The 44567-nt window shown below is 35.4% G+C and carries 34 protein-coding genes and 1 pseudogene; 20 read left to right on the top strand and 15 right to left on the bottom strand.

Annotated elements, in window-relative coordinates:
* Nucleotides 1–616: pseudogene (locus ABIQ27_RS09190) on the bottom strand (excinuclease ABC subunit A); the annotation flags it as partial.
* Nucleotides 617–1029: 413 nt separating this feature from the next.
* On the opposite strand from ABIQ27_RS09190, the gene ABIQ27_RS09185 reads away from it, so the two are divergent.
* The 13 genes from ABIQ27_RS09185 (at nucleotide 1030) to ABIQ27_RS09125 (ending at nucleotide 22134) form a co-directional block, all read left to right on the top strand.
* Entirely contained in the window at nucleotides 1030–2409 is a 1380-nt protein-coding gene (locus ABIQ27_RS09185) for a T9SS type A sorting domain-containing protein (protein ID WP_348033587.1), read from the top strand.
* A 128-nt stretch (nucleotides 2410–2537) separates the two neighbouring features.
* Nucleotides 2538–5348 carry a triple tyrosine motif-containing protein gene (locus ABIQ27_RS09180; protein WP_348033586.1) on the top strand — a complete coding sequence of 937 codons (2811 nt, stop codon included), beginning with the start codon at nucleotides 2538–2540 and terminating at the stop codon, nucleotides 5346–5348.
* A gap of 292 nt (nucleotides 5349–5640) precedes the next feature.
* On the top strand, nucleotides 5641–8781 hold the full coding sequence (locus tag ABIQ27_RS09175) for a TonB-dependent receptor (protein WP_348033585.1): 3141 nt from the start codon (nucleotides 5641–5643) through the stop codon (nucleotides 8779–8781).
* A gap of 13 nt (nucleotides 8782–8794) precedes the next feature.
* Entirely contained in the window at nucleotides 8795–10303 is a 1509-nt protein-coding gene (locus ABIQ27_RS09170; protein ID WP_348033584.1) for a RagB/SusD family nutrient uptake outer membrane protein, read from the top strand.
* 11 nt (nucleotides 10304–10314) lie between these two features.
* A complete protein-coding gene (locus tag ABIQ27_RS09165; RefSeq protein ID WP_348033583.1) occupies nucleotides 10315–11430 on the top strand; it encodes a hypothetical protein in 1116 nt (371 codons plus the stop codon).
* A 6-nt stretch (nucleotides 11431–11436) separates the two neighbouring features.
* On the top strand, nucleotides 11437–12390 hold the full coding sequence (locus ABIQ27_RS09160; protein ID WP_348033582.1) for a hypothetical protein: 954 nt from the start codon (nucleotides 11437–11439) through the stop codon (nucleotides 12388–12390).
* Nucleotides 12391–12470: 80 nt separating this feature from the next.
* Nucleotides 12471–13550: a glycoside hydrolase family 16 protein gene (locus ABIQ27_RS09155; protein WP_348033581.1), complete on the top strand. Its 1080-nt coding sequence runs from the start codon at nucleotides 12471–12473 to the stop codon at nucleotides 13548–13550.
* Between the two features lie 120 nt (nucleotides 13551–13670).
* Nucleotides 13671–15113: a glycoside hydrolase family 30 beta sandwich domain-containing protein gene (locus ABIQ27_RS09150; RefSeq protein ID WP_348033580.1), complete on the top strand. Its 1443-nt coding sequence runs from the start codon at nucleotides 13671–13673 to the stop codon at nucleotides 15111–15113.
* 16 nt (nucleotides 15114–15129) lie between these two features.
* Nucleotides 15130–16584 (top strand): glycoside hydrolase family 30 protein, encoded by a 1455-nt coding sequence (locus ABIQ27_RS09145; protein ID WP_348033579.1) that lies wholly within the window; start codon nucleotides 15130–15132, stop codon nucleotides 16582–16584.
* Nucleotides 16585–16596: 12 nt separating this feature from the next.
* Nucleotides 16597–18384 carry a cellulase family glycosylhydrolase gene (locus ABIQ27_RS09140; RefSeq protein WP_348033578.1) on the top strand — a complete coding sequence of 596 codons (1788 nt, stop codon included), beginning with the start codon at nucleotides 16597–16599 and terminating at the stop codon, nucleotides 18382–18384.
* Between the two features lies 1 nt (nucleotide 18385).
* The gene (locus tag ABIQ27_RS09135; RefSeq protein ID WP_348033577.1) at nucleotides 18386–20608 is read left to right on the top strand and encodes a glycoside hydrolase family 3 N-terminal domain-containing protein; all 2223 of its coding nucleotides are present in this window, start codon (nucleotides 18386–18388) and stop codon (nucleotides 20606–20608) included.
* A gap of 3 nt (nucleotides 20609–20611) precedes the next feature.
* Nucleotides 20612–21373: a glycoside hydrolase family 16 protein gene (locus tag ABIQ27_RS09130; protein ID WP_348033576.1), complete on the top strand. Its 762-nt coding sequence runs from the start codon at nucleotides 20612–20614 to the stop codon at nucleotides 21371–21373.
* A 173-nt stretch (nucleotides 21374–21546) separates the two neighbouring features.
* A complete protein-coding gene (locus tag ABIQ27_RS09125) occupies nucleotides 21547–22134 on the top strand; it encodes a sigma-70 family RNA polymerase sigma factor (RefSeq protein ID WP_348033575.1) in 588 nt (195 codons plus the stop codon).
* A 222-nt stretch (nucleotides 22135–22356) separates the two neighbouring features.
* On the opposite strand, the gene nth is transcribed toward ABIQ27_RS09125, so the two are convergent.
* The gene (nth, locus tag ABIQ27_RS09120) at nucleotides 22357–23016 is read right to left on the bottom strand and encodes an endonuclease III (RefSeq protein ID WP_348033574.1); all 660 of its coding nucleotides are present in this window, start codon (nucleotides 23014–23016) and stop codon (nucleotides 22357–22359) included.
* A 46-nt stretch (nucleotides 23017–23062) separates the two neighbouring features.
* Here nth and bcp point away from each other — a divergent pair, with 46 nt between their 5' ends.
* Nucleotides 23063–23515 carry a thioredoxin-dependent thiol peroxidase gene (bcp, locus tag ABIQ27_RS09115; RefSeq protein WP_348033573.1) on the top strand — a complete coding sequence of 151 codons (453 nt, stop codon included), beginning with the start codon at nucleotides 23063–23065 and terminating at the stop codon, nucleotides 23513–23515.
* A gap of 32 nt (nucleotides 23516–23547) precedes the next feature.
* Here bcp and ABIQ27_RS09110 read toward each other — a convergent pair whose 3' ends face one another.
* Nucleotides 23548–25014 (bottom strand): TonB-dependent receptor, encoded by a 1467-nt coding sequence (locus tag ABIQ27_RS09110; protein WP_348033572.1) that lies wholly within the window; start codon nucleotides 25012–25014, stop codon nucleotides 23548–23550.
* A gap of 138 nt (nucleotides 25015–25152) precedes the next feature.
* Here ABIQ27_RS09110 and ABIQ27_RS09105 point away from each other — a divergent pair, with 138 nt between their 5' ends.
* From ABIQ27_RS09105 to ABIQ27_RS09095, 3 genes are read left to right on the top strand one after another with little or no spacing between them, the layout of a single operon-like run.
* The gene (locus tag ABIQ27_RS09105; RefSeq protein WP_348033571.1) at nucleotides 25153–25920 is read left to right on the top strand and encodes an MBL fold metallo-hydrolase; all 768 of its coding nucleotides are present in this window, start codon (nucleotides 25153–25155) and stop codon (nucleotides 25918–25920) included.
* 4 nt (nucleotides 25921–25924) lie between these two features.
* Nucleotides 25925–26449 (top strand): hypothetical protein, encoded by a 525-nt coding sequence (locus ABIQ27_RS09100; RefSeq protein ID WP_348033570.1) that lies wholly within the window; start codon nucleotides 25925–25927, stop codon nucleotides 26447–26449.
* Between the two features lie 19 nt (nucleotides 26450–26468).
* Complete coding sequence (locus tag ABIQ27_RS09095; RefSeq protein WP_348033569.1) at nucleotides 26469–26957, top strand: hypothetical protein; 489 nt, start codon at nucleotides 26469–26471, stop codon at nucleotides 26955–26957.
* Nucleotides 26958–26990: 33 nt separating this feature from the next.
* Here ABIQ27_RS09095 and ABIQ27_RS09090 read toward each other — a convergent pair whose 3' ends face one another.
* From ABIQ27_RS09090 to ABIQ27_RS09075, 4 genes are read right to left on the bottom strand one after another with little or no spacing between them, the layout of a single operon-like run.
* Nucleotides 26991–27635: an alpha/beta fold hydrolase gene (locus ABIQ27_RS09090; protein ID WP_348033568.1), complete on the bottom strand. Its 645-nt coding sequence runs from the start codon at nucleotides 27633–27635 to the stop codon at nucleotides 26991–26993.
* A complete protein-coding gene (locus ABIQ27_RS09085; RefSeq protein ID WP_348033567.1) occupies nucleotides 27635–27958 on the bottom strand; it encodes a hypothetical protein in 324 nt (107 codons plus the stop codon). Before ABIQ27_RS09085 ends, ABIQ27_RS09090 begins: the two co-directional genes overlap by 1 nt.
* A gap of 8 nt (nucleotides 27959–27966) precedes the next feature.
* Nucleotides 27967–29220 (bottom strand): dihydroorotase, encoded by a 1254-nt coding sequence (locus tag ABIQ27_RS09080; protein ID WP_348033566.1) that lies wholly within the window; start codon nucleotides 29218–29220, stop codon nucleotides 27967–27969.
* On the bottom strand, nucleotides 29217–31145 hold the full coding sequence (locus tag ABIQ27_RS09075) for a BatA and WFA domain-containing protein (protein ID WP_348033565.1): 1929 nt from the start codon (nucleotides 31143–31145) through the stop codon (nucleotides 29217–29219). The genes ABIQ27_RS09080 and ABIQ27_RS09075 overlap by 4 nt, the downstream gene beginning before the upstream one ends.
* A 90-nt stretch (nucleotides 31146–31235) precedes the next feature.
* On the opposite strand from ABIQ27_RS09075, the gene ABIQ27_RS09070 reads away from it, so the two are divergent.
* A complete protein-coding gene (locus tag ABIQ27_RS09070; protein ID WP_348033564.1) occupies nucleotides 31236–32339 on the top strand; it encodes a lactonase family protein in 1104 nt (367 codons plus the stop codon).
* A gap of 5 nt (nucleotides 32340–32344) precedes the next feature.
* Here ABIQ27_RS09070 and ABIQ27_RS09065 read toward each other — a convergent pair whose 3' ends face one another.
* The 7 genes from ABIQ27_RS09065 to ABIQ27_RS09035 form a co-directional block, all read right to left on the bottom strand.
* The gene (locus ABIQ27_RS09065; protein ID WP_348033563.1) at nucleotides 32345–33688 is read right to left on the bottom strand and encodes a DEAD/DEAH box helicase; all 1344 of its coding nucleotides are present in this window, start codon (nucleotides 33686–33688) and stop codon (nucleotides 32345–32347) included.
* A gap of 241 nt (nucleotides 33689–33929) precedes the next feature.
* Entirely contained in the window at nucleotides 33930–35714 is a 1785-nt protein-coding gene (locus ABIQ27_RS09060) for an ABC transporter transmembrane domain-containing protein (RefSeq protein ID WP_348033562.1), read from the bottom strand.
* A gap of 128 nt (nucleotides 35715–35842) precedes the next feature.
* Entirely contained in the window at nucleotides 35843–37897 is a 2055-nt protein-coding gene (locus ABIQ27_RS09055; RefSeq protein WP_348033561.1) for a M3 family metallopeptidase, read from the bottom strand.
* Between the two features lie 76 nt (nucleotides 37898–37973).
* Nucleotides 37974–39188: a PAS domain-containing protein gene (locus ABIQ27_RS09050; RefSeq protein ID WP_348033560.1), complete on the bottom strand. Its 1215-nt coding sequence runs from the start codon at nucleotides 39186–39188 to the stop codon at nucleotides 37974–37976.
* A gap of 453 nt (nucleotides 39189–39641) precedes the next feature.
* Nucleotides 39642–39794, bottom strand: coding sequence for a hypothetical protein (locus tag ABIQ27_RS09045; protein ID WP_348033559.1), 153 nt, complete (start codon nucleotides 39792–39794; stop codon nucleotides 39642–39644).
* Between the two features lie 248 nt (nucleotides 39795–40042).
* The gene (locus tag ABIQ27_RS09040) at nucleotides 40043–40549 is read right to left on the bottom strand and encodes a hypothetical protein (RefSeq protein WP_348033558.1); all 507 of its coding nucleotides are present in this window, start codon (nucleotides 40547–40549) and stop codon (nucleotides 40043–40045) included.
* Nucleotides 40550–40574: 25 nt separating this feature from the next.
* Entirely contained in the window at nucleotides 40575–42101 is a 1527-nt protein-coding gene (locus ABIQ27_RS09035) for a carboxypeptidase-like regulatory domain-containing protein (protein ID WP_348033557.1), read from the bottom strand.
* Between the two features lie 138 nt (nucleotides 42102–42239).
* On the opposite strand from ABIQ27_RS09035, the gene ABIQ27_RS09030 reads away from it, so the two are divergent.
* Both ABIQ27_RS09030 and ABIQ27_RS09025 read left to right on the top strand, forming a co-directional pair.
* Nucleotides 42240–42809 (top strand): Crp/Fnr family transcriptional regulator, encoded by a 570-nt coding sequence (locus ABIQ27_RS09030; RefSeq protein WP_348033556.1) that lies wholly within the window; start codon nucleotides 42240–42242, stop codon nucleotides 42807–42809.
* A gap of 78 nt (nucleotides 42810–42887) precedes the next feature.
* The gene (locus tag ABIQ27_RS09025; protein ID WP_348033555.1) at nucleotides 42888–43325 is read left to right on the top strand and encodes a carboxymuconolactone decarboxylase family protein; all 438 of its coding nucleotides are present in this window, start codon (nucleotides 42888–42890) and stop codon (nucleotides 43323–43325) included.
* Nucleotides 43326–43404: 79 nt separating this feature from the next.
* On the opposite strand, the gene ABIQ27_RS09020 is transcribed toward ABIQ27_RS09025, so the two are convergent.
* The coding region (locus ABIQ27_RS09020) for a heparan-alpha-glucosaminide N-acetyltransferase domain-containing protein (RefSeq protein ID WP_348033554.1) at nucleotides 43405–44567 on the bottom strand (1163 nt) is incomplete at its 5' end.

The raw sequence follows: 44567 nt of genomic DNA, 5'->3' as shown, positions 1-44567 counted from the left end.
CTAAAGAATGTTGGTCGATTTCATCTAAACGCACCATTTCATTGTTGACCAAAATACGTGCAAAACCCTGTTGCAATAATACTTTTAGCTTATCTTCCAATTGTCTTCCCTGCTCCAGATGAATAGGGGAAAGGAGTAGCCATTTGCTGTCTAATGCAAAAGTTTTCACTTTAGCGATTACATCAGTAACCGTATCTTTTTTTACTTCATTTCCTGAAACTGGCGAAAAGGTTTTACCAATTCGGGCAAAAAGCAATTTTAGATAATCATATATTTCGGTAGAAGTTCCAACGGTAGAACGTGCATTGGTTGTATTTACTTTTTGTTCGATAGCAATCGCAGGAGCAATTCCTTTAATGTATTCTACTTTTGGTTTGTCCAAACGACCTAAAAACTGTCGCGCATAGGAAGATAAACTTTCCACATAGCGGCGTTGCCCTTCAGCGTAAAGTGTATCAAAAGCCAAACTCGATTTCCCGGAACCAGAAAGTCCGGTAATGACAACCAATTGGTTACGCGGAATTACAACATCCAAATTCTTTAAATTGTGGATTTGTGCACCCTTAATCAGGATATTTTTTTTGGGTTCTAGTGTAGCAATTTCGGTACTTTTCATAGTAAAAAAGGAATGTTTGCAAAGTTAATCATTTGCAATAGGATTTGGTAATAAAGTTATCTCTGAGTTTATACAAAAGCACTCATAACTTAGATTTTAATATCACAATAAAATGGTTTTATTTTTGATAATTTTTCTTTTTTATTGTTAATTTTTTTAAATATTCTAATTTCAATATGTTTTAGATTTCATTTTATTCTTATTCACCCCAACATTAGTACAACATTATATTTTTTTGTCTAATCTTTTGCTTTTTTTGTCTTGATTTTAAAACCTTAATAGGGATTAATTAGTCTTGTTATCTCAATTAATTTAGGAAAATTTGAAGTTGTATGGTTTTTTACATAGTTAAACAAAACATCATTAGATAGGGTCGTCAGTTAACTTTGATTTAAACTTTTAAATCAAACAATATGAAAAAAATTACTCTTTTAATTTTCCTAATGACTATTTCATTCGGATATGCACAAACACTCCCCGGAACTTGGAAAATGAGTCCACAAGCTGCTGCATTTGCTGTTGGGCCGACGCAAGGAAATGGATCATATTATGCCAATAGTGTTGCTGATATTACCACCAGAGCCTGCTTTTTTGATGATGACTATGTATTTAATGCTGATGGAACATTCAGTAACGTTTTAGGAACTCAAACCTGGATTGAAGGTTGGCAGGGCGGAGGAGACGCATGTGGAACTCCGGTTGCGCCACACAATGGAACAAATCCGGCAACATGGAATTATAACGCTAGTGCTAATACGTTAACTTTAACTGGTGTTGGTGCTTATTTGGGACTTCCAAAAGCTTATAATGGAGGTGAACTTTCCAATCCGGCAGCTGCTCCGGCTTCTATTACTTATACAGTTACGTCATTTACCACTAATTTATTGACATTAGACATTCAGGTTGGTGTTGGTTTATGGTGGCGTTTTATATTAGCAAAACAAGGAGTTACTCCAACTTGTAATGATGGTATTCAAAATGGAAGCGAAACTGGAATTGATTGTGGCGGTACTTGCGCTAATCCTTGTTTAACTCAAATAAATTTGCCAGTTACTTTTGAAGGCAATACTGTTAATTATGCCGTTACAGATTTTGGAGGTTCAACACTTTCTACTAAAGTTGTTGACCCAACAGATTCAGCAAATACCGTTATGAGAACTGTTAAGCCAACTAATGCACCATTATGGGCAGGTACTACTATTAGTACTTCCTCTGGATTTAGTTCGGCGATTCCTTTTACAGCTTCCAACAGAAAAATGTATGTTCGTGTATGGTCTCCGGATGCAGGTATTCCGGTGCTTTTAAAAGTAGAAGACCCTTTAGATCCGACTCATTCTTGTGAAACTTTAACGAATACTACTGTTGCTAATGGATGGCAAACAATGGAATTTAATTTTGATGTTGAAAGGCCAGGTACTGCCGCATTCAACGCTACATTCACATTCAAAATGGCTTCAATATTTTTTAATTTCGGCACTGATGGAGCAACTGCAGGTGAAAAAACTTATTATTTTGATAATGTAAGTTATGGTACACCATTACTTGGAGCTAACAATTTTAATGCAGTACAATTTACTTTGTATCCAAATCCTGCTAGCCAAAATTTGAATGTTTCAGGTTCTGCAATAATTAATGAAGTTGAAATTTATAATCAGTTAGGTCAGTTGGTATCAAAACAGAATCATGATTCAAATAATATCAGCATAGACATAAGTAATTTATCCAAAGGAGTTTATATTCTTTCATTGCAAACTGAAAATGAATTAATAAAAAAACAGTTTATTAAAGAGTAAGTTTAGTTTATTAGTTTTGAAAAGCACGGAAGTTATTTCGTGCTTTTCTTTTTTTAAATTATAGCAATTAAATCATAATACTATTTTATGAATTCGTAATATTGTATTGTATGACAGCTAAAATAACAATGTTAAAAAAATATACAATAGGAACCATTGCGTTTTTATTTACTGCTTTTCTTTCAGCACAAGAATTACCACCGATAGTAAAATATGGCTCAACAGTTTATGGTGCAGGAAATCAGAACTGGATGATTTCTCAGGACAACAATCAATTTGTTTATTTTGCCAATAATGAAGGTTTACTCGAGTTTAATGGCTCGAATTGGAATTTGTATCCATCGCCGAATGAAACCATTATTCGTTCTGTCAGAGTTGTTGGCGAAAGGATTTACACAGGTTGTTATATGGAATTTGGTTTTTGGAAAAGAGAAACCAATGGCGCTTTAAAATATACTTCGCTTAGCCAAAAAATAAAAAACAAACTTATTGAAGATGAGCATTTTTGGAATATTATCAATATGGATCAATGGGTATTGTTTCAATCGTTTAATCGCATTTATGTCTATAATTCCAAAGACGACACTTTCCAGTTCATAGATAAACATCCTTATATTTTCCGATGTTATAAAGTAAATAATTCGATTTATTTTCAGGCAGTCGGAGAAGGTTTGTATGAAGTCATTAACGGTAAAAGCGTTTTAGTCACTGATGATGACCGAATTAAGACTAACCGTATCGTTGAGATTTTTAAACAAAAAGATGGCTTATTGTTGCAGACAGAACGAGCCGGAGCTTTTAAACTGGAAGATAAAAAAATAACACCATTCTTATTTGAATCGCAAACTGAGTTACAGCCGAATTCTATTTTTTGTGCCAAAATGTTATCTGATGGAGGATTTGCTTTGGGAACTATTTCCAACGGAATTTACATCCTGGACAAACAGGGAAAAATAAAATATCATATTACGCAAAATAGTGGTTTGAGTAACAATACTATTTTGTCAATAAATGAGGATGCTGATAATAATTTATGGCTGGGATTAGACAACGGTATTGATTGCGTCAATCTTCAGTCTCCAATTAAGAGTTATAAAGATGATTCAGGTTTTTTGGGAACAGTGTATGCTTCAATTAAATTCCAGGATCGGATTTATATTGGAACCAATCAGGGTTTGTTTTATAAAAGTGCTTTAAACAATGAGGGTTTTCACTTTATTAATGGAACTAAAGGCCAAGTTTGGGCGCTTTTTGAATATGATAATCAATTGTTTTGTGGTCATGATTTAGGAACTTTTTTGGTTGGAGTCAATGGTGCTCATTTGATTTGCAGGCAAACTGGAACGTGGAAGTTTAATTTGGTTCCGAACCATCCAAATTTGATACTTCAGGGAAATTATAATGGATTATCTGTCTTAGAAAAAAAAGATGGAAACTGGGTTTTCAGAGATAAATTAGCAGGTTTCGATATCTCGTCACGCTATTTTGAAATTACCAACAAGAACGAAATTTACATCGGACATGAATACAAAGGTATTATCAAGGTATTAGTAAATGAAGATTATACCAAAGCCAATAAGTTCAGCATACTTTCTTCGCCACACAAAGGAAAGCATATAAGCCTCGCTAAATATAACGGAACTATTTACTTTGCCGGTAGAGAAGGGATTTTTAAATTGAATGCTAAAACCGGAACTTTTGATAAAGACAATAGTTTAAGCGATGTTTTTAAAAACGATGAATACATCTCGGGGAAACTAAACGTTGACAGGTCTAATAAAATGTGGCTTTTTACCAGGAATTACATTTACTATTTCACTTCCGGGAATTTTGACAAAGGCTTGAAGAAACAAAAAATTTCAATTCCTTTTTCTATAACTAATCCTATGATAGGATACGAAAACATCACTCAAATATCTGACAGTGAATATTTAGTTGGAAAAACAGATGGCTATTTTATCATTAATCTGAGCGATTTTAAAGTCAAAAGCCACAATATTATACTGACGAGCGTAAGTGTAAACAAGTTGAGTAAACCAATAGTAAATCTGTCAATTACACAAGCTGGTGAATTGCAGCACGATGAAAATAATTTGATTTTTAATTATACAGTTCCACAATACAACAGATTTATAGATGTAGAATATCAGTACATGCTCGAAGGACAGCAAAATCAGTGGAGTGAATGGAGCGCCAGGTCAAGTATAAACTTTAAGAATTTAGAGCCGGGAGAATATACATTTAAAGTAAGAGCTAAAATTGCCAATTCATCTCCGGAGAATACAGTTGAATATAAGTTTGTGATCAAAAAACCCTGGTATGCTACTAATTTAGCTTGGTTTATTTATATTTTACTTTTTATAGCTTTGGCTTATTATATTAATAAAGCGTATCAGGATTACTATCACAAGCAAAAAGAAAAACTGATAGAAGAGAACAACCTCTTATTGGAAATTGCTGCTTTAGAGAACGAGCAACAGTTAATGAAACTAAGAAATGAGCAGCTTTCAATTGATATGGATGCCAAAAACAGAGAATTAGCTGTTTCTACCATGAGTTTGATTAAGAAAAATGAATTGTTGGCTATTATCAAAGAAGATTTGAAAAAATCATCGGATGAAAATAGCGGAAGAAATATAAAATCGGTAATCTCAACCATTAGCCGAAATATTACTGAAGATGATTCATGGAATGTTTTCAAAGAAGCTTTTGATAATGCAGATAAAGATTTCCTCAAAAAGATAAAAACCGCTCATCCAGGTTTAACACCAAGCGATTTGAAACTTTGTGCGTATTTACGTCTGAATTTAACCTCAAAAGAGATCGCGCCTATGCTCAATATCTCGTTGCGAAGTGTAGAGATAAAACGCTATCGTTTGCGTAAAAAATTGAATTTAATGCACGATGATGGCTTGGTAAATTATATTTTAAGTATATAACTATACAATAACATAGTCAAACACTACAACAATACCTTAACAACAACCTTTTCGTTGGTCATATTTTATCATTTTAGGAACTATTTTTTGTATAGTTCCTTTTTTGTTTAACCATACTGAATCAATGGTTTTGTTAAATTCTTATTTATTTTAGTGTAAATTTTCATTATGTATATTTTTTGTTGTGGTTAATAATCGATTCTGTATTTTTTAAATAAATAATTTAACAACTTCTTAACAAGACAATAATATGTCTTAAAAAATTAACTAAAACCAATAATATTAAACGCTTATGAATGTAAAGCTATTCTCTGAAAGAATTAGGAAAAATCTTTTCCTCTTTTCTATGTTTTTTGTCTTTATTGTATCAGCCCAAGCTCAAACTAAGGTAACAGGAGTTGTTTCTTCTGGAAGTCTGCCGCTGCCAGGAGCCACTGTTACAGCTAAAGGGACATCTGTTCAAACTTCAACGGATATTGATGGAAAATTTACCTTAACCGTTCCATCAGGTGTTGCAAAATTAGTTGTGTCCTATATAGGATATACTTCTAAAGAAGTTACGGTTACCAGTGACGCAATGCAAATCGAACTTGTTGAAGAAAGTAACAAGTTAGACGAAGTTGTTATTAACGTAGGTTACGGAACACAAAAGAAAAGCCTTGTAACTGGCGCCATTTCAAAAGTTACAGCCAAAGACCTTGAAAAAATACCAAATGGAGGAGTGGAGCAATCATTACAAGGTAGAGTTGCCGGAGTGACAATAGCTATGAATTCAGGTCAGCCTGGAGCCAGATCTACAGTTCGTATTAGAGGTACAACTACTTTGAATGGTGGAAATGAACCACTTTGGGTAGTAGATGGAATTGTGGTTGACAGTGGTGCTCTAGGCGCTATTAATCAATCAGATATTGAGTCTATTGAAGTATTGAAAGACGCCGCTTCTGCAGCTATTTATGGAACAAAAGCAGCCTCTGGAGTAATTTTAATTACAACTAAAGGAGGCAAAACAGGGAAATTAACTGTTAACTATAATGGATATACTGGATCATCTTCACCGGAAAGAACTTTAAAATTATTAAACGCTACTCAATATGGTGCCATAATGAATGAGCGTTATGTAAATGGTGGCGGGCAACCGGCAAATTTGCCTTATCCAAATTTAAGTGTTTTGGGAAAAGGGACAGATTGGCAAAAAGCTATTTTTAATGATAATGCAAGAAGATTTTCTCATGCAGTAAGTATCAGCGGAGGAAATGAGATATCAAACTTCTATTTATCTTTTGGAAGTCAGGAACAGGAAGGTATTGTGCTCCCTCAAATTTCTAGTTATGAAAAGAAAAATATCCGATTAAATAGTAATCACAAAGTTAAAGATTGGCTTACTATCGGACAAACCATCGGGTATACTCATCAAAAAAGTGTAGGTATTGGAAATACTAATAGTGAATATGGCGGACCTTTAAGTTCAGCTATAAATTTAGATCCAACAACTCCTTTGGTAGAAACAGATCCGATTTTAGCTAATGGTTTAGCTTATAGCAACCCATATGTTATCAGAGATCTTACTGGTAATCCTTATGGGATATCAAGCGTAGTGGGACAAGAAATGACAAATCCATTGGCGTATGCTCAAACAAGAATGGGACAATACAATTGGTCAGATGATTTTATTGGAAATGCTTATGCTGAAATCAGACCAATAAAAGGGTTGAAAATTAAATCTACTTTAGGAGCTAAACTTGCATTCTGGGGAGGTGAAGGTTTTACTCCACAGTATTATCTAAGCCCAACGGTTAATAATACGGTGCTTAATAATATTTCCAGAATAGAAAGTAAAGCACTTAACTGGAATTTTGAAAATACGGCAACCTATGAAAAAAGTATAAATAATCACAATTTTACATTTTTAATAGGACAAGGAGCTTACAAGGTAAATCAATTTTATACAGAAACGAGTGTTACACATTTCGGCCTGGCTACCAATGATTATCAGGAAGCATCTTTTAATTCTCCGGTAACTCTGGCAAATCAAATAGGACGTGGCCATGACTTCCCTTCAAGAGTTACTAATTCGATATTTGCACGTATAACTTATGATTACAATGAGAAATACCTATTTAGCGGACTTATAAGAAGAGACGGATCTTCTCAATTTGGAGCTAATTATCCTTACGGAAATTTCCCTTCAGTTTCATTCGGATGGGTAATGACAAAAGAAGATTTTTGGAAGCAAAATAATATTTTAAATACTTTCAAATTGCGTCTTAGTTATGGTGTTACCGGAAATGATGCGATTGACAGCTTTAAATACGAAACCCTTATTGATGGAGGAAGAAATTATAGTTTTGGGAATAGCGGAGTTGTTACTCAAGGCTCAAGTCCGACCGGAATTTCAAATCCTGATTTAAAATGGGAACAGACTACGCAAACCAATATTGGATTTGATTCCAGATTATTTAATGATTTCACCTTTACTTTCGATTGGTATAATAAGAAAAGTACAGGCATCTTAAGAGACAATCCTATTCCGGGTTACGTAGGGTCTGAAGCAGCTCCAACAGCAAATATTGCTGATATGAATAATTCAGGGTTAGAATTTGAACTTGGATATAAAAAGAAAATTAATGATTTTAATATTTCTGCTTCTGCTACTTTTGCGACCTTAAAAAATGAAGTGACTGATCTTGGTGTTAATGTTGATCATTATTCAGGTGTTGGTTTTCAATCAATGGGAGCTGTTACCAGAACTCAGGTTGGACAAGCTTATAATTCATTTTATGGCTATCAAACTGCAGGAATTTTCCAAAACCAAGCCGAAGTCAATGCTTATACTAATACATCAGGCGGATTAATTCAGCCTAATGCTGTTCCCGGAGATTTCAGATGGAGAGACAATAATGGCGACGGTACAATTACAGAAGATGACAAAGCATTTTTAGGTAATGGACTGCCAAAAGTAACTTTTGGGTTTACTTTTAATATAGATTACAAACAATTTGATATGATGGTTTTTGCTCAGGGAGCAGCCGGAAATAAAATTTTTCAAGGATTACGTCGTCTAGATGTTGAAAATGCGAATTATTCAACAGAAGCATTAAGCAGATGGACTGGTGAAGGGACTTCCAATTCATTTCCTCGCTTAACAACATCTGATACAAATGGGAACTTTACCAATATGTCCGATTTTTATTTAGAAGATGGAGATTATCTTAGACTTAAAGTTGTTCAGTTTGGTTACTCTTTACCTACCAAAGTGATTAATAAAATAAGCCTTCAAAAAGTACGTTTCTATGTTACTGCAGAAAACTTATTGACATTAACTAAATACACTGGTTACGATCCTGAAATAGGTGGTGGTGATGGTTTTGGAGTAGACAGAGGCTATTATCCACAAGCACGTTCATTCTTGTTTGGAGCTAACATACAATTCTAAATTATAAAAAAACATGAAAAAAAATATTAAAAATTTGACGATAATACTGCTGACAACTCTGATGCTGACTTCTTGCAGTACCGATTTTTTAGAAGTAAATCCAGATGGATTAGTTGTAGAAGATAATTATTATAGAACTGAAGCTGAAGTTTTTAGTGGTTTAGTTTCTGTATATGATTTAATGCGAAAAAACTCAGGAGGATTTGAAAACATGATTACGATGTTTAATGCGGGTTCCGATGATCATTTTGCAGGAGGCGGTACCTCTTCAGATGGTGCTGGTATTCAGTCATTTTCAAATTACACTATAAATACCAATACCGTTCCGGATAGTTTTTGGAGTGATTATTACAGAGGTATTTTCAGAGCTAATTTGTTGCTGTCTAAAATAGATGGTGTTCCTATGGCTGATGCAGCCAGAGCAAGATATACTGCTGAAACAAAAGTTTTAAGAGCTTATTATTATTTTAACTTAGTTAGAATGTTTAAAAATGTTCCTCTGATTCTACACCCTCTTACAGCTTCAGAATTTTACTCTGTAACTCAGGCAAGTCCGGCAGATGTCTATGCTCAGATTGAGTTAGATTTGACAGAATCAATTCCGAATTTACCATTAACAGTTAATTTAGCTACCGATGGAGGTCGTCTTACACAGGGTTCTGCTAAAGCAATACTTGGTAAGGTTTATTTATACGAAAATAAAAACGCTCAGGCAGCTGCTGAATTTCAGGATGTAAATGGCACACCGGGTGGAGTAAGCCAGTATGGTTATAGTTTACTAAGTAACTACAATGATTTATGGGTTTTCTCAAATAAATTCAATACAGAATCTATTTTAGAAGTAGCTCACTCAGCTCAGGGTTCTTATTGGGGTAATTGGGGTGGTAACTCTGATGAAGGAAATACAGTAAATCAAATGGTTGGGCCAAGAAGTTACTTGAAATTAGACAATTTTGCTCCTGATTTACCTTCAGGTTGGAGCTTTAACGTTTTCACAGAAGATTTTCACACCTTCATTCAGGGAGATCCTAGAGCCGCAGCTACAATGTTGGATGTAAAAGCTTTAAAACTAGCTGGACATGCAGATTATATTGGAGCTAATCAAGACACCGGATATTTCCTTAACAAGTTCATGCCTAAGATGTCAGATGTTTATTCGGGACCTGGTGATGCCGTTTTGAATTACAGACAAAACACCTATGCTATCCGTTTGGCTGATACTTATTTAATGGAAGCAGAAGCTTTAGGAGGCACAAGTGCCAGAGCTCAGGCATTACTTGATGCAGTCAGAGCAAGAGTTGGGTTGCCATCTGTTGCTGTTTCATTAGCGGCTATCAAAGATGAAAGAAGAAGAGAATTAGCTGGCGAAGGACACAGATGGTTCGACTTAGTTCGTTGGGGAGATGCTCCAACAAAATTAGCAAGCAGAGGCTTCATTGCCGGAAAAAATGAAGTGCTGCCAATACCATTTAGAGAATTAGATGGTACACAATTAGTCCAAAATACTGGTTATCCAAATTAAAATAAAGAAACATGAAAAAAATAATTTTAAGTCTTTCAATTCTTTCACTTATATTAGTGACAGGTTGCAGCACTCCGGATGGAATTGATTCTGATTTGTCATCAGTAGATTCAACAAATCCAGGGAATTTTAGCAAGATATTTGATGTAAGTACGGATAATTCCGGGTTGGTAAAAATCACTCCACTTGCTGAAGGTGTTACGAGATCTGTAATTGCACTAGGACAAGGGTCAGCAGATCCTGTTACTGTTTTTCCGGGTGGATTTGCATCACATAATTATCCCGAAGGAAATTACACAGTTTCCATTACATCTTACGATATTGCTGGTAACGCTACTGCAAATGAATATCCGTTGCAATTAGTATATAGAGCCCCTGAAAACATTAGTGCAACTACAAACAATTTTGCAGGAACTACATTAAATCTTAGCGCCACTGCAGATTACGCAAATGGTATGCAGGTTAAATGGGGAGATACCGGACCAGGTGAAGTTGCAACTCCAATGACTGGAACTTTAGGCGGAACTTTTACAGTTGCAGGTCATAATTATGCTCCTGGAGTTTATACTTTAACAGTTATTGCTTTAAGCGGAGGTGTTGCAACAACTACGCAAACCTATATAATTACTGTTAACGCTCCGTTTACCCTTCCTATTACTTATGAAAGCCCAATACAAAACTATGCTAACGGTGGAACTTTTGGTGGCGTAAATGTAGCAGTTGTACCTAATCCTTTTCCAGGAGGAATTAACATCAGTGCAACTGTTTGGAGATTTACCAAAACAAGCGGAGCAGAAGTATGGGGTGGTACTTATACACCTATGTCTGCACCAAATGCAGTACCAGTTAACATTGACAATGGTCATAAATTTAAAGTTATGGTGTATTCTACTGAAGTAGGTAAAATGCTTCATTTCCAACTTGAACAAGGGAGTGGTGGTTTCCCTAATACGGGAATAGATGTACCTTCAACTGTTGCTAACCAATGGGAAGAATTAGTATTTGATTTTGGTCCTCTAGGTGTACCTGCAGGAACTACTTTTGGTCAAATTGTTTTTCAATACAATCTTACAGGTGCTGGTACAGGAGAAGTTATTTATATAGATAATGTTACACAATCAAATTAAAAAACTATGAAAAATAATTTAAAATTCGCATCGATTTTCATTTTAGCTGCATCTCTTTTTATAGGATGTCAGAAAGATGATTATTCTCTAGGAGATTTGTCAGCACCTACCAATTTAACTATTGGCGCTGAAGTAGTAGGTCAGGATGCATCAAACCCTAATGGAGATGGTTCAGGAAATGTTAATGTTACTGTAGCAGCAGATAATGCGATGACATACAAAATAGGCTATAACGACATTACTGATTTAACTACACCAGTTGTATTTAGTAGCATACCAAGTGGTGTTGTTACTAAAAAATTCACTTCTGTTGGTTTGCACACTTACAGAATAACAGTTATTGCTTATGGAAGAGGTGGTAGTTCAACTACATCAACATTAGATGTTCAGGTGGTTAGTAATTTTGCTCCTACACCAGAAATTGTAACGGCTTTAACTAATGATGCTTCTAAAACATGGGTAGTGGATAAAAACACTGCAGGACACTTTGGTGTTGGGCCATGGTTGGGAGAAGTTACACCAATTTGGTATGCTGCAGCTCCAAATGAAAAGGAAGTTTGCTGCCATTGTTTTTATTCAGCAACCTTTACTTTTACTAAAGTAACAGCTTCTAATTCTTTTACACTTCAGGTCACAGCTCCTGATGGAGCTTTTACCAAAACAGGTTCTTTAGCTGGTGGACTTCCTGGAATTCCTGCTTCAGGAGATGAAGGTTGTTATAATGGCTACACCGGTGGTACTTCAGCATTTTCATTTGTTCCTTCAAGCTCTGGAGTTGCTGCTTCTGCACCTTCAACACAAACAGGTATTTTGTTAGCAGGAAATAACACCTACATTGGATATGGAGCTCAGCTAAAAGAATATGAAATCATGGTTATCACGCCAACATATATGTACTTAAGAGTACAAGGTACTGAAACGGGGAATGCATGGTATTTGAAACTGATACCAGCACCATAATTTTTTAATTAATAAGCCACGGGAATTTTTTATTAATTCCTGTGGCAAAATTATTTGCCTAACTTAACAATCACATCGTTTTGAAATACAATCATCCATTAAAAGGGCTTCGTTTTTTTTATAAGTTACTTGCTTTAGTCGTTATATTTTCTTGCTTTAATTGCAGTAGCGGTGGAAGTGGTGACGGAGGCGGAGACATTACGCCATCTAATTTAATTGTCAATCACGAAATTGTAGGTGTCAATGCTTCTAATCCAAATGGTGATGGAAGTGGAGTGGTTAATTTCAGTGTTTCTGCTGATGATGCCACTTCTTATAAAATTTTAATTGGTACCGATGTCATAAATTCAACAACCGGAATGTTTAGCTATACATTTACTCAAGGCGGAACGAATACCTACACAATTTATGTTTCGGCTTATAACGGAACTAAATTTATTTCGACCTCAAAAGTAATTACAGTTTATGTATTGCCAACATTAGCCTGGTCGGATGAATTCAATACAGATGGAGCACCGGACAGTTCCAAATGGAGTTACGAAACAGGTGCCGGAGGTTGGGGTAATAGCGAATTACAATATTATACCAGCAGACCCGAAAATGTAACTGTTCAGGGAGGATTTTTAAAAATCAACCTTTTAAAAGAAAATTACATGGGGAGTAATTATACTTCTGCCAGAATTGTAACCAAAAACAAATACACTTTGCAGTATGGAAGAGTAGACATAAGAGCTAAACTTCCTGCTGGAGGTGGTAGTTGGCCTGCGCTTTGGATGCTTGGTGCAAACGTTGACACGACTCCCTGGCCAGCCTGTGGAGAAATTGATATTATGGAACATGTAGGGAATAATCTAAACCGAATTTATGGCACGCTACATCATCCTGGACATTCAGGTGCTAATGGAGATGGCACATCAGTTTTGATATCAAACGCAACAACACAATTTCATGTTTATTCACTTGATTGGTCATCCACTACAATAAAATTTTATGTTGATAATGTGGTGTATTATACATTTAATAATGCTAGTGGATTACCATTCAACAATCCTTTTTTCTTTATTTTCAATTGTGCCATGGGCGGAAATTTTGGTGGAGCAGTTAATCCTGCTTTTACAGCTGCCACGCTTGAGGTGGATTACATTCATGTTTATCATTAATATATTTTGTTTGAGTTATTTAGTATCTCCAATAATAGCTTCTATTTTTCATACGGTAGAAGCTATGTTGGATGATTTTAAACCCTATTTTAAATACACTTGCCCCATAATACTTAAAAAATGCTAAAAAACAAAAAAATAAAAACACTGCTTTTTGCCTTATTACTAGGAATTTTATCTGGCTGTGCCCAATCTTCTGACGGCTCAAATCCAGATCCAAATCCAAACCCAACAACCAACGAAGTTGATTTCTGGTTAACCAAATCCAACGGAACCGTTAAATTAGAAAAACAAACAGCCATTTTGGCCTTTAACACTACTACCAATATATATCAAAATATAGACGTAACAGATTCACAGGCATACCAGACAATAGACGGTTTTGGTTATACCTTAACCGGAGGAAGTGCACAGGCTATCAATCAATTATCAGTATCAAAAAAACAGGAATTATTACAAGAACTTTTTGGCTCAGCAGCCAATGCAATTTCAGTTAATTATTTGAGAATTAGCATTGGTGCATCTGATTTAAACAGCACGGTTTTTTCGTATGACGATATGCCGACAGGGTTAACCGATTTAAGTTTAACTAATTTTAGTTTGACTCCTGATGCCCAATTAATTCAATTGCTCAAAGACATTTTAATTATCAATCCAAATATCAAAATTATGGCTACACCTTGGTCGCCACCAGTTTGGATGAAAGATAATAACAGCACAATAGGAGGTAGCCTGCAACCACAGTATTATGGTGTTTATGCGCAATACTTTGTGAAATACATCCAAAAAATGCAACTTGAAGGTATTCACATTGATGCCATCACACCGCAAAATGAACCTTTGAATCCGGCTAATAATCCTAGTATGTTTATGAGTGCTGTTCAACAAACAGAATTTATAAAAACTAATTTAGGACCTGCGTTTCAAACAGCTGGATTGACTACAAAAATAGTAGCTTATGATCACAATTGTGACCAGCCACAATATCCTATCACAGTTTTATCTGATGCTGCAGCCAATCCGTTTGTTGATGGTTCAGCATTCCATTTGTATGGAGGTGATATTTCTGCTATGGGTACAGTTCACAATGCTTTTCCGACCAAAAATTTATATTTCACTGAACAATATACAGCCTCAACAGGAACTTTTGATGGTGACTTAAAATGGCATGTCAAAAATGTAGTTATCGGATCAATGCGTAATTGGAGTAAAACCGCTTTAGAATGGAATTTAGCTAATGATGCCTCTTATGGTCCACATACTGATGGAGGTTGTACAACATGTAAAGGTGCAATTACGATAACTGGTAACTTTAGTTATGAAAGAAATGTGGGTTATTATATCATAGCTCATGCGTCAAAATTTGTTCCGGCTGGTTCTGTCAGAATTACTTCTTCACAAGTAGGAAGTGTATATACAGTAGCATTTAAAACACCCGCGAACAAAAAAGTGTTAATCGCTGAGAATGATGGTGCCACGCCTCAGATTTTCAATATTAAGTACAATGGCAAATGGGTTGCAGTCTCTTTAGAAGCAGGCTCAGTTGGAACATTTGTTTGGTAAAATAATTATACGAAAGATGAAAAAAATAACATTTCTTTTTTTAATAGCCTCAACAGTTGTTTACTCTCAAAAGAAAGTGCAGCTTAAACCACTGCCTTTTTCAACTAAAAATAGGGTAGTAAGTGTATATACTTCTGCGGATAGTACCAACTTGCGTTTGTCAAAAACAACCGATTTACATTTTCAGGAGTTGAAACAACCGCTTGAAACTCAAACCTGCATTTTTGTTAATCCCGATAAAAAATACCAAACATTTTTAGGTATTGGTGGCGCTATTACTGATGCGAGTGCTGAAGTTTTTGCCAAACTATCCGAAGCAAAACAAAAGGAATTTTTAAACGCATACTATTCTAAGGATAAAGGAATTGGATATACTTTATTGAGAACTAACATGAATAGCTGCGACTTCAGTTCGGACATGTACACGTATATTCAGGATGGCGATAAAGATTTAAAAACATTCAATATTGAGCACGATAAGCAATTCAGAATTCCACTAATAAAAAAAGCGATGGCTACTATTGGTAAAGATGCTACGCTTTATATCAGTCCATGGTCGCCACCGGCTTTTATGAAAGACAACAATGACAGACTTCACGGCGGAAAACTATTACCGCAATTCAGTCAATCTTGGGCAAATTACTATGTGAAATATATTAATGCATTACAGAAAGAAGGAATTCCGGTTTGGGGTTTAACGGTTCAAAACGAACCTATGGCAAAGCAAACTTGGGAATCTTGTATTTTCTCTGCTGCAGATGAAAGAGATTTTCTTAAAAATTACCTTGGGCCAACATTAAAAAAAGCGGGTTTAGGGGATAAAAAAATAACGGTTTGGGATCATAATAGAGATTTATTATTGCAACGCGCCAATACTATTTTAGAAGATTCAGAAGCCAATAAATATGTTTGGGGAATTGGTTTTCACTGGTATGAAGACTGGAGTGGAGGCGAACAAGTATATGAGAATGTTGGAAAAGTGAATGAACTTTATCCAAACAAAAAGCTGATGTTTACTGAAGGTTGTAATGATAAATTTGATGCTAAGAATCTATTGTTATGGAAAAACGGTCAGCGTTATGGAGAATCAATGATAAACGATTTCAATAATGGAACCGTTGCATGGACAGACTGGAATATTTTATTAGATCAATTTGGTGGGCCAAATCACGTTAAGAATTTCTGTTTTGCTCCAATTCACGGGGATACTTCAACAGGAGAATTGATTTACACACCGTCATATTATTTCATTGGACACTTTTCAAAATTCATTGATAAAGGTGCGAGAAGAATCAGCAGCGCCGCTAGCAGAAGCCAATTATTAACTACATCATTCATGAATGCAGATGGAAAAGTGGTAACAGTTGTTATGAATAAAAGCAATAAAAAAATCACATACAACTTATGTATCGGAACTGCCGCTACCGAAGTGACAATTTTACCAAATGCCATACAAACTTTAGTATACTAAATTAACTAACCCGTGATAAACAACATCAACATACTGATTGGAAGAAGTTTTTTTGTGCTTTTCATGTTTGCTACAATAACTTCTTCTGGTCAAGGGTTTTTACATCGTGATGGACAAAAAATTTTAGATGGCAATGGAAATAATGTCCTGTTGCGCGGTCTCGGAATTGGAGGCTTGATGGTGCAGGAAGGCTATATGCTAAAAACAGCTGATTTTGCCGGACCACAATACCAAATCAAACAAAAAATCACCGATTTAATCGGAGAAAAAAATACCACTGAATTCTATAATGTATACAAAGCAAACGGTTTAACCAAGCGCGATGTAGATTCATTGGCAGCCTGGGGATTCAATTCCATCCGTTTGCCGATGCATTACAATTTATACACTTTGTCCATTGAAAAAGAACCTGTTTTAGGTAAAAATACGTGGCTCGAAGAAGGATTCAAAATGACAGATGATTTGTTAAATTGGTGTGCTGCTAATAAAATGTATCTGATTTTAGATTTGCATGCTGCGCCTGGCGGACAAGGAAAAGATGCCAACATTTCGGATTATGATACGACTAAACCATCACTTTGGGAAAGCACAGCCAATCAGGATAAGATGGTTGCTTTTTGGAAAAAAGTAGCACTTCGTTATAAAGATAATCCCTGGATTGGCGGTTATGATGTCATCAATGAACCGAATTGGAATTTCTCAGGAACAAACCAAAATGGTTGTGATGAAACTAAAAATGAACCGCTGCGGGCTTTACAACTTCGAATTACAAAAGCCATCAGAGAAGTTGATACAAATCATTTAGTGATTATCGAAGGCAATTGCTGGGGCAATAACTACAAAGGAATGTTTCCGCTTTGGGATGATAACATTGCATTGAGTTTCCATAAATATTGGAGCAATAATGATACGGCATCCATTCAGGATATTATGAATTTGAGAAAAGAACAGAATGTTCCGATTTGGCTTGGCGAAAGCGGGGAAAATTCAAATGTATGGTTTCAGGAAGTTCTAAAATTGGTTGAATCCAACAATATCGGCTGGGCTTTTTGGCCAATGAAAAAAATCGAAAACATTGCCGGAGTAACTTCTGTAAAAGAGCCAAAAGGATATGATAAACTTTTGCAATACTGGAAAGACGGAAAAGACAAACCTTTTGTAGACGAAGCCAAAGCAATCTTAATGCAATTGGCCGAAAACTATAAAATCGAAAATGTAATCATCAAGCATGATGTTATTGATGCAATGTTCAGACAAATTAATTCAACCGAAACAAAACCATACAAGCAACATTCATTACCTGGAAAAGTATTCGCAACCGAATATGATTTGGGACCAATGAATCACGCATATGCAGATATAGATTATCAGAATCTTTGGGTTTCTTCAGGAAAACACAGCGAATGGAACAGCGGTAATCAAATGCGAAACGATGGTGTTGATATTCAGAAATGCAATGATAAAACGACCAATGGATACAATGTAAGTTACATTGAAGACGGCGAATGGTTGCAATATACTTTCAATTTAGATAAAGCAAAAACCTTTGAAGTTGCTATTCGTTATTCAAATGAAAATGCGAATGGGAAAGTTTATTTAGTTGATGAAAACGGAAATAAACTTTCCAAAGCTGTTTCACTTCCGGCTTCCGGTGGAAATGCAAAATGGGCAACATTGTCATTAGGAACTATTGCTTTAAAAAATGATATAAACAAAGTTAGAATTTACTTCGAAAAAGGAAATTTCAATCTCAACTATTTGGAGTTCAATCATCAAAACAATCAAAAATCGAGTCAGTAATATGAAGAATATAATAATCGCATTATTTTTAACAACATCATTTTTAGGCTTTTCACAGCAAAAAACTATCAATCAAAGAGTAGAAGAGTTGCTAAAGAAAATGACTCTGGATGAAAAAATCGGACAGTTAAATCAATACTCGGGCGACAATGCCATAACGGGTCCGTTGACAATTAATCCTAACAAACAAGACGAAATTAAAGCAGGGAAAATTGGCTCCATGCTGAACATCATTGGTTACCAATACACACGTCAATACCAGGAATTGGCAATGCAGTCGCGTCTGAAAATTCCGTTGTTATTTGGTTTGGATGTTATTCACGGGCATAAAACAACTTTCCCAATTCCGTTGGCAGAAGCTGCAAGTTGGGATTTAGCTGCGATGGAACTTTCGGCAAGAATTGCGGCTACCGAAGCTGCAGCTTCCGGAATTCACTGGACATTTGCGCCGATGGTTGATATTTCCCGTGATCCGCGTTGGGGCAGAGTTATGGAAGGCGCCGGAGAAGATACGTATTTAGGTTCCCGAATTGCTTTTGCACGTGTGAAAGGTTTTCAAGGGAATAAATTAGGCGATTTAAATTCGGTTATGGCTTGCGCCAAACATTTCGCTGCTTATGGAGCAGCCGTCGGAGGAAGAGATTATAATTCGGTTGATATGAGTAACAGAATGTTGTGGGAAACTTATTTGCCGCCATTCAAAGCTGCGGTTGATGCTGGTGCGGCGACTTTTATGAATTCGTTTAATGACATCAACGGAATTCCGGCCACAGCCAATAAATATATTCAAAGCGATATTTTAAAAGGGAAATGGGGTTTTAAAGGTTTTGTTGTTTCCGATTGGGGTTCTATAAGTGAAATGATAGCCCATGGCTATTCTCCTGATAAAAAAGATGCAGCCCAAAAGGCAATTATGGCTGGGAATGATATGGATATGGAAGGCAATGCCTATAACGATAATTTGGCTCAATTGGTTAAAGAAAATAAAGTTCCGATAGTTGTTGTAGATGAAGCTGTGAGACGTGTGCTTCGCAAGAAATTTGAATTGGGATTGTTTGATGATCCTTTTAAGTATTGTAGTAAAGAACGTCAGGAAAAAGAATTAAACAATCCGGAACATACCAGAATTGCACGTGAAGTAGCGTCAAAAAGTATCATTTTACTTAAAAATGAAAAGAACGTTTTACCGCTTTCGAAAGAAACCAAAACAATCGCCTTTATTGGTCCGATGGTAAAATTAAAAAGAGCCAATCACGGTTTTTGGGCAGTTGATTTAAAAGATGTAGATTCTACTTATATTGTTTCGCAATGGGAAGGATTGGAGCGTAAAGTTGGCAAAAACACCAAACTGTTATATGCCAAAGGTTGTGGCGTAGAAGATACGGGCAAAGCAGGTTTTCAGGAAGCCATTGATGTTGCCAAACAATCTGATGTTGTAATTCTGAGTATAGGTGAACGCTGGAATATGAGCGGTGAAGCAAAAAGTAGAAGTAATATTCATTTGCCTGGCGTTCAGGAAGATTTAATTAAGGAGTTGCAAAAGACAGGAAAACCAATTGTTATTCTTATCAATGCCGGAAGGCCTTTAATTTTCAATTGGACCGCCGATAACATGCCAACCATTGTCTATACTTGGTGGTTAGGTTCTGAAGCAGGAAACGCGATAGCTGACGTGCTTTTTGGCGATTATAATCCTTCCGGAAAATTGCCGATGTCTTTTCCAAGAGAAGAAGGCCAGATTCCTATTTACTACAATCATTTCAGTACAGGAAGACCTTCAATAAATGAAGATAAAATCTATAAATCAGCCTATATTGATTTGCCAAATTCACCAAAATTTCCTTTTGGATATGGATTAAGTTACACGACATTTGAGTATTCCAATTTAAAATTGTCAAAAGCCAAACTTAGGAATAATGAAACTATTGAAGTTTTCGTTACCATTACGAACTCTGGAAAATTTGCCGGAGAAGAAGTAGTGCAATTGTATCTTCAGGACAAATTTGGTTCCGTCGTGCGCCCGATATTGGAATTGAAAGATTTCCAAAAATTAAAACTCGAAGCAGGAGAAACCAAAACCATTAAATTTGTTATTGACAATGAAAAGTTATCTTTCTATAATAAAGATTTAAAATGGGGTTCTGAGCCTGGAGAATTTGATTTAATGATTGGTTCATCATCGGCAGACATTCGTTTAAAGAGTACTTTTGAATTAATAAAATAAATTATGAAAAAGCTTTTATTTGGATTAGTCCTTATCACTACAATTGGCTTTGCACAGGAAACAAAACGCAAATTAGTTTGGGAAGAAGATTTCAACGGTAAAACACTTGATGAAAAAGTATGGAACTTTGAGTTGGGTGATGGTTGCCCAAATAATTGTGGCTGGGGAAATAATGAAAAAGAAGTTTACACTAATCAAAATCATAAACTTAAAAATGGAAAACTAATCATTACCATTGATAAAGAAGGTGATAAATACACATCAACCCGAATCACAACCGCCGGAAAAAAAGAATTCCAATACGGCAGGATGGAAGCCCGTGCTAAACTTCCGGTAGGAAAAGGCATTTGGCCTGCTTTCTGGATGTTGGGTTCTAATATTTCAAAAGTAGGTTGGCCAAAATCTGGTGAAATTGATATTTTGGAATATGTTGGCCGCGATCCGCATCAAGTCTATACCACTTTGCATACACAAGACAGTCACGGAAATTCTAAAAATTCTAAAAAGACTGAGATTAAAGCTATTGAAGAAGGTTTTCATCTGTATGCCATCGAATGGACAAAGGAGAAAATTGAATTTTTTGTTGATGATGTTTCAGTTTATACTTTCAAACCAGAAGTTAAAAATGAAGATATCTGGCCTTTCAATCAGCCATTTTTCTTTATTATTAATACTGCTGTTGGCGGGAATTTTGGCGGACATGATGTAGATGACACCATTTTTCCACAAGAATTTATAATAGATTACGTCAAAGTTTATCAATAATAAAATAATGCTATTTAACATTTCTTTTCATTTTTATTAAAATTAATTTGTTTATATGATAATTTTTATGTTAAATTTGATTTGTATTTAACTCTCAAACACCTTTTGCCTATATAGAAAATTACTTTTTAGATTAAAAAATCTCTTTTTAACCCTTACTAAAAGGTAATATTATGGCTAAATCCCAACTTTCTGATGCAATATTAGTGAATAACTATATCGCTGGCGATGAGAATTCTCTTGCTTTATTAATTGACAGACATCAATCTAGAATTTATGGATACATCTTTTCCAAAGTTTCAGATAGAGATTTAACTGAAGATATTTTTCAGGAAACTTTCTTTAAAGTCATTCACACGCTAAAAACCAAAAAATACTATAATGAAGAAGGTAAATTTCTTTCATGGGTTTTGCGTATAGCCAGTAATTTAATCGTAGATAAATTCCGTAACGATAAAAAAATGCCTTTAAAAAGAGACACAGAAGAATTCTCCATTTTTTCGAATATAAAAGATAACTCTCTTGATATCGAAAAAAAATTAATCAAAAGTCAGGTTGATATTGATTTAAAAATGATAATTCAAAAACTGCCACATGATCAAAAAGAAGTAATCATGATGCGTTATTATTCGGATATGAGTTTCAAGGAAATAGCTGATTTTACTGGAGTTAGCGTTAATACAACCCTTGGAAGAATGCGTTATGCAATTACTAACTTAAGAAAGGTTATAGAAAAAAACAAAATTTATTTGCCTTCTTAAACAATAAAGTATACTTTTTTGCGTTATTATATAAATCTCTAAACTCAATTTCATTTTTATATGGCAAAACTTTACTCTAAAAAAAAATTAGCACCCAAAAAAATGTTACCTAAAAAAGAAACTATTCGTTTAATCCTACAATATTCTTGTGCATTAAATATTGTAAAAATTGGTAATATTAACTTCGATTTCATTGCTAATTAAGGAAACATCCCGGTATAATTATCGGGATGTTTTTTTATAATATTCATCCAACACTGATTTTCTGCCAATTGATTTGGTAATTGGATCTTTATCTATATTCCAGCCTCTTGCCGGAGAATATTCTCGGCCATACCAAATAATCTGAAGGTGTAAGTCATTCCATAATTCCTTTGGAAAAATAGCTTTCGCATCTTTTTCAGTTTGAACTACATTTTTCCCATCGGTTAAATTCCATCGATACATCAAACGATGAATGTGAGTATCAACAGGAAATGCAGGAACTCCAAAAGCCTGCGACATCACAACGCTAGCTGTTTTGTGTCCAACAGCCGGTAATTCCTCCAAAGCTTCGAAAGATTGCGGTACAAGTCCGTGATGCTTTGCTATTAATATTTCTGACAATCCGTGAATACCTTTAGATTTCATTGGAGAAAGCCCACACGGGCGAATAATTTCTTTAATTTCTTCTACAGAAAGTTTCACCATATCATAAGGATTATCGGCTTTTGCAAATAGGATAGGAGTTATTTGATTTACACGAACATCAGTGCATTGCGCGGAAAGTAAAACGGCAATGAGTAAAGTGTATGGATCTTTATGATTAAGTGGAATGGGAATCTCGGGATAGATTTCTTTTAACGTATTAATAACAACTGCTGCACGTTCTTTTTTGGTCATTTTAGTCTAAATTTGAAGTGTAAATTTATGAAACTTATATTCAAATATGATAACATTACAAAAAGGAGATTTAGCTCCACAATTTTCAGCAAAAGACCAGGATGGACTTACTCATTCTTTATCCGATTATAAAGGGAAAAAACTTGTGATTTTCTTTTATCCTAAAGCAAATACACCAACATGCACCGTGGAAGCCTGCAATATGAGAGATAATTTTGAACGATTTAAAGCCAAAAATTATGAGTTGCTTGGAGTCAGTGCTGATGCATCTAAAGCGCAGGCTAATTTTAAAAAGAAATTTGACTTTCAGTTTCCACTTTTGGCAGATGAAAGCAAATCAGTTATTGAAGCCTTTGGTGTTTGGGGTCCAAAAAAGTTTATGGGAAGAGAGTTTGATGGCATTCACAGGACTACTTTTGTAATCAACGAACATGGAATTATTGAAGAAGTTATTACTGATGTGAAATCAAAGATGCACGCTGATCAAATATTAAAATAAAAAAAGCCAAGATTTAATTCTTGGCTTTTTATTTATACTTTCTGTAATATTCTGTTTGGGTCGTACCCAAAAAGTTGGTGTTTCTTTATAATTTCTGCAATTCCTTCTGGAAGTAGTTCTTCCCAACCCGGAGTTCCGGTGCTAATCATTTTCAGAACTTCACGGGAGAATATTTTAAGATGCCCTTTATCAAAATCAGTGATATCAACTACTTTTCCGTTGTAAGCAAAGAATTTGTACAATTCTTTCATACGTGGATGCACTTTCAGATTTTGTGAAGTAATAATTTCTCCGGTTTCATCTTCCATTGGATATAAGAAGACTTTTAAATCACGATAGAATAGTTTTCCGAACGCTTCCAGAATTCCACCACTCAAATGGCGGTAATATTTTTCGTCAAATATGTCAATCAGATTATTTACTCCCATAGCCAATCCCATTCTGGCTTTGGTATAACTTGCAAAATATTCAACTACTTTATAATATTCCTGGAAATTAGAAATCATTACGGTTTGACCAAGCGAACATAATAATTCAGCTCTGTCCATAAAATCCCTTTCGTCAATTTCACCTTCTGAACGCAAGTTGGATAATGTAATTTCAAAAACTACTAAGGCATTTTCTTTTTCAACTTTGCTTTCTTCCAGGAACATTTTCAATGATTTCTCATACATGTCCATATTTACCTGAGTAACCGGACGGAAACTTCCTCTTAATGCTAATATATTTTTTTTGTAAAGAATAGAAGCCGGAAGAATGTTTTGTCCATCAGGACCAAACATCACCGCATCGGTCATGCCATTTTTCACCAACTGCAAACTCATCAATCTGTTATCGACATTCGCAAAACGCGGCCCCGAAAAGTTAATTGTATCAATCTCAAGTTGGTCTTTGTCTAAATGGTCATATAGATAACGCAATAATTTTTTTGGGTCATTATATTTATAAAAAGCACCAAAAATCAAATTAACACCAAGGACTCCAAGAGTTTCCTGTTGTAATCTGGCATCATTTTCTTTAAAACGTATGTGTAATGTGATTTCGTTGTAATCTTCTTCGGCTTCAACCTGGTATTTTATTCCAACCCAGCCATGGCCTTTGAATTGTTTTGCAAAATCAATAGTGGAAACGGTATTGGCATAACTAAAAAACATTTTGTTTGGATGTTTGTCTCTACTCAATCGTTTTTCAATCAATTCTACCTCATGACTTAACATGTTTTTTAAACGGCTTTCAGTAACATATCTGCCATCATCCTCAATTCCATAAATAGCATCACTAAAATCTTTATCATATGCAGACATTGCTTTTGCTATAGTTCCTGAAGAACCACCAGCTCTAAAAAAATGTCTTACTGTTTCCTGACCTGCACCGATCTCCGCAAAAGTTCCGTAGATATTCTCGTTGAAGTTTATTCGCATCGCTTTATCCTTCAATGAAGGAACCTGTTCGATAACTTTATCTCCTTTTAATTTTATATATGAATCCGATCTTTCCATAAAATGTTTAATACTTTGCAAAGTTAGTAAAATACCTATTTTTATAAAAGATAATTAACTCCTATTTTTGTAATTATTTACATTTAAAAAATTACTTTTATAAGTACTTAAAAAAAGAACCGCAAAAACCGTGCTATTATGCAAGTTTATTTTCTTGGTACCGGGACTTCACAAGGTATTCCTGTTATAGGAAGTAATCATCCTGTTTGTAGAAGTTCTGACTCAAAAGATAAAAGATTACGCGTTTCTGTTTGGATTACCTGGGAAAATAATTCAATTGTCATTGATTGTGGTCCCGATTTCAGGCAGCAAATGTTAACTTCAGGTTGTGAAAAGCTCGATGCCATACTTTTTACGCATGAGCATGCTGATCATACTGCAGGTTTGGATGATATCCGTCCTTTTTTCTTTAGACAGAAAAGTGATATTCCCGTTTATGGTGATCCCCGGGTTTTAGAAAATTTAAAAAAACGGTTTGATTATATTTTTGAAACTGAGGATAAATATCCAGGTGCGCCCGGTGTTCAGACTTTTGCGGTAAACAATAACGAAGATTTTAAAATTGGGCAAACTAAAGTTACGCCGATAGAAGTTAATCACGGAAGCCTTCAGGTTTTTGGTTATAGAATTCAGGATTTTGTATATTTAACAGATGTAAAAACTATCGATTCTGCTGAAATTGAAAAATTAAAAGGTGTAAAAGTGTTGGTTGTGAATGCTTTGCGGGAAGAACCACATCAAACACATTTTAGTTTGCAGGATGCGTTAGATTTTATACATTTGGTTCAGCCTGAGAGAGCTTACCTGACTCATATCAGTCATCTTATGGGTTTTCATGAAGAAGTTCAACAACGATTGCCGGAAAATGTATTTCTGGCTTATGATAATTTAAAAATTACTTTTTAGTTTTATGAAAAAATCACTGTTTTTATATCTTTTTATCATTGCTGTGCTGATGAATATTTTTACTTATAAATATTTTTCATCAAAAGAAAGTAGTGAACAAAAATCAACAACGGAAGTAAATGACAATCCATTAATTACTTCAAAAGCTATGTCTGATAGTATCGCTCATTTGTCTGATAAACTCTATGACGCCAATGCTTTCTCTTTAGAAAACAATGACAGGGCACAAAACTATTTATATGAAAGCAGCAAAATAAATGATGTTCCCGCTTTTGCTGAAAAAGTTAAACAAGCTCTTTTAGCCTATAATGACGATAAGGAAGGGAATAAATATACAGACCAGGTCAAGATGGGCGACCAAAAGTTTATCATTAATAGTGTAAAGCTTTTAAATCACCGTTGGATAATAGCCAATTATAGCAATGGAGCACTTTGGGGAGAAGTGATGCTGAAGTATTTTGTTGAAGAAAATGGAAGCATTTCATTTGAAGTAATGAATTCTTATTTATATCCGGCAACATTAAATTAGTAGTTAACATCAATCAAATATGAAAAAAATCACAACACTTTTAATGATATTATTGCTCGTTAGTTCATGTAAGCTAATCGATGAGAAAGAGGATGTAGATGAAAAAGCAAAAGTTACTGCAGCTGTAAAAGATTCTACCATGGTTAATGATAAAGACGAAAACGGTTGCTTGGCTTCTGCAGGATATGTTTGGTCAAAAGTAAATAAAGAATGTGTAAAAGGCTTTTCAGGAATTCAATTAAATCCAACAGACAAACCGGAAAATGAAGATGAAACTTTGAGTGCTTACGTATTGTTTAACGAAGATGCCAGTCAGGCTGAAGTCTTTCTTCCAAAGGATACAACTTCTATAGTTTTGACCAGAGAAGCTGAAGGTAAGCCGTGGGTTTTAAAAGATTGGCAACTTGTTCCATGGAAAGGTTATGTGCTTAAAAAAGGAACTGTAAACATGTTTGCTGGCGACGGTGAAATAGGCAAGAAGGAAATAGAAACCGATACGGAACAATAACAAAAAGGTCTTGAATTTCAAGACCTTTTTGTTTTATGATTGTAGCCAGTTTTTGAAATCAAAAAAGTTTTGCGGAGCGACTCCATGCCCAACAGGATATTCTTTATAAACTATCGGAATGTCTAAACTCTCAATAACCGGTATTGATTTTCGTGCCCATTCAACTGGAATGACTTGGTCAACCGTTCCGTGTGATGCAAAGATTTTTAAATTACTGAAATCATTATTTTTAAAATCATTTATTGCAATTTCAGTATTCAAATAACCGCTCATGGCAACCAACCGCTGAACTTTTTGAGGATAAGATAATGCCACAGCATAACTCAAAATTGTACCTTGGCTGAAACCAATCAGCGTCACATTCTCCGAATCGATAGGATAATTAGCAATCAATTCATCAATGAAATTGGCAATAATATCTCTGGATTCTTGTGCCTGTCCAATATCTGAAAACTTATTTTCATCTGCATCAAAATTGATAGCGTACCAAGCATAGCTCCCATACATCATATCATAAGGCGCACGCGCGGAAATCACATAATATTCCTCTGGAAGCTCAGAAGCAAACGAAAACAAATCTTCTTCATTACTTCCATAACCGTGAAGCAATAGGAGTAATGGGTTTTTATCAAGTTTTATTTTTGGTTCTCTTACTAAGTGGTGAAGTGATAAATTCATTACAGGCTTTTAAATGTAGATTGAAAAAACGAACCTACTACTGGTAATTCTCTTTTCAAACCTTGCAAAGCTCCGGAAAACCCATAAATCCAAAGGATAAAATAAAAGATATAGAAAGCAGAGGTAGCTGTCCAGCTATTGGCATAACCCACAAAATAGCCCAACAAAAAGAACGAAATAAATAATCCTAATGCCTGACGAATATGGAATGAAGCAAAATCACTTTTGTTTTCATCCTGATTCATAAAGATGGCAACCACGCTGCCAATAATAGTTAAGTAAGCAACGATTGCCGTGTTTTTTGATTTTTCTAAATTTTCCATAAGCTGTTTTATGATAAAACTAATTTTCCCTGATTGTATATTCCAATGACTTTTCCTTTCATTTGCTGTCCAAGGAAAGCTGAATTCTTTGATTTGGATAAGATGTTTTCTTTGCCAAAAGTCCAGTTTTTCTCTGGTGAAAACAGCGTAAACGAAGCTTTATTTTTTATTTTAATATATTGACTTTCAATGTTTAAAACAACTTTACCGAAAGTTAATTTTTCTATTATTTTTTCTAAAGGCAGCACAGTTAGCAATGCACCAAATGCGCTTTCCAGACCAATGGTTCCATTCTTGGCTAAGTCAAATTCCATCTTCTTATTTTCTATGTCTATTGGATTGTGGTCGCTCGTGATGCAGTCAATTGTATTGTCTAAAACCGCTACAAGTAGTGCTTGTCTGTCTTCTTCGGTTCGCAATGTTGGCGTCACCTTATAACGTGTGTCAAAACCTTCCAGCTTTTCGTCGGTCAAAACTAAATGATGCACCGAAACGCTGCAGGTAACCTTCAGTCTTTTTTTCTTAGCATCTTTGATTAGCGCTACTGATTTAGCTGTAGATATGGTTGGAATGTGAAGTTTTCCGCCAGTATATTCCAATAAGAATAGGTTTCTGGCAACAATGAGTTCTTCAGCTAAGTTCGGAATTCCTTTAAGTCCTAATCTGGTGGAAACGATTCCTTCATTGGCAACACCATTTCCTTTGATTGTTTCATCCTGAGAATATGCTATCACCAAACTGTCAAAATCCTGCACATATTGTAATGCAATCTTCATCAGATTGGCGTTCGATAAATTCTTATTGTAATCTCCAAAAGCAACAGCTCCGGCGTTTTTCATGTCATATAGTTCAGCCATGTCTTTTCCTTCACTTGCTTTGGTTAAAGCACCTATTGGAAATAACTCAGTAGCTGATTTGGCTGCTTTCTGTTTTACAAAATGTACTTGTGATTGGTTGTCAATAATTGGATAGGAGTTGGGTTGCAAAGCTATTCCGGTAAATCCGCTTTTGGCAGCAACTTCCAAGCCATTTGCAATTGTCTCTCGGTCTTCAAAACCCGGTTCGCCTAAGGAAACACTTGTGTCAAACCAACCTTGTGAAATATGCAAACCATCGTGATGAAACTCTTGGTGATTGCTTATGTTCAGCAGTGAAACACCAATTTCTTCGATAATGCCTTTGGTGATTTTCACATCAACAGTCTGATTATGAAATGGACTCTTTGGGTCTATAATCTTGGCTTTTCGGATAATTAGATTCATTTTACAAATTTTTGAATGAGTATTTCTAATGCTAAAAAGAGTAAGGCTAAAATCACAAACCATTTCCAGATTTGTGTGTCGGTTCTATCGGTCTGAATGGTATTGAATACAGTTTCAACATCATCAATTTCTTTAAAGTTGTTTGCCGCATCAGGGTTAGCCAGTGCCAAATTACTTTCTGTACGATTATAATTAAAACTAATGTTTTGTATCAAATTCCCACCATTAAAGATACTAAAATTTCCAGCTTCTGTTGGACTGTCGTTAAAAGTCATTTTGACTTTCGTGTTCAACAATTGCTGCACCGGAATAAAACTTTCAACGCTGTTTTTTATTGTCAGAATCTCATCTTTTGATAACAAAGCATCAACCACGAAAGGTTGGTTTTCTCCAATAATAAGTGCATTAACGCCAGTTTTCTGACTGTTTTGTGCCATATTATAAAACGTTGGAACAATCAGCGGCGAGTTTTGGAAATTACTATTGGTTTTGTTGATTGGCGCCGCAAAAAGATACACTGAAGATAAATCATTTGGCAACGAAGTCAGAAACGGACTCTGATCATCATAAGTCAATATCGATGGCGTTGTACTACTTAATCCGAATGCTGTTTTAGTTGTTGGATATTGAAAATTATCAATCTTCTTTTCAAATACCGCACTGAAAAGCGGATGATTGAAATTGATTTTCGTCACTTTTTTTTCAGCTACTGTTGCTGTTTTGAATTGAATTGCACCAAAGTTAGCCACAAAAGAATTCAGTGTATTCACATTGTTTTCCTGCGCCGGAATGACAATCAGGTTTCCGCCTTTGGTCACAAATGATTTCAATGTAGTTTGTAATGCCTGCGGAATATCTGTTAGTTCATTCAGTACAATCGCGTCCTGCTTTTCAAGAAGATTATAATCCAAATTAGCTATCGCGAAATTGTTATAACTGAACTCATCATTCGTATAAATCCGCGCTAAGAAATTACTCTTATCTGCATCGCCAATACTGATGACATTGGTTTTACTTGGTTTCGAAATACTGAAATAATAAGTGTTGTCATAAGCCAATCCTTTATCTGAAACAGAAGCATAACCATGAAAATCTTCTTTCGGAATGGTGAAGTTGATGGTTTTAGTATTCGTTTCAAAGTTGAGCAGCGTTTTAGCCACTAACTTATTTTTGTTGTAAAGCGCAATTGGAACATCCTTGAAATCTTCGCCATTTGCAGATAGTTTTATTCCGATTTCATAAAAGCTATCTAATGTTTGTTGGATGTAAACACTATCAATCGAGACGTTGTTCTTTTGTTCCGCTTCGGGAATGATGAAGTATACATTGTCTTCTTTTCTAAAGCTTTTGGTTTGATTAGTTTCTAAACCAACAGCATCGGTAATCACAATGATATCTTTGTTGAAAGCCGATTTTCGCGCGTTGACTTTGGCAATCAGATTATCCAAACGAAATGCCGATGCACTGTATTTCAAATCCTGCAAGTCTTTTTGAATGGTTTTGATATCGGTGTTCCAATAGTTATCAGAATTGGTAATCAAAGAAAAGTTCTGTGCTTCCGGAGTATGTTCAAGCAAATCCTGAATGGCTCGTCTTAGGAGTTCACCTTTTTTACCTTTGGCCTGCATACTATAGGAATTGTCCAGAATAATATACATTTCGTTTGTGTTTTTTTTGCTGTCTTTGGCAGAAAAGAAAGGTTGGGCGAAAGCCAAAATCAAAAAGGTAAGCAGCAATAAACGTGTGAAAAGCAACAGCCATTTTTTGATGGCAGAACTTTTACGGGTTTGTATCGAAAGTTCTTTTAGGAATTGTACGTTAGTGAAATATTCTTTCTTGAAACGACGCAGTTGAAATAAATGAACCAGAATTGGGATTACCAATAAGAAGAGAAAATAAAGGACTTCTGGGTGTTTAAACTGCATTCTTTAAATTGATTTGTCAAAAATAGTAAAAAGTGTTCAGTGTTGAGCGTTCAAAGTTGTTATTTTTGTATTTTTATTAAAAGCACCAAGATGATAAAATACGCCGCCTTATTTACCGCTATCTTTTGCATAACAACACAAGCACAGCAAAATCATCATAATTTAATTATCGGAACCTATACCAATACATGTCAGAGTGACGGAATGTATGCATATGATTTTGATACCGAAACAGCAGACGCTCAATTAAAAGGTTCATCGAAGAACATTGTTAATCCCAGCTTTCTGTCGTTTTCAGCAGATAAAAAATTTGTTTATAGTACAAATGAAAATGGCAATGACAGTCAGGTAAGTGCTTTTCATTTTTATTCGGATAGTGGAAATTTACAGTTTCTGAATTCGAAAAGCTCTGAAGGCAACGATCCCTGTTATGTTCTTAATGATGATAAAAACGTATTGGTTGCCAACTATAGTGGTGGAAACATTACCGTTTTTGGTAAAAATGAAGATGGAACTATTGGTAAGCATAAACAAATTGTAATGCATATGGTTCAAAGCGTTGGTCAGGACAGTCTTGAAACTTCACATATGCACATGCTGCAATTTTCATCTGATAAAAAATACCTTCTCGCCAGTGATTTAGGAAAGGATTATCTGTATGTATATCGCTATGATCCTGATGCTAAAAGTGCTGTATTAGACTTTAGTTATTTCCTAAGAGTAAACAAAGGAAGCGGACCAAGGCATTTTACTTTTAGTCCGGATGGCCAACTTGTTTATTTGCTAAATGAATTAGATGGCTCATTATTGGTGCTCTCATTTATCAATGGTGAATTGAAATTACTTCAGGAAACTACGGTTGTAGATAAAAAGTTTAAAGGTAAAACGGCTGCGGCGGATATTCACATCACTGCCGATGGAAAGTTCTTATATGCTACTAACCGTGGAGATGCCAATACAATTAGTTGTTTTGAAATCAAGAAGAATGGGAAACTAAAGTTTGTTCAGAATACAAGCACTTTGGGAAAAGGTCCACGTAACTTTACTATTGATCCGACAGGAAATTTTCTTTTGATTGCACATCAATATACCAATGAAGTGGTGATTTTTTCAATTGATAAAACTACAGGTACGCTAACCGATACGGGCAAACGAATTGCTTTGTGTTCACCGGTTTGTTTGGTTTTTGAATAGAAAAACTATTTTTTCTTCTTTTTTGCTGCTCTCGTTTTCAATATATTTCTATTGACTGAACTTGATGTTTTCTTTTTTGTTTTAGACGGACCACCAAGATTGACCTTTTGATTTTTCTTCGACTTTTCATGATGTGATGCGCCACCTTCCAATTTGTTGGTTTTCAAAATGACTTTCATTTTCTTTTTGTCTTTTTCAAATTCCAATAGGCGTGTAGCTACCTCAACTGTTGTTGGTAAAGGAAGCATCTTGATTTCTTTTTCCATCAGCATTTCTGCTTCTATCTGGATTTCCTGTTCGCCCGGAGCAATTAAACTAATCGCAATACCCGATTTGTCGGCACGGCCTGTACGACCGATTCGGTGAATGTATTGTTCAGGAACTTCCGAAAACTCAACGTTGATAACGTGTGTCACATCAGAAATATCCAAACCTCTAGCCATTACATCAGTGGTTACAATTCCTCTGATTTCGCCAGCCTGGAATGAAGCCATTGTCTGCAAACGATAGTTTTGTGATTTGTTCGAATGGATAATTCCAAATTGCTCAGGATAGTGCTCTTCAAGTTGGACTGCCAATAAATCGGCGGTTTTTTTATTGTTTACAAAAAGCAATACGCGTTCTAAAGCTTCGTCTTTTAGTAATTCAACAATCAGATTTATTTTAGTCAGGAAGTTAGGCACAAAATAACCTAACTGCTCTATTTTCTCTAATGGCGTCCCTGATTTTTCTAATGTAACTTCTTCAGAAAATTCAAAGTAATCTTCTAACATATCATCAACCTCATCAGTCATTGTTGCCGAAAACAAAATGTTTTGACGTTTATTTTTTAGCATTGATAGGATGGAAGTAATTTGAGTTCTGAAACCTTGGTTCAGCATTTCATCAAATTCGTCTATCACCAATTTTTGCAAACTGTCAAAACGAATAACATTGTCCAAAGCCAAATCCATAACACGTCCCGGAGTTCCAACCAAAACATCAATGCCTTCGTAAACCGATTTCTTTTGTGTGTTGATATTCACGCCACCATAAACACCAAGTGTTCTTACCGACATGTATTTGGTTAGTTTTTCAACTTCGGCAGCGATTTGAACTACCAGTTCTCTTGTTGGAACCAGGATTACAATTCGTGGCGTATCTGTTGGTACAAACTTCCATTGTTTTAGTAATGGCAATAAGTAAGCAAAGGTTTTACCCGTTCCAGTTTGTGCAATTCCCATTACATCGCGCCCCGACATAATCACCGAAAAGGATTTTTCCTGAATAGGTGTTGGCGTGGTTAGCCCCAATTCATCGATGGCTTTTTGTAATGATTTAGGAAGATTGAATTGCTCGAAAGTGCTCATTGCTATTGTAATTTGGCGCAAAGATAGGGATTTCTATTTTGGTGTTCAGTGTTCAGTCTCAGTCTCAGTCTCAGTCTCAGTTTTCAGTCTCAGTTTTCAGTCTCAGAAGGCGGATGCAAGCTTGGGAAATACAATAACATTCTCGCTAGCCCCGATGGAAGTGGCATCCTTTTTCTTTTTTAAGAAAAAGATAGAGCGGACAGCGGGAAGATATATCCTTAGTAGGACAAACGTTGTGCTCCTAAGAATTCGAAAACTGAAGATTACTCAGGTTTTTATAAACACCGTTTTCTATCTCTAATAATTCTTTGTGGGTTCCCTGCTCTGAAATCCTGCCTTCATTTAAAACCAAAATAGCATCTGCATTTCTAATCGTTGAGAGTCGATGTGCGATGATGATGCTGGTACGACCTTCCATCAAAGTTTCCAAAGCTTCCTGCACCAGTTTTTCACTTCCACTATCTAAAGAAGAAGTCGCTTCATCCAGAATCAGGATACTCGGATTTTTCAATAACGCACGGGCAATAGCAATACGCTGGCGTTGTCCACCCGAAAGTTTGATGCCTCGTTCTCCAACCAACGTATCGAATTTTTCAGGAAAGCCATTTACAAAATCTAAGGCATTCGCTTGTTTTGCAGCTTTGAATATTTCTTCTTCAGTAGCATCGGGTTTTCCATAGGCGATGTTCTCACGAATGCTTCCGCCGAATAAAATAACGTCCTGAGGAACGATACTCATATTGCCACGCAGGTTTTCCAAATCGTAATCGTAAATGTTTTTATTGTCAATCAGAATCTGTCCGCTTTGAATATCATAAAAACGGAGCAGGAGCGAAGAGATAGTTGACTTCCCAGCGCCACTTGGTCCCACAATAGCAATCTTCTGACCAAAGTCTGCAGTGAAACTCACATCTTTTAATACCTGAATTTCTTTTCGGGAAGGATAAGAGAAGGCCACATTTTTAAAAGTCACATCACCTTTAATCTTTTCGGTTGTTGCTGAATGATTGGAATTAATGTTTTCCGGAGTTTCTTCTAATAATTCAAAAACACGTTCTGTAGCTCCAACGGCTTTCTGGATTTGGGCATACAATTCGGCTATGCCACCAAAAGAAGCGCCTACAAATGTGGAATACAACACAAAAGAAATCAATTGTCCGACACTCATTTCGCCACTGATGCTTAAAGTAACGCCATACCAAACCACCGCAACGATAGAACCGAATAAGCAAAAGATAATGAACGAAGCAAAGTAGCCTCGGTATTGCCCGCCTTTGATGGCAATTTTGACAATTTCATTTATCTTTCCTTTGTAGCGTGCAATTTCGTACCATTCGTTAGCAAAAGCTTTTACGTTACTAATTCCCTGCAATGTTTCTTCTACGATTACCTGGCTTTCTGCTACTTTGTCCTGAACATTTTTAGAATATTTTCTAATAAACCTTCCGAATATTACAGCTGCAACGGCTACCAAAGGAACTACTGCTAGCATCATCAACGTTAGTTTTAGACTTTGAGTAGCTAATAGAATAACGCCACCAATAATCAATATAAACTGACGAAGGAACTCTGCGATAGTAGTTGTTAAGGTATCTTGTATCTGAGTAATATCCGAACTGATCCGGCTGTTTAGTTCGCCCACACGTTTTTGCGAGAAGAACGACATTGGTAGCTTAATCAAATTACTGTACAATGCCAATCTTAAATTTGCTAAAGTATTCTCAGTAAAATTGACAAACAGCGATAATCTAAAAAAGGAAAAGATAGCTTGAAAAGATAAAATAGCAACCAGACTTAATGCAATCGTATTAGCCTCGGCGTTGTTTTTATTTTTCACACAATCTACAAGCATTCCCATTAATTTTGGAAAGGCTAAGGCAGTAGCACCAGTGAATAGTAGAAATACCAAACCAACATAGAACTTCCATTTATGTTGGCCTGCATATTTGAATATTAGGGTAGCCTTACTTAATGAACTCGCACTGAGTTTGGCTTTGGGCAAATCATTTTCCTGAAATCGAGGCATTGTTTATTTTTTTACAAAAGTATACGATAAACCACTACAAAAAGGAAGAACATCTTATAAATAAAACAAAAAACTCCAGTTGTACCAGAGTTTTTGTTTTAACTAATTCGTAATTCGTAATTTTTTGATTAGAGTCCTAAACTTTTAACATAAGCCTTATTATCTGATGGTCTTCCCAAAAATTCATTAACCGCTTTTACAATATCTCTTTGTGTTCCATTGGAAAGTATTAGTTCACGGTATCTTATTCCGGTTTTGGTATCTAAAAGTCCATTCTTTTCAAATTGAGTAAACATATCCAGCGCATATACTTCAGACCATAAATAGCCATACATATAAACAGGATGTGTATTAACGTGTATCCAGTTTGCCTGATAATGCGTGTTAGGTACATAAAAATCCATAACGCCCAACTGCTTATCGGTTGCTTTCCAGATATCATCAGTCGGCACCGGATTAGCGGCATTGTATTTATCATACAGATTCATATCGTATAAACAACGTTGCAACATTTGTATAGAAGCCAAACCAGAGCCAACTTTTTTAGATTGAAGTAATTTATCAAAAGTTACCTGTGGTAATGTTTCACCCGTTTTGTAGTTTTTAGCAAACGTACTTACAATGCCATAATCTAAAACCCAGTTTTCGAATATTTGAGACATTGCTTCTGTAAAGTCGGCTTTTGATTCTTGTTGAGATGAAAATTCTCCATGATACGACATCATGTTCATGATATGTCCAAATTCATGGAACAATGTTTTTAATTCTTTTTGGCTTAATAGAGAAGGCTGTGTCTTAGTTGGTTTGGTGAAATTACCAAGCAGCATAGCTACTGGTATTTCATTTCCTTTTCCGGAAACTATGTTAACACCATAAAACCAGGTTTCTTTATTTGGTCTCGGAAATAAGTCAAGATAAAAGCGTCCTTTTAATTTTCCGGTTTCATATACCTCATACATTTCTACATCTTCGTTCCATACAGATGGATTTTGCACTTTCCTGAATTGAAATCCTAAGAGTTTCTGATAAATGTCCATCATTCCTTTTAGGCATTGCTGCATTGGGAAATAATCTCTTAGCTCTTCGTTGTTAACCTGATATTGGTTTTTTACGATTTGATTTTTATAGAAAGCAATATCCCATGGTTCTAATTTAGCGGACTGATTTGCTAATTCCACTTTCTTTTCAAGGTCAAGCATTGCTACATCGCTTTTTGCTTTTTCTTTTGAACGGCTTATTAAATCATTTAAGAAATTCCAAACCGTTTGCGGAGTGCTTGCCATTTTCGGAACAAGGCTATACGCTGCATACGTTGGATAACCCATTAGTTTCGCCAATTCATCACGCTTTTTTACCATACTGTCCAGGATGGCAATATTTTTATCTGCAGCTCTGTTATAGAATTTAATATGATATGCTTTTCTGGTTTCTTCCGATTTTGCATTGCTCATCACCGTTTCGCTGGTCGCATTGATGATTGGAATTTCATACTTTCCTTCAGCAACTTTGTAGTTCAGTTTAAAGTTTTCAGGAAGTCCATCAACACCTTTTTCATCCAAAGTTAAAATTTCTTTAGACGAGTTCATATTGTTGGAATAGGAAGACGAAAGCTCACCAATTTCCTTGATTAGGTTTTTGAATTTTGTAAGCTTCTCAGCATTCAGATTAACTCCAGAGCGTTCAAAACCTTCTATCATATCATCTACCAAAAGCTTTTTATTTCCTTTAAGTTGTTTATACGAAGCCGATGCTTTAAAGCTTTTCATCTTATTGTAAATTCCTTTATCAGAATAAATTACCGTAGAAAGTGAATCCAGTAATTGATAACTAGCTAAGCCTTTCTTGCGGATAATGGAATCGGTAGACACCCAATTGAGCATAAAGCAGTTGTTGCTTGCAGTACCCATATTGTTTCTGATATCATCCATAGCACCAAAAACATTGGCAAAAGTGGCTGTTTTTTGTTTTTTAATCGAAGCGATTTTTGAAGTAACATCAGCAATCGTTTTTTTTGCATACACTTCTACATCTTTTGAAGTTACCCTTGCATAATCAACGGTAACATTGCTTCCTGCTAAAAAAGGATTAGATGGTTTCTTTGTATTCGCCTGCGAGAAATTGTTAGAAACAGAGAATAAACAAATTGGAAGCGCTAAATAAAGCAGGTTCTTTTTTAAAGTCATTGTGTTGTATTTTATGAAAGTTGATATAGCAATTATTTTTGCCTGCTAAAGGTAATAGTTTTTTTGGAAATGAGAATTAAGTATCACTTTCATTTTTTACCGTATTGGCTTTTACTATTTCTCTTATTCCTTTGGTGTTTTGCACAATTTCTTTAATAATGGTATCCAATTCTTTGGAAGCGGTTTCCAATTTTGGAATCAGTTCTAAATTATTAGGGTCGTTTGGATTTTCAATATCCAACAGGTCAATTATCCCAAGTATATTGGCTACTGGTTTTCTAACAATATGCGATTGCAGGTGGGCTATCTGCATTAGTTTCTCATTTTGCTCTTTCAGAAGATTTTCATCTTTTTTGCGTCGGGTAATGTCGTGCAGCGTGCCCTCAATAGTTATCGGGGCTCCGTTACTATCATATAGGATATGGCTGGATACTAGTACATTTTTAATCTTTCCATCCTTTGTCACTAACTCTAATTCGTAATTATGAACAGAACCTTTTTCCAGGAGCAACTTCATGAAATCATTACGCTTATCTGTTTGGTGATAAAAATCAGCAACATTATTACCAATTACTTCTTTCGGATTATAACCTGCCCGCTGTTTGATAGAGGGCGTAACAATAGTAACAATCCCTGTCATATCGGTTTGATAATAAATATCCTGAAAGGATTCAAAAATCACCTTATATTTTTCTTCTGATTGTTTTCGCAAGCTAAGTTGCTGTTTTAACTGATCTACAGTTTTGTTAAAACGCCCTACAGACAAATTTTCAATATAGCAGAATAAAAAAATACCTGAAACAGAATAAATCCAATAGCTAAATGGAGTTTGCCCAATTGGACCTTTCAAAGGCAATAGGTCTAAATAACTGGCAAGCACCAGCAATAATCCGCCAAAAGAAGCTAGTATGGCAAATACCCACATGGATTTCCTGCCAATGGTCAAACCGGAAAATAGCACTACAATAGGGAGCAGTCGTATACCGTGTGCTTTTATACCGCCGCCGGTAAATGAAAAACCTAAAATCATCAGCAGTAAAAAAGAGATATAGATAACCGCAATTATTCGGGAATTTTGCTTTTTTAAAGCAAAAAGTAAAACCAAGCTAATTACCCAAAGTAGGGATATTGCCATCGTAAAACGAAGGATGTATTTGGGTTGGTGTACCATGGCCATGACTGATGTAGCAGTAATAATCAATAGTACACTGCAAATGATTTTGAACAGTATACTACTGTTTTCATCCGTCTTAGCACGCAACGGTTTTGAAAACAAAAATTTTAAAAACATTTAGGAGTAGGTTATAATTTTATATTATGAGCGATACTCTTATTTGGAATATCAACACACTTATTTTTAAGATTACCGGCAGTTTTGGGGCTCAATACCGTTGGGGTTATCAGTCAGCTAAATTAAATAAAAAATAATCGCCACGGTCTCCGACTCTAACATATTACTGTTGATTTTTAAGAAGAAAAGAGTATTATGTGAAAATTATAATAACTCTCTTAAGAGTTTAAGACTTATGATAAAAAAAATCAGTAAAATCAATATATTATTTAACTTTTTTTTAAATTTTTAACTGCCTACTAATTATTTTCTTACTTAAAATCAATAAACTTTATCAGGAAACTTTTTCCAGCCTATCGTTCAGATTACTTACAATTTAAGTTTCTGCTCGTTATATTTAATGATTTTGTTGCCAAAACGCTCCTTCAAAAGTTGTTTTAATCCAAACAGACGCTAGAGTTTTATAGTCATCGGTTGGTCATCATTCTGTTTGGTAAAGTAGAATTCTACCAACTCTTCATCGGTTTTTGATTCAAATTCCTTTTTGAGTTTCTCAATTTGAATAACATCGCCACTGCTTAATTCTATTTCAAGTCCTTTTCCCATAAACACGATACTTAAGGTTATAGTATTTAACTAACTCTTTGAAATGAATCGTATACGAGTGGTAATCTAAATCTTTTCAAACCACACAAGTATTTGCCTAATCTCATTACGTGAGAACAAGGCATGACAATTCATTTCCAATAAAATTTCGTGGTATTTGTTTATTCGAAGTAGTGCTAAAGTAAGGAAAAATAATGAAAAAATGCCAATGATGTAAAACAAATTAGTGCTGTTTTTTCTCTCGATTTCTACTTTTCAAAATGCCAGTTACATAAACAAAGAGTAGTGATAGGGTCGGGCCAGCTTTCAAAGCTTTGTATTTTTGGATAGACAGGAATCACATTGGTTGGAATCCATTTATCTCCGCCTATTAAAAACATATTGGCATCATATACTAATTTTTTATCAAACGGGTTCTTTATGTTGAGCATGATCCCGATAAGTTTTCCACGTTCATGCTTTTGTTTAAAATCAATGACAATGGTGCGCTCCGGGTAAACTATCTTTTTAACCACTTTCATAGTGGCGATGGTATCGTTTTGAAGCGTCACTTCTATATTGAGTTTTTCGGTAGCGTAAATCTCCAGCATTTTATACTTAACAAAATAATCAGATTGAGGTACGTTAATCTTAGTATAATGCAAATTATCTTCTGCCAGTTTAAATTTAAAAGCAGCCCTTTGAGGTTTGTCGTTTTGAGCAAAGCAAAGAGTTGTCAGGAATAATAGGAGTAGGGTGTGGAGGGATTTTTTCATTTTGATTTTGTTTAGTAAGCGTAAATCACAATTGATCACCTGCTTCAAATTGTTTCATTTCTTCCAAAGGTTCAATAGCGCCATAATCTTTCCATATTGTTGGATCGTAGCGTTTGAGCTGCAAATATTTGAATTCTTGCTCTTTGAGAGCTTCCAGTGCTGCTTCAGAAGTTTCCAATTTTTGGATATTGAGGTATTCTTTTTTGGTTCTTATATTGGTTTCAATTTTGAGGTCAATAGCCAGCACATCTCTTTCCTCAGCGGCGAGTTCAATAAATTTTACAGGTCGGTTAATATACATATACATTCCAGTTTCTAAAGAACCATACTGAAGATAATAACCATCGCCCGACGGGTTTTGTTTATAGATAAGTGTTCCTTTGCTTACGTTTTCGGATGCTTTTACACCCAAAAGGAATTTCATATTAAAGCCACCCGCTGTTTCGCCTTCGGCCAAAGTATAGTCGGCACGCAACACCGCATAATCGGTTTCTGAAATATAGAGTTTGCCGGTATATTTTGCCTTGCTTTTACGAGGTTTGAATGAGAGGACGTATACAAATTCCTGTTCTTTTGAATAGACAACTCCTTGATAGGTATAGTCATACATTTCGGGTTGGTTAACAAAGGTAAGTTTGTCACCATACAGAAAGTTATTTTGAGAAACAAAGCTATTAAGGTCTGATTTTGAAGAAGTCAAAAGACTTTGTTTCTTATCCTTTTTTTTATCCTGGTGAAAATCTTTCCGCAACGAAATAGTGTCGTGTGTACCAAACCATCCGCTTTTAATTCGGTAGTATTTGGTTGTGTCTAAATGCTGCAGAAATACATTTCCGGCTTTCTCTTGTATGTCCTCAAGAGATGACGAATTATTCTCATCCTTAAGTCGGGTAGCTTTTATAACTTCGAGTTTGGATGTAAACATTGCTTTGTCATCTTTTCTCGTTGTATTAGTATAATAATTGCAAAGCATGTCGCTGAATACAACTGGTGGCTGCGAGATTAGTTTAGAAGTAAAAGCACTTACTTGTTTATTTACCGATTTTAAAGCTTCTTTACTAAACCCGGTCGATTTGGTGATTTCCAGATTTAATATTTTAGGCTTTAACGCACTGGTTTCGCGGAAAAACACTTTGTTTTTTACAGCCTGACTTTCGCTTTTATAATGTTGGCTTAAATGCTTTTTAACTTCTGCCATTATACTTCGCGGGTCGGGTTTTACGTTGTTGACATTTACATTTTCGAGTTCAACAATACCGGGTTCAAGAGCAACAATGAGTTGTTGATTCTTAAGTTCCCGTACTGTTATTTTACGACCAAGATATCCCAAATAAGAAATATCAATGGTGGAAGCATCACTGCTATAACTTTCAGCAATGGTAAAATACCCTTCGGCATTAGAGACTAAATTTTCCGAATTGTTTATAATAATATTAGCATAGGGAATGCTTTCATTGGTTTTCGCATCAACAATTTTTCCGGTAATGTTTTGTGCTACGCCAGCCTGAACGCTAAGCATAATCAATAAGGTTTTGAATAGATTTTTCGGCATAAATATGAGTGGTATAGGTTAGTAAAGCAACGTTACGAATATAAGTAAAATTCTTAGTTTTTATGCAGGTTTTATTTTTTCGGTTATTTTTTTAATCAAGCAAAAAAGTAATAGAGAAGCATTTATTATATTTGTGTGATGAACCAGCTTATTGAACATATCAGGAAATTTATTGAAGTTGATGATTCGGAATCAGAAATCATTGCATCTTATTTTGAAAGAGAAAGTTTTAAAAAGAAATCACTATTGTTAGAAGAAGGGCAAATCTGCGATATTCAATATTTTGTTTTAAAAGGCTGTCTTAGGCTTTATATTGTCAATGATAAAGGCACCGAGCAAACACTGCAATTTGCTATTGAAAACTGGTGGATTACAGATTATATGAGTCAGCAAACCCAAAACCCGACAAGTTTCTATATACAAACTGTCGAGAACTCAGAGGTATTGTCAATTGATAAGAATAGCATGGATGATTTATTAGCGCGATTACCAAAAATGGAGCGCTACTTTAGACTGATACTCCAAAAATCATACGCGGCATCACAAATGCGTATCATGTATCTTTATACACAATCGGCGGAAGAACGCTATCGTCATTTTAATAGGTTGCAAGCCGAATTTGTACAGCGTATTCCACAATATATGTTGGCCTCGTATTTAGATTTCAGTGCCGAATTCATGAGTAAGATTCGTGCGGGCAAAGTCTGAAGTGATTTCTTGAAGTAGTTCAAGTTTTTTGAAAATGATATGAAAGACCTTTGTATCGAACTTTAAAAAACAATCATAATGAGCACTAGAGTAAACCTTTTACAGACACAGCCCGAAGCCCTTAAAGCGATGATGGGATTAGAAAAATACATTGCATCAACAGCGTTAGATCCAATTCACAAAGAGTTAATAAAAATTAGAGCTTCCCAAATTAACGGTTGTGCGTATTGTATTGATATGCATACCAAAGACGCTAAAAAGCTAGGATTGACCGAACAACGAATTTATCTTCTGAATGCGTGGAAAGAAGTCAAAAATCTGTACACAGAAGAAGAAAAAGCAATTCTGGCCATGACCGAAGAAATCACATTAATTCAAAATCATCTTTCTGACGCGACATATAACAAAGCCATACAATTGTTTGATGAAAATTATGTATCTGAAATCATGATGATGATTATCACTATCAATGCGTGGAACAGGATTGCGATATCGACTGAGATGCAGCCAGTTTAAAAAGAAGCAAGAACATAGAAGATAGATTTTTCAGCAGATATGGCTATTTTTTTCTATGTTCTATGTTCTTTTCTCTTTTTTATAGATAACTCAACCACCATTTGTCTTTGTGGTTTTGTTTATAGGTGTCAAACCATTTACAGAAAGGATATAACAATAGGATAATGGCAATCCAAATAGCATATACATAAACTAAGGCGAGTCCATAGCCTCGCATTCTAGGTAACTCCGTTATCCAACCTTCCAATATTACTTTATCCCAACCATATCCGGCTAATTGCGCATACAGCATCGCAGCCAAATGGATAACAAAAATGTGTATGATATAATAAAAGAAGGGTACTCGGCCAAAGACAGAAAAGAAGCTTACCAGTTTGCCTTTCCAGTTTTCGGAGTTGGCAAGGAATACCAACGTAACTCCTAATGTCATTAACAGATAATCTAATGATGGTGGATATTTAGAAGGATTAAAAAACGAAACCAAATCTTTGGATGTTGTATCGTAGTCAGTAAAAGGCACAGCGTCACCATAAACGTTAGTAAATCGCAAAACTACAAAGAGCGCTAAAGCAGAAAAACCAATCGTATTGAATAGTTTTCTTCTTTTCTCTGGAGTATATTCAGCATTATAAAAAGTACCAAAGCAATACCCTAATGACATCACAGCAATCCAAGGGATAAGTGGATAGGCAACAAAAAAGACATAATCTTTGTTTATTGGAAATCCGCCCGGTTGGTGGAATATTGACCAAATAACATTCCCCTGAAAATGCACACTGTCTAAAAGATTATGACCCGCAATAAGGATAATACTAAACCACAAAATAGCTTTTCGTGGCAGATGAATCAAAGCTGACAATACAATCATGCTGACGCCTAATGCCCAAATAACCAACAATGCAGGATTTCTAAATTGTACATCAAAAAACCACGAGAAGTTAACGATGGTCATTTCAATAAAAACCAACCACAATCCACGTTTGAGTAGAAAACCGGATAACTCGCTTTTCGACTTTCTTTTTCCAACCATAAAGGCAGACATTCCTGCAAGGAAACTAAAGGCAGGCGCACAGAAATGCGTAATAAAACGGGTAAAGAAGATGGGTAAAGTGGAATGGTTAGGATCTGTTGGATCATACATCATAGCCGAATAGTGAAAGTAATCCCGGGTATGGTCTAGTGCCATGATTACCATGACCAATCCTTTTAATAAATCAATAGATTCAATGCGGTACTTGGTTA

The sequence above is a fragment of the Flavobacterium sp. genome (assembly GCF_039916025.1).
In the GTDB taxonomy this organism is placed as follows: domain Bacteria; phylum Bacteroidota; class Bacteroidia; order Flavobacteriales; family Flavobacteriaceae; genus Flavobacterium.
The sequence above is the reverse complement of the archived record's forward strand: the minus strand, read 5'-3'. Positions and strand labels throughout refer to the sequence as shown.

Excerpts from the sequence above, each read along its gene's own strand:
- ABIQ27_RS09185 (WP_348033587.1), top strand. The coding sequence starts at position 1,030 with ATGAAAAAAATTACTCTTTTAATTTTCCTAATGACTATTTCATTCGGA.
- ABIQ27_RS09180 (WP_348033586.1), top strand. The coding sequence starts at position 2,538 with ATGTTAAAAAAATATACAATAGGAACCATTGCGTTTTTATTTACTGCT.
- ABIQ27_RS09175 (WP_348033585.1), top strand. The coding sequence starts at position 5,641 with ATGAATGTAAAGCTATTCTCTGAAAGAATTAGGAAAAATCTTTTCCTC.
- ABIQ27_RS09170 (WP_348033584.1), top strand. The coding sequence starts at position 8,795 with ATGAAAAAAAATATTAAAAATTTGACGATAATACTGCTGACAACTCTG.
- ABIQ27_RS09165 (WP_348033583.1), top strand. The coding sequence starts at position 10,315 with ATGAAAAAAATAATTTTAAGTCTTTCAATTCTTTCACTTATATTAGTG.
- ABIQ27_RS09160 (WP_348033582.1), top strand. The coding sequence starts at position 11,437 with ATGAAAAATAATTTAAAATTCGCATCGATTTTCATTTTAGCTGCATCT.
- ABIQ27_RS09150 (WP_348033580.1), top strand. The coding sequence starts at position 13,671 with ATGCTAAAAAACAAAAAAATAAAAACACTGCTTTTTGCCTTATTACTA.
- ABIQ27_RS09145 (WP_348033579.1), top strand. The coding sequence starts at position 15,130 with ATGAAAAAAATAACATTTCTTTTTTTAATAGCCTCAACAGTTGTTTAC.
- ABIQ27_RS09135 (WP_348033577.1), top strand. The coding sequence starts at position 18,386 with ATGAAGAATATAATAATCGCATTATTTTTAACAACATCATTTTTAGGC.
- ABIQ27_RS09130 (WP_348033576.1), top strand. The coding sequence starts at position 20,612 with ATGAAAAAGCTTTTATTTGGATTAGTCCTTATCACTACAATTGGCTTT.
- ABIQ27_RS09125 (WP_348033575.1), top strand. The coding sequence starts at position 21,547 with ATGGCTAAATCCCAACTTTCTGATGCAATATTAGTGAATAACTATATC.
- nth (WP_348033574.1), bottom strand. The coding sequence starts at position 23,016 with ATGACCAAAAAAGAACGTGCAGCAGTTGTTATTAATACGTTAAAAGAA.
- bcp (WP_348033573.1), top strand. The coding sequence starts at position 23,063 with ATGATAACATTACAAAAAGGAGATTTAGCTCCACAATTTTCAGCAAAA.
- ABIQ27_RS09110 (WP_348033572.1), bottom strand. The coding sequence starts at position 25,014 with ATGGAAAGATCGGATTCATATATAAAATTAAAAGGAGATAAAGTTATC.
- ABIQ27_RS09105 (WP_348033571.1), top strand. The coding sequence starts at position 25,153 with ATGCAAGTTTATTTTCTTGGTACCGGGACTTCACAAGGTATTCCTGTT.
- ABIQ27_RS09100 (WP_348033570.1), top strand. The coding sequence starts at position 25,925 with ATGAAAAAATCACTGTTTTTATATCTTTTTATCATTGCTGTGCTGATG.
- ABIQ27_RS09095 (WP_348033569.1), top strand. The coding sequence starts at position 26,469 with ATGAAAAAAATCACAACACTTTTAATGATATTATTGCTCGTTAGTTCA.
- ABIQ27_RS09090 (WP_348033568.1), bottom strand. The coding sequence starts at position 27,635 with ATGAATTTATCACTTCACCACTTAGTAAGAGAACCAAAAATAAAACTT.
- ABIQ27_RS09085 (WP_348033567.1), bottom strand. The coding sequence starts at position 27,958 with ATGGAAAATTTAGAAAAATCAAAAAACACGGCAATCGTTGCTTACTTA.
- ABIQ27_RS09080 (WP_348033566.1), bottom strand. The coding sequence starts at position 29,220 with ATGAATCTAATTATCCGAAAAGCCAAGATTATAGACCCAAAGAGTCCA.
- ABIQ27_RS09075 (WP_348033565.1), bottom strand. The coding sequence starts at position 31,145 with ATGCAGTTTAAACACCCAGAAGTCCTTTATTTTCTCTTCTTATTGGTA.
- ABIQ27_RS09070 (WP_348033564.1), top strand. The coding sequence starts at position 31,236 with ATGATAAAATACGCCGCCTTATTTACCGCTATCTTTTGCATAACAACA.
- ABIQ27_RS09065 (WP_348033563.1), bottom strand. The coding sequence starts at position 33,688 with ATGAGCACTTTCGAGCAATTCAATCTTCCTAAATCATTACAAAAAGCC.
- ABIQ27_RS09060 (WP_348033562.1), bottom strand. The coding sequence starts at position 35,714 with ATGCCTCGATTTCAGGAAAATGATTTGCCCAAAGCCAAACTCAGTGCG.
- ABIQ27_RS09055 (WP_348033561.1), bottom strand. The coding sequence starts at position 37,897 with ATGACTTTAAAAAAGAACCTGCTTTATTTAGCGCTTCCAATTTGTTTA.
- ABIQ27_RS09050 (WP_348033560.1), bottom strand. The coding sequence starts at position 39,188 with ATGTTTTTAAAATTTTTGTTTTCAAAACCGTTGCGTGCTAAGACGGAT.
- ABIQ27_RS09045 (WP_348033559.1), bottom strand. The coding sequence starts at position 39,794 with ATGGGAAAAGGACTTGAAATAGAATTAAGCAGTGGCGATGTTATTCAA.
- ABIQ27_RS09040 (WP_348033558.1), bottom strand. The coding sequence starts at position 40,549 with ATGAAAAAATCCCTCCACACCCTACTCCTATTATTCCTGACAACTCTT.
- ABIQ27_RS09035 (WP_348033557.1), bottom strand. The coding sequence starts at position 42,101 with ATGCCGAAAAATCTATTCAAAACCTTATTGATTATGCTTAGCGTTCAG.
- ABIQ27_RS09030 (WP_348033556.1), top strand. The coding sequence starts at position 42,240 with ATGAACCAGCTTATTGAACATATCAGGAAATTTATTGAAGTTGATGAT.
- ABIQ27_RS09025 (WP_348033555.1), top strand. The coding sequence starts at position 42,888 with ATGAGCACTAGAGTAAACCTTTTACAGACACAGCCCGAAGCCCTTAAA.